Below are 56,460 nucleotides of genomic sequence, written 5' to 3'. Positions count from 1 at the left end.
CGATCTTCAGCGTGAGCGGCTTCGTGACGCCGTGCAGCGTCAGATTGCCGACCACCGACACCGGCTTGTCGCCGTCGAACTTGATCGTACCCTTGTAGTTCGCCTGCGGGAACTTCGCCACATCGAAGAACTCGGCCGTCTGCAGGTGCTCGTCGAGCTTCGCGCTGCCCGTGTGGATCGACGCGATGTCGGTCGTCACGTCGACCGTGCCGGTCTTCGCGGCGCGATCGAGCGTCACGGTACCGCTCGACTTGTCGAACTTGCCGCGCCAGACCGACAGGCCGCCGAAGTGGTCGGCCTCGAAGCTCGGGTACGTATGGCTCGGGTCGAACTGGTAGGTCGCGCTTTCGGCGAAGGCCGAGAACGACAGCGAAGCAGCCAGCGCGCCGGCGGCGATGATCAGATGCTTTTTCAAACTTTTTCTCCTGGAAACGGCGCCGCGCCCTCGCGCGGCATACAGTTGAGGCGGCAACCTGCCGCTTACTTCGTGGCGACGAGATGGAACTTGATCTGCACTTCGTCCGCGACGATCGACGTGTCCTTCCACTCGCCGGTGCCGACGTTGAAGGCCGAGCGCTTGATCGGCAGCACGCCGTCGAACGTCTGCGTCGCGCCGTTTTGCGCGACCGTGACGGGCACCGTGACGGTCTCGGTCTTGCCCTTGATCGTCAGCTTGCCGGTCACGTTGTACTTGTTGCCGCCGGCCGGCGCGATCGCCGACGACACGAACGTCGCCTGCGGATAGGCCTTCGCGTCGAACCAGTCCTTGCCGGCGACCTGGTCGTTGTACATCTTGTCGCCGAGGTCGAAGCTCGCGACGTCGACCGTCATTTGCGCGCTGCCCTGCGCGGCCTTCGCCGGGTCGAACTTCACCTGCGCGGTAAATTTCCTGAACGCGCCTTCGGTCGGCACGTTCATCTGCTTCGACACGGCGGACACCTTGCTCTTCGCGAGATCGACGTCGGCATGCGCCGCGCCCGACGCGACAAACGCCGCCGCGGCGAACACGGTCAGCATGGAGCGGGAGAAAGACACTTTCATGGGATCCTTCATTTGGCAAAGGGAAGCATGCGCGACAACAGGCCGTCGCGGTCCAACAACTGATGCTTGAGCGCCGCGAGCACGTGCATCGCGACGAGCGCAAGCAGAATGTAATTCAAAGACACGTGCAGCGTCTTGAAGGTTTCCTTGAGCGCCGGATCGGGGTCGATCAGGCGCGGCAGCGGCACGATGCCGAGATAGACGACCGGGATGTTCGACGCCGAGCTGTACAGGTAGCCCGTCGCCGGAATCACGATCATCAGCACGTACAGCAGCATGTGCACGCCGTGCGACGCCGCGCGCTGCCACGCCGGCGTGTCGCCCGGCAGCGGCGGCGGCACGTGGGTCGCACGCCAGAGCACGCGCACGACGGCGAGCGCGAACACCGTCACGCCGATCCACTTGTGCCACGAGAAGTACTTCAGCTTGGTCGGCGTGAAGCCGGGGATGTCCGTCATCACCCAGCCGAGCGCGAAGCCGCAGACGATCAACAGCGCGATCAGCCAGTGCAGGGCGATCGCGGTAGGCGCGTAGCGTGCCGGCGCGGCCGGCGGCGATTTCGATGCCATCTTGGGTTCCTCAGTTCAGCGAACGGCTGCGCCGGTAAATTCGGCCGACGCATGTCGAGGGCGCCATGCTACCGCAACCTTTTGACGCGCGCGGACTCTGAGGACAGGCGCGCCAGTCGGCTGACGGCTTCCCGTCATGTTACCGACCGGTCACGCAACGCACGATCCTTGACCCATCGAAAAAGCCCTTTTGGTAAGATTGGCGCGGGTTCCGGCCCCGTCGACGCGTTCCCCCGGCCGTCGCAACACCGCCTTTTCCATGCAACGATACGACCTGATTGCCTGCCACGAATGCGACGCACTGTTGCATAAACCGCGCCTGAGCGGCCGCGAGATCGCACGCTGTCCGCGCTGCGACGCGCTGCTCTATCGCAACAGCACCACGCAGATCGAGCGCATCACCGCGCTCGCGGTCGCGGCGCTCGTCACGTTCGTCATCGCGCAGGCGTTCCCGATCCTCGAAATGGACCTGAACGGCACACGCGTGCAGACGACGCTGATCGGCGCGATCGATGCGCTGTGGCATCAGGACATGGCGATCGTCGGCGTGATGGTGTTCTGCTCGACCGTGCTGTTCCCGCTCGTCGAGATGGCCGCGCTCCTTTACGTGCTGCTGCCGATCCGGCGCGGCATCGTGCCACCCGGCCTCAACCTCGTGCTACGCACGATCCAGCTCGTGCGGCCGTGGGGGATGATCGAGGTGTTCATGCTCGGCATCGTGGTCACGATCGTGAAGATGGTGAGCCTCGCGCGCGTCGTGCCCGACGCGGCGCTGTTCGCGTTCGGCGCGCTCACGCTGATGACCGCCGTCGTGCTGATGTTCGACCCGCGCACGGTATGGGACATCGCCGACGACCTGCGCGCCGGCCGCGCGCCCGAGCGGCCCGACCCGGCCGCGCCGCTGCCGGACGCGCCGCGCCGATGACGCAGCCCACGCCTACCGCCGCCCGCGAGGGCTACGCCAGTTGCCACGCGTGCGGGCTCGTGCAGACGATCGACCGGCCGCACGCGCATTGCGCGCGCTGCGGCAGCGCGCTTCACGTGCGCACGCCGAACAGCGTCATGCGCACGTGGGCGCTGCTGCTCGCGGCCGCGATCCTCTACATTCCGGCGAACCTGCTGCCGATCATGCGGACGTCGTCGATCGTCGGGTCGCAGCAAGACACGATCATGAGCGGCGTCATCTATTTCTGGACGTCCGGCGACTGGCCGCTCGCCGTGGTCGTGTTCGTCGCGAGCATTCTCGTGCCGATGCTCAAGCTCGCCGTCCTGACGATCCTCGTCACCAGCGCGCAGCGTCGCGCCGCCTGGCGGCCGCTGCAGCGCACGCGCCTCTATCGGATCGTCGAGCGCATCGGCCGCTGGTCGATGCTCGACATCTTCGTCGTGACGCTGACCGTCGCGCTCGTCCATTTCCGTTCGCTCGCCGTCATCACGGCCGGCCCCGGCGCACTCGCGTTCGGCTCGGTCGTGATCCTGACGATGCTCGCGTCGATGCAGTTCGATCCCCGCCTGATCTGGGATCCAGTCGAAACCTCAGGGAATCACCATGAATAGTCCACAAGGCCCGCAGCACGACGCGCCCCGGCCGCCCGATCCGGCGATCTCGACGAAAAGCGGCTGGCTGCCGTCGCTCGTCTGGCTCGTGCCGCTGATCGCCGCGCTGATCGGCATCGGCCTCGTGATCAAGTCCGTGCGCGAGCGCGGCCCGGAAATCACGATCAGCTTCCACAGCGCCGAAGGGCTCGAGCCGGGCAAGACCCAGGTCAAGTACAAGGACGTCGAGATCGGCATGGTCAAGACGATCAAGCTGTCGAAGGACCTGTCGCGCGTGCTGGTGCAGGTGCAGCTCAAGAAGGAAGCCGAGGACTTCGCGGTCCAGGGCTCGCGCTTCTGGATCGTGCGCCCGCGCGTGGGCGCGACCGGCGTGTCGGGGCTCGGCACGCTGCTGTCCGGTGCGTACATCGGCGTCGACGCCGGTCACGGGCAGGACACGCTGACCGACTTCACCGGCCTCGAGACGCCGCCCGCCGTCACGGGCGACCAGAAAGGCACGCAGTACGTGCTGCGCGGCGATTCGCTCGGCTCGGTCGACATCGGCTCGCCGGTCTACTACCGCCGCGTCCAGGTCGGCCAGGTGGTCGGCTTCTCGCTCGACAAGGACGGCACGGGCGTCACGTTCAACGTGTTCGTCAATGCGCCGTACGACCAGTACGTCGGCATGAACTCGCGCTGGTGGCAGGCGAGCGGCGTCGATCTGCGGCTCGACTCGAGCGGCCTGAAGCTGAACACGCAGTCGCTCGCGACGGTGATCCTCGGCGGCATCGCGTTCCAGACGCCGCCGAACCAGGGCAGCGGCACGACCGCGCCGAACAACACGACGTTCCGTCTCGGCTCCGACGAGGGCGACGCGATGCGCGACCCGGACGGCCAGCCGCTGCAGGTCGTGATGAACTTCAACCAGTCGCTGCGCGGCCTCGCCGTCGGCGCGCCGGTCGACTTCCGCGGAATCGTGCTCGGCGAAGTGACGAACATCGGCATCGACTTCGATCCGAAGACGAAGAACTTCCTGATGCCGGTGACGATGAACGTGTATCCGGAACGCCTCGGCCGCCGCTTCCGCGAGACGATCGAGAGCAAGGGCGAACCGGCGCGCCGCGAAATCGTCGAGCGGCTCGTCCAGCACGGGCTGCGCGGCCAGCTGCGCACCGGCAACCTGCTGACGAGCCAGTTGTACGTCGCGCTCGACTTCTTCCCGAAGGCGCCGGCCGTGAAGATCGACACGGCCCGCCAGCCGCTCGAGCTGCCGACCGTGCCGAATACGCTCGACGAGCTGCAGTTGCAGGTCGCCGACATCGCGAAGAAGCTCGACAAGGTACCGTTCGACCAGATCGGCGCGAACCTGAACAGCGCGCTCGCGAACGCCGACAAGCTGTTCAAGCAGCTCGACACGCAGGTCGCGCCGGAAGCGCGCGACACGCTGTCGGCCGCGAAGCAGACCTTCTCGACCGCCGAGGCGACGCTGCAGCAGGATTCGCCGCTGCAGTCCGACGTGCGCGGCGCGCTGAAGGAACTCACGCGCACGCTGCAATCGCTGAACGCGCTCGCCGACTATCTGGAGCGCCACCCCGAATCGCTGCTCAAGGGCAAGCCAGGAGATAAACCATGACGACACGCGTGAACGGTTTCGCGAGCGGCGCGGCGGCAGTCTTCGCCGCACTCGCGCTCGCCGCGTGCAGCTCGCCGCCCGCGCGGTTCTACACGCTCAGCCCGGCCGACGCCGCGGCGCCGCTGCGCACCGCGCCGGCCAACCCGGCGTTCCTGATCGAGGTGCCGTCGGTCGGCGTGCCGGAGCAGGTCGCGAGGAACCAGTTGGTCGTGCAGAAGAACGCCGCGCAGGTCGACGTGCTCGAGCAGGAACGCTGGGCGTCGCCGCCCGCCGACGAGATCCGCCGCGCGCTGTCGGACGATCTCGCCGCTCGGCTCGGCACGATCGACGTCGCGAATTCCGCCTATCCGGCCGGCGTGCCCGTGTATCGCATCAGCGTGAACGTGCAGCGCTTCGAGTCGTGGCCCGGCAAGCGGGCCGCGATCGACGCCGTGTGGAGCGTGCGCTCGCTCGCCACGCAGGCCGTGATGACCTGCCGCACGAGCGTCGCCGAACCGGTCGCCGACGGCTACGACGCACTCGTCGCCGGCCACCGGCGCGCGCTCGACGCGATTGCCGCGCAGGCCGCGGACGGCGTGCGCGCAATGGCCGCCCGCCGCGGCGCGCCGGCCGCGCCCGCCGCCGGCGGCAAGACGACGGCCGCGCCGGTCGTGCCGTGCCCGGCCAACCCGACGTCCGGCGGCGACGCCGGCGCGACGGGCAAGTCCGGCGCATAAGCGAACGCCGACGGCGCGCAGGCGAACGTTCGGCACGGCGTTCGCCCGCGCGGTGTCGAACGGCGCGGCGCGACCGGCCGCGCGCGCCGCCCGTCGGAGGCTGCACGCCGCCGGCCTCGCGCACCGCCTTCATCGGCCGAACGGCCCTTTACATTCTTTGTCAAAGCCGCCGGAACCCGCGCCATGCAACGCGGTCGGCTTGCGTTTTCCGGCCCGATTGACGATCCTACGCACTTTCGGGCTCGCGCCGTTCGTCGTGCGCACCAGCCAGCGGCGCCGAGCCGCGTTCGGCCCGGCCGCCGTGCCTCCCGGCGCTGCGCGCGGTCGGCGTGCACCACAGCGGGGCAGCCGCATCGCGGGTCGCCGCGCCCCGTCCGGCGCCGGCCCCGTCTCACCCGTTCTCCCGGCGCCGCGCCGTTTCCCCGGCCGGCATCCCGAACCCGCCCGTCCCGGGCTTTCGCTATTCCGTTTATGTTTCGTTCCCTGACGACCCTGATCAAGAAGTGGCGCGCGTCGCGCAATGCCGGTCACCAGCTCGATGCGCTGCTCGCGCATGCCGACGCCGACGCGTCGTACGCCGAGCGCAGCGAATGGCTGATCGAGCTCGCGCACTGGCTGCGCCGCAACGGCACGGTGCAGGACACGCCGGCCGAGCGCAACGCCGACACGCGCGCGTATCCGGCGCATGCGCGGCTGCGCTACCTGTTCCACGTGCTCGATCGCAACCCCGCGTGGAAAGCGCACGCCGCGCGCATCCTGCGCGGCATCCTGCGCGAGTGCGACGGCATCTCGCTGCTGTGCGACGCCGGCATGCCCGTGCATTCGGGCTTCTTCGGCGCGCTGTTCGAGCGGATCGATTCGTCGCTGATCCCGCCTGCGCCGAACCGCCGCGAGCTGTCGGCGCTGTTCACGCTGATGTTCCCGACGCCCGAGGACGCGAAATGGATCGACGCGCTGCCCGACGATCTGCTCGCGCGCCTCGCCGAGCTGCTCTCGTTCGACGTCACCGACGAAGAGCGCCACGAGCCCGGCTCGTTCTCGCGCGACCTGCTGGCCGCGCTGCACAACCTGACCTGCCAGATCAGCTCGACCGGCCTGTCGCAGACGGTGCGCAGCCGGCTGTCCGACGACGATGCGCGCAAGCCGCTCGAATCGCAGCCGTTCTACCGCCTCACGCGCGCGATGCTCGCGGTCGAGACCGCGCACGCGGCCGTCGAGGACGGCGGCGACCCGAGCAAGCTGCTGCACGAGGTGAACTACCTGCGCGTGCTGCTCGACGAATGCCGGATCGCCGTCGACAACGTGTTCGCGCACCTGTACCGCAACGGCGTGTCGGTCGACATCGTGTTCCAGGTCGAGCGGATGCGCATGCGCATCCTGCGCGCGGAGATGCTGCTCAACGCGTGGATGGCGCGCGACGACCTGCACGGCATGGCGCACCTGACCGCCGAGCTCGTCGACGCGAACCAGAGCAGCCAGAGCGTCGCGCACCTCGTGCGCAGCAACTTCTCGCTGTTCGCGCGCAAGCTCGTCGAGACCAACGCGGACACCGGCGAGCACTACATCTCGCGCGGCCGGGCCGAGTATCTGAAGATGCTGCGGATGGCGGCCGGCGGCGGCCTCGTCACGGTCGCGACCGTGTGCGTGAAGTTCGCGATCACGGGTGCGCACCTGCAGTCGATGCTCGAAGGGCTGCTGGCGGGCATCAACTACGCGGCCAGCTTCATGCTGATGCACTTCCTGCATTTCACGCTCGCGACCAAGCAGCCCGCGATGACCGCGCCGACGCTCGCGCGCGAACTCGACGACACCGGTCACGAGGAAGGCGTGAAGGCGTTCGTCGCGTCGGTGATCGCACTGATCCGCACGCAGGCGGCCGCGATTTCCGGGAACGTGGTCGTCGTGCTGCCCGTGTGCCTGCTCGTGCAGCTGTTCGCGGCCAACGTCACGCATACGAACCTGATCTCGCCGGAGAAGGCGCACGCGACGCTGCATTCGTTCTCGCTGCTCGGCCCGACGCCGTTCTATGCGGCGCTCACGGGCGTGCTGCTGTGGGCGTCGAGCCTGCTCGCGGGCTGGGCCGACAACTGGTTCGTGCTGCACCGCGTCGGCGACGCGCTCGCGTACAACCGTCGGCTGCGCCTGACGCTCGGCGCGGCCGGCGCCGCGAAGCTCGCGCATTTCTGCCGGTCGAACGTCGCCGGCGTGGTCGCAAACGTCGGCCTCGGCCTGATGCTCGGCCTCGTCCCGGCGATCGTCACCGTGTTCATGTTCCCGTTCGAGGTGCGGCACGTGACGCTGTCGGCCGGCTCGATCGGGGTCGCGCTCGGCGTGCTGGGCAAGGATGCGCTCCGCACGCCCGAACTGTGGTGGGCCGGCGCCGGCGTGCTCAGCATGGCCTTCCTCAACGTGCTCGTGAGCTTCGCACTCGCGTTCACGATGGCCGTGCGCTCGCGCAGCCTGCGCCCGACCAAGGTGCGCGCGCTCGTCGCCGCGATCGTCCGCACGGTGCTCGCGAAGCCGTCCGCGCTGTTCTGGCCGGCGGGCAACTCGGCCGCGCGCGCCGGCCAGCCGGGCGCACACTGACCGGCGGCGGGGGCGGCGGGGAGGTGGAGCGGCGGCGCCCCGCCGCCCCCGTCGCCCTCCCGGCACGCGCGAGCGGCCGCCGCGCCGGCGCCGCCGCGCCGAAACGCCGGCCCCGGTCGCCTGCGCCGCGTACAATAGTGGACTTTTGCACGTCCTCACCCGCCTTATGTCCTCGCCCACCCTGTTCGAATTCTTCGCCCCCTGCCCGCGCGGCCTCGAAGCGGCGCTTGCCGCCGAGCTGGCCGAAATCGCCGGCCGCCACCTGAACGGCGCGCCGTTCACCGCGGGCGCGCAGGTGCCGGGCGGCGTCCATTTCAGCGGCGGTTGGGCCGCCGGCATGGCCGCGAACCTCCATTCGCGGATCGCGAGCCGGATCCTGCTGAAGATCGCGCACCGCGCGTACCGCAACGAGCAGGACGTCTATGCGCTCGCGCTCGAGCAACCGTGGGAACGCTGGTTCGCGGCCACGCAGACGCTGCGCGTCGACATCACCGCGATCAAGTCGCCGCTGAAGAGCCTCGAATTCGCGACGTTGCGCGTGAAGGACGCGATCTGCGACCGGATGCGCGACAAGACCGGCGCGCGCCCGAGCATCGACACCGGTGCGCCGGACGTGCGCGTGTTCGCGTTCCTGACGGCGGGCGAATGCACGCTGTACCTCGACACGTCGGGCGAGCCGCTGTTCAAGCGCGGCTGGCGCCTCGACAAGGGCGCGGCGCCGCTGCGCGAGAACCTCGCGGCCGGCATCCTGCGCCTGACCGGCTGGACGCCCGGCACCGCGCTGTACGACCCGATGTGCGGCAGCGGTACGTTCCTCGCGGAAGCCGCGCAGATCGCGCTCGGCGTGGCGCCCGGCGTCGAGCGCCGGTTCGGCTTCGAAAAGCTCAAGCAGTACGACATCACCGCGTGGCAGGGGCTGAAGGTCCCGGCGCTCGACGCGAAGCGCGCGGCGCGGGCCAGGCGCGGCGACGCGCTCGGCGTGTACGGCAGCGACATCTCCGGCGACATGCTCGAGAAGGCGCGCGCGAACCTCGAGCGCGCGGGCGTGCCGTCGGTGTGGCTCAAGCAGGTCGATGCGCGCGGGATGACGCCGCCGTGCGACGGGCCGGGCATCCTCCTCGCGAATCCGCCGTACGGCGAGCGGATCGAAGTGCGCGGCCGCAGCGCGCGCGGCGAGGTGCGCGAAACCGGCCGCAACCGCGGCAACGACGACGCATTCCGTCGCACGCACACCGACGCGCCGGACAGCGAGTTCTTCAACGCGCTCGGCGATGCGCTGAAGCAGCGCTTCACGGGCTGGCAGGCGTTCCTGCTGACGTCCGACCGTTCGCTGCCGGGCCAGTTGCGCCTGCGCGAATCGGCCAAGACGCCGCTGTTCAACGGCGCGCTCGAATGCCGGCTGTTCCGCTTCGACCTGATCGCCGGCAGCGTGAAGGCACGCGCGGCCGCGCCGGAGGGCGACGCGTAAGCCATCCGTGCGCTTGCGCAAGCCACGACGTGCAGGGGCCGCCATCGCGGCCCCTGTGCTTTTCCGCTGCCGGTCAATGCTTCGACTGCGACCAGCGCGCCATCGTAAACGGCAGTGCATGCCCCGTCTCGAGCAGCGTCTTCAGGCTCGACAGCACGACCGGCCAGCCGCCGCGAATCCCGCGGTCCATCTCCGAACCGGGCACCAGCCCGTCGTGCGTGACGGTCAGCTTCACGACGCCCTCGTGCGGCTCGACCAGATAGGTCACGCGCGATTCCTCGCCCTCCCCCGACGGCGTGCGCCACGTGACGACCAGCCGGCGCGGCGGATCGTTCTCGACCACTTCGCCGACGATGTCGACCCGCGACGGATCGTCGTAGTCCTGATGTTCCCACCGCGAACCCGGCCGCCAGTCGGGCGACGCGTTGCGATGCCGCACCCAGTAGTCCTTCGTCAGCTCGGCATTGGTCAGCGCGTCGAACACGCGCTCGGGCGTGGCCGCGATGAAGGTCACGTACACGAAATCGGGATTACCCATCGTCGTCTCCCGTGTCGCGGGGCGCTTCCAGCCCCCGCTTGAGGTCCGCCAGCGCCTGCAGGCGCTGACGCTCGAACTTGCCGATCCAGCGTTGCGCGATGTCATGGATCGGCACCGGATTCAGGTAATGCAGCTTCTCCCGGCCGCGCCACGTCGTCGCGACGAGGTTCGCGGCCTCGAGCAGCGCGAGATGCTTGCTCACGGCCTGCCGGCTCATCGCGAGCCCGTCGCACAGCTCGGACACGGTCTGGCCGTTTTTTGCGTACAGCAGATCGAGCAACCGACGGCGCGTGGCGTCGGCCAGCGCCTTGAAAACGAGATCCATGCCGCTCCCGGGTCAATGGCCTTATTATGCAACCGAATGGTTGCATGTCAAGGGTGACAACTCTACTGACAATACGGTGTCAGCAGCCCGCGATCACACTGCAATCCCGGCGCAATGCAGGCTGGTTTTCCCATCGAATCCGCATAACAACGCAACACAAGGAGCTCGTCATGACGTCAGCAACCGCCACTGCAACCCTGGAACGCGCGATCGCCTGGTTCGACATTCCGTCCCTCGATTTCGACCGCGCGATCCGCTTCTACGAAACCGTGCTGCAAACCACGTTGCAGCGCGAGGTCATCGGCGGCGTGCCGATGGCGACGTTCGATCGCGACGCATCGAGCACGGGCGGCAGCATCGTGTTCGATCCGCAGCAGATGAAGCCGAGCGCGAACGGCGTGCTCGTCTACCTGAACGCCGGCGAATCGGTCGTCGCGGCGCTCGAACGCGCGAAGCGCGCGGGCGGCGTCGTGCAGGGATCCGTCGTCGAGCTGCCGAACAACTACGGCTACGTCGGCTACCTGATCGACACGGAAGGCAACCGCGTCGGCCTGCACGCGCCGAAATGCCACTGAGCGCAGCGGTCAGCGGGCTCGCGCGGCGCTATCATCGCGAAGTCCCCGTAGCCAGAGGAATCGAGGTGCCGTCATGACCCGCCGTGCCGACCGCCTGTTCCAGATCGCCGAGCTGTTGCGCGGGCGTCGTCTCACGACCGCGCAGCAACTGGCCGACTGGCTGTCGGTGTCGCCTCGCACGGTCTACCGCGACGTACGCGACCTGCAACTGTCGGGTGTGCCGATCGAAGGCGAGGCCGGCATCGGCTACCGGCTGAACCGCAACGCGAGCCTGCCGCCGCTCACGTTCACGGCCGAGGAGCTGGCGGCGCTCGCCACCGGCGCGCGCATGCTCGAGACCTGGGGCGGTGCGCGCTTCGCGAGCGGCGCGCGCTCGGCGCTCGCGAAGATCGCGTCGGCGATGCCGGCCGACAAGCGTACGGCGCTCGACCGGCTGCCCGTGTTCGCGCCGTCGTTCCACATCGACGCGACGTTTTGCGCGAAGGTCGACGCGATCCACCAGGCGATCGACACGCGCCACATCGTCAGCTTCGACTATCGCGACCGGCTCGGCGCGCATTCGCAGCGTCGCGTCTGGCCGCTCGGGCTCGTCTACTGGGGCGGGCGCTGGACGATCGGCGCGTGGTGCGAGCTGCGCGACGATTTCCGCACCTTCGACATCGCGCGGATGGGCGACATCACCGTGCACGAGCAGTTTCCGGACATGGAGGGCCGGCGGATCGCCGACTACATGCGGATCGCGGAAGCGCCGATGCGCTGACGCGGCGTGGCGGCGAGCGCGCGGTCGCGTCGAGCGGGTTCTTCGCGGCCGGGCTCAACCGGTGTGCGTCGCGACGGGCGGCGATGCGCGCCCGATCGATCCGGCCGACCGCGTGCGCGACACGGTCACCGCCTGCGTCGCACGCCTCATCGCACCATGAAAAAGGCCCGGCCGGCTTGTGAACTGCACCGGTCGGGCCCGTCCGCGGCCGCGACGCCCGCGCATCGAAGCGGGCGCCGCGTGCCGGCGCCTGCGTTACTCGACCGCCTTCACCATGTCCTCGATGACCTTCTTCGCATCGCCGAACACCATCATCGTCTTGTCCATGTAGAACAGGTCGTTGTCGAGACCCGCGTAGCCGGCCGCCATCGAACGCTTGTTGACGATCACCGTGCGCGCCTTGTACGCCTCGATGATCGGCATCCCCGCGATCGGCGATTTCGGATCGTTCTTCGCGGCCGGGTTCACGACGTCGTTCGCGCCGAGTACGAGCACCACGTCCACCTGGCCGAATTCGCCGTTGATGTCCTCCATCTCGTGCACGATCTCGTACGGCACTTCCGCTTCCGCGAGCAACACGTTCATGTGGCCCGGCATCCGGCCGGCGACCGGGTGGATCGCGTACTTCACGTCGATGCCCTTCTCGACCAGCTTGTCGGTCAGCTCCTTCAGCGCATGCTGCGCACGGGCGACGGCGAGCCCGTAACCCGGCACGATCACGACCGATTCCGCGTTGCCGAGCATGAACGCCGCGTCGTCGGCCGAACCCGACTTCACCGGCCGCTGCTCCTGAGCGCCCGCCGCGCCGCCGGCCGCCGCTTCGCCGCCGAACCCGCCGAGGATCACGTTGAAGAACGAGCGGTTCATCGCGTGGCACATGATGTACGACAGGATCGCGCCCGACGAGCCGACCAGCGAACCCGCGATGATCAGCATCGCGTTGTTCAGCGAGAAGCCGATGCCGGCCGCCGCCCAGCCCGAGTACGAGTTCAGCATCGACACGACCACCGGCATGTCCGCGCCGCCGATCGGAATGATGATCAGCACACCGAGCACGAACGCGATCGCCGTCATGATGATGAACGGCAGCCACGCCTGCGTGATGAAGAACAGGATGCCGAAGCCGAGCATCGCGATCGCGAGCATCAGGTTGATCAGGTGCTGGCCCGCGTACACGACCGGCGCGCCCTGAAACAGCCGGAACTTGTACTTGCCCGACAGCTTGCCGAACGCAATCACCGAACCGGAGAACGTGATCGCGCCGACGAACGTGCCGATGAACAGCTCGACGCGGTTGCCGTACGGGATGAAGCTCGACGACACCGCGTCCTGCGGCACGAGCCCGAACGCTTCCGGCTCCGACACCACCGCATACGCGATGCACACGGCCGCGAGACCGATCAGCGAGTGCATGGCCGCGACGAGTTCCGGCATCTTCGTCATCTCGACGCGCGCGGCGACGAACGCGCCGACGCCGCCGCCGACGATCAGCGCGCCGAGCACGAGCGCGAGGCCGAGCGGCAGGTTCGCGCCGAGCCACGCGGCCTGCTTGACGATCAGCGCGATCGTCGTGAGGATCGCGATGGCCATCCCGACCATCCCGAACAGGTTGCCGCGCCGCGCGCTCTTCGGATTCGACAGGCCCTTCAGCGCCTGGATGAAGCACACCGACGCGACGAGGTACAGCAGCGTAACGACGTTCATGCTCATCGCGCGCCCTCCTTGCCGCCCTCGACGCGCTTGGGCTCCTTCTTGCGGAACATCTCGAGCATTCGCCTCGTCACGAGAAAGCCGCCGAACACGTTGACGGCCGCGAGCGCGACCGCGAGCGTGCCGAAGAACTTGCCGGTCGCGCCGACGGTGAGCGCCGCCGCGAGCATCGCGCCGACGATCACGATCGCCGAGATCGCGTTGGTCACGGCCATCAGCGGCGTATGCAGCGCCGGCGTGACGTTCCAGACGACGTGGTAGCCGACGTACACCGCCAGCACGAAGATGATCACGTTGATCACCGTGTGATTGATGACTTCCATGGTCTCCTCCGTTATTTGCGCGTGACTTCACCGTCGCGGCACAACAGCGTCGCGGCGACGATGTCGTCGGTCAGGTCGATGTTCAGCGCGCCTTCCTTCGTGACGATCAGCTTCGTGAAGTCGAGCAGGTTGCGCGCGTACAGCGCCGACGCGTCCGACGCGACCATCGACGCGAGATTCGTGTAGCCGGCGATCGTCACGCCGTTGTGCACGATCACCTGGTCGGCAACGGTCAGCGGGCAGTTGCCGCCCCGGCGGCCGTCGATTTCCGGGCCGCGGCCGGCCGCGAGATCGACGAGCACCGAGCCGGGCTTCATCGCCCGCGCGGTGTCGACCGAGATCAGCGTCGGCGCCGGGCGCCCGGGAATCAGCGCGGTGGTGATCACGATGTCGGCCTGCCTCGCCCGCTCGTGCACGAGCGCGGCCTGGCGGCCGAGCCACGATGCCGGCATCGGGCGCGCATAGCCGCCGACACCCTGCGCGGCTTCGCGCTCTTCGTCGGTTTCGAACGGGACGTCGAGGAATTTCGCGCCGAGCGACTCGATCTGCTCCTTCACGGCCGGCCGCACGTCGGACGCCTCGATCACCGCGCCGAGGCGCTTCGCGGTCGCGATCGCCTGCAGGCCCGCGACGCCCGCGCCGAGAATCAGCACGCGCGCCGCCTTCACGGTACCCGCGGCCGTCATCAGCATCGGCATGAAGCGCGGATACAGCGACGCGGCCACCAGCACGGCCTTGTAGCCGGCGATGTTCGCCTGCGACGACAGCACGTCGAGACTCTGCGCACGCGTCGTGCGCGGCGCGGCCTCGAGCGCGAAACCGGTCACGCCGGCCGCGGCGAGTTTCGCCGCCTGCTCGCCGTTGAACGGCTCGAGCATGCCGATCAGCACGGTGCCGCGCTTGAGCAACGGCAGTTCGGCGTCGGTGGGCGCCTGGACCTTCAGGACGAGATCGGCGTCGAACGCGGCCGACTGGTCGGTCAATTCGGCGCCGACGGCCGCATAGGCTTCGTCGGGATAGCTGGCTGCGCTGCCGGCCCCTTTCGCGACACTGACGCGATGGCCGGCCGCCGCATACTTCTTCACGGTTTCCGGCGTCGCAGCCACACGCGCCTCGTTGGCCCGCGTTTCAGCAGGCACTCCAATATGCATCGTCAGTTCCTCCAGTCATTGTCAGTATTTCTTTTCTTGCGATCTTTACTGCACAACGAGCCGGACAGGCTGACTTACCGGCTCACGAGCAACGGCTTTCACGCTGCACTTTAACCGAAAGCGATGGTCGCGCCAGCACTTTCCGCACGACCGTGCTCGAATGCGACAGGCGCTTGGCCCGCACCGTCATGCAGCGTCGTGACGCAGCGCCGGGACGGGCGATCTGCGAGGGTCGGATCGTCCGACGAACGGCCGGCGGCGGACGACCGGCAACGTTCGGGCGCAACCGGTAAAATGCCGAACCATGAAACCCGAAATCTGGACCCCGCATGTGACGGTCGCCGCGCTCGTCGAGCGCGCCGGCCGCTTTCTCGTGATCGAGGAAGAAACCTCGACGGGCCTGCGCATCAACCAGCCGGCCGGTCATCTCGAAGCCGGCGAAACGCTGGCCGACGCCGTGATCCGCGAAACGCTCGAGGAAACCGCGCGCCCGTTCACGCCCGACGCGCTCGTCGGCGTCTATCTCGCGCATTACGATCGCCCCGGCAGCGCCGGCGCGACCTACCTGCGCTTCACGTTCTGCGGCACCGCCGGCGAACCGGTCGCGGGCCATGTGCTCGACGACGGCATCGTCCGCACGCTGTGGATGACGGCCGACGAACTGCGCGCCTGCAGCGAGCGCCATCGCTCGCCCGCGGTGATGCGCTGCGTCGACGACTATCTCGCCGGGCGGCGCATTCCGCTCGATTTCGTGCACACGCACTCGGTCGCCCCGCGCCCCGAGGCATTCGAACGTCAGGCGGTCGGCAAATGAGCAAGCGCCGTGTAGTGGTGGGCATGTCGGGCGGCGTCGATTCGTCGGTGACCGCGTGGCTGCTGAAGGAACAAGGCTACGACGTGGTCGGCCTGTTCATGAAGAACTGGGAAGACGACGACGACGGCGAGTACTGCTCGACGCGCCAGGACTGGATCGACGTCGTGTCGGTGGCCGACCTGATCGGCATCGACGTGGAAGCCGTCAACTTCGCCGCCGAATACAAGGACCGCGTGTTCGCCGAGTTCCTGCGCGAATACTCGGCCGGCCGCACGCCGAACCCCGACGTGCTGTGCAACGCCGAGATCAAGTTCAAGGCGTTCCTCGACCACGCGATGTCGCTCGACGCGGAAATGATCGCGACCGGCCACTACGCGCGCGTGCGCGAGCGCGACGGGCGTTTCGAACTGCTGAAGGCCTTCGATCATACGAAAGACCAGTCGTACTTCCTGCACCGGCTGAACCAGGCGCAACTGTCGAAGACGATGTTCCCGCTCGGCGAGATCCCGAAGACGAAGGTGCGCGAGATCGCCGCGCAGATCGGGCTGCCGAATGCGAAGAAGAAGGATTCGACCGGCATCTGCTTCATCGGCGAACGGCCGTTCCGCGATTTCCTGAACCGCTATCTTCCGACGAAACCCGGCCCGATGAAGACGCCCGACGGCAAGGTGGTCGGCGAGCACATCGGCCTCGCGTTCTATACGTTCGGCCAGCGCAAGGGCATCGGCCTCGGCGGCAGCAAGAGCGGCAGCGGCGAGCCGTGGTTCGTCGCCGCGAAGGACATCGCGTCGAACACGCTGTACGTCGTGCAGGGTCACGATCATCCGTGGCTGCTGTCGCGCGAGCTCGTCGCCGGCAACGTGAGCTGGGTCGCCGGCGAGCCGCCGGCGGACGGCTTCGCGTGCGGCGCGAAGACGCGCTACCGGCAGGCCGACGCGGCGTGCAGGTTCGGCCGGGCCGCGATAGGCCGGGCCGCGGACGGCCGGGCCGCGACAGGCGCCGCGGCAGCCGGCCCGGCAGGCGAAGCGCGCTTCTCGCTCGCGTTCGACGACGCGCAGTGGGCCGTCACGCCCGGCCAGTCGGCCGTGCTGTACGACGGCGAGATCTGCCTCGGCGGCGGCATCATCGAGTCCGCGGCCACCGGCCAACCCGGTCAGGCTGCACCGGCGGGCCGCGCACCGGCGCTCGCCGAAGCACGCTGACATCCATTCGGTTTAGACTTGCGGCACGCCGCGCCCGGCGGAACACGATTCCGCCACGGCCGGTGTGCCGCCTTCGCAGCGCACGCATGGCGGTATCTCAAGATTCTTATGGAGTCCCCATGCTTTCAAGACGCTACCTCGCGATGTGGTGTGCCGTGCTGCTGCTCGTCGCAGCGGCCGCGCTCGCGTCGGCCCACGTTCTTTCCTGGCTGTGGATCGTCATCCCCATCGCCCTCGTCGCACTCGGCCTGTACGACCTGAACCAGGACCGCCACGCGATCCTCCGGAACTACCCGCTCTGGGGGCACTTTCGCTTCCTGTTCGAATTCATCCGACCTGAAATCCGCCAGTACTTCGTCGAGGACGACACCGACGAAAAACCGTTCTCGCGCGCGCAGCGCAGCCTCGTCTACCAGCGCGCGAAGAACGTCGCGGACAACCGTCCGTACGGCACCGAGCTGAACGTGAAGGCCGTCGCGCACGAATGGATCAGCCATTCGCTCGCGCCGACGAAGCTGCCGAGCCACGACTTCCGCATCCGCGTCGGCGCGAATCGCGCGCAACCGTACGACATTTCGATCTTCAACATCTCGGCGATGAGCTTCGGCTCGCTGTCCGCGAACGCGATCCGCTCGCTGAACCTCGGCGCGAAGAAAGGCGGCTTCGCGCACGACACCGGCGAAGGCTCGCTGTCGAAGTACCACCGCGAGCACGGCGGCGACATCATCTGGGAAATCGCGTCCGGCTACTTCGGCTGCCGCAACGACGACGGCACGTTCAACCCCGACAAGTTCGCGAAGCAGGCGGCCGATCCGCAGGTCAAGATGATCGAGGTGAAGCTGTCGCAGGGCGCGAAGCCCGGCCACGGCGGCGTGCTGCCGGCCGCGAAGATCACGCCGGAAATCGCCGAGACGCGCGGCGTGCCGATGGGCAAGGACTGCATCTCGCCCGCGACGCACTCGGAATTCTCGACGCCGCGCGAGCTGCTCGAATTCGTCGAGCGGCTGCGCACGCTGTCCGGCGGCAAGCCGACCGGCTTCAAGCTGTGCATCGGCCATCCGTGGGAATTCTTCGGGATCGCGAAAGCGATGATCGAGACGGGCATCGTGCCCGACTTCATCGTCGTCGACGGCGCGGAAGGCGGCACGGGCGCGGCGCCGCTCGAATTCACCGACCACGTCGGCGTGCCGCTGCAGGAAGGGCTGCTGCTCGTGCACAACACGCTCGTCGGGATCGGCGTGCGCGATCGCGTGAAGCTCGGCGCGAGCGGCAAGATCATCACCGCATTCGACATCGCGCGTACGCTCGCGATCGGCGCGGACTGGGTGAACTCGGCGCGCGGCTTCATGTTCGCGGTCGGCTGCATCCAGGCGCAGCACTGCCACACCGACCGCTGCCCGACCGGCGTCGCGACGCAGGACCCGGTGCGCCAGCGCGCGCTCGTCGTGCCCGACAAGGCCGAGCGCGTGTACAACTTCCACCGCAATACGCTGCATGCGCTGCAGGAACTCGTGCAGGCGGCCGGCCTCGCGCATCCGTCCGAGCTGCGCGCGCATCACATCGTGCAGCGGGTCGCGCCGCACGAGGTGCGGCTGATGTCGCAACTGCTGAAATACCTGAAGCCCGGTGCGCTGCTCGATGGCCAGACCTGCGGCTTGTCCCTGTACGACAAGTGGTGGCCGATCGCGCGCAGCGATTCGTTTGCGCTAGGCGAAGCCGTGTACGCGTCGATCGAGTGACGCGCGCGGCCCGCGCGGCAAAAAGAAAAGCGCCCCGCGGGGCGCTTTTCTTTCGTCTGCCGAATGCGTGAAGGCCGGGCCGCGGCTCAGTTCTGCGGCAGCGTATCGGCGAACGACTGTCGCTGCTGCAGCTTCACGAAGTGCTTGTCGAGGTTCGGGTGGCGATCGCGCCAGTCGAGCTCGGGCATCCGGAAATCGAGATAGCCGAGCGCGCAACCGAGTGCGATGTCGGCGAGCGTGTAATGATTGCCGACGCACCACGTCTTGCCGCCGAGACCCTGCGACATCGCGACGAGCGCGTCGTCGATCTTGCGTTGCTGGCGCGCGATCCAGCTCGCGCTGCGCTGCCCTTCTTCCCGCAGCGTGTGTTCGAGACGGATCGCGACCGCCGCGTCGAGCACACCGTCGCCCAGGGCTTCCCAGCAGCGCACTTCGACGCGCTCGCGGCCCGACGGCGGAATCAGCTTGCCGACCGGCGACAGCGTATCGACGTATTCGCAGATCACGCGGGAATCGAACACCGCGGCACCGTCCTCCATCACGAGGCACGGGACCTTGCCGAGCGGATTCGATGCATGAATATCCGTCTCCGGCGCCCACACGTTCTCGAGCTCCAGCTTGTAGTCGATCTTCTTTTCAGCAAGCACGATCCGCGCCTTTCGGACGTACGGGCTGCTGAGCGAACCGATTAATTTCATCATCTGCCTTTTCAAGGGAACCGCCGAGAGTATACGTTGTCGCCGATCATAACCGGCACGCGCGGCCGGGTAGAAAATCGCCCGTCCGGCCTGTGGATGGTTTGCAACAACCGCCGCGCGGGCCTTGGCCGGAGCGGCTTCCGGCCCCGCTCTCACGCACCGCGTCGCGCGGCGCTACAATCGCACGATGAATGCGCCCCTCGATACCGCCATCGCCGTCGACGTCTACCGCCAGCGCCGCGAACGCGTGCTTGCCGCACTGCGTGCCGCGGGCGGCGGCGTCGCCATCGTCCCCACCGCGCCGGAAATGCTGCGCAACCGCGATACGGCCTACCCGTACCGGTTCGACAGCTACTTCCATTACCTGACGGGCTTCACCGAACCGGATGCCGTGCTCGTGCTGAACGCGGCCGCGCCGCACGGCGCGCCGGAATCGATCCTGTTCTGCCGCGGCAAGAACGTCGACCGCGAGATCTGGGAAGGCTTTCACTACGGGCCCGACGCCGCACGCGACGCGTTCGGCTTCGACGCGGCATTCGCGGTCGACGTGATCGACACCGAAATGCCGCGCCTGCTCGCCGATGCGGGCACCGTGCACTACCGGTTCGGCGCATCGGCCGACTTCGAGCGCCAGCTCGCAGGCTGGATCGACGCGGTACGCGCGCAGGCACGCACGGGCGTCGCCGCGCCGGACGCGCTGCTCGACCTCACGCCGCTGCTCGACGACATGCGGCTCGTGAAGGACGAACACGAACTCGCGATCATGATGCGCGCCGCGCACATCTCCGCGCTCGCGCACCGCCGCGCGATGCAGGTGTGCCGCCCCGGCATCCGCGAATACGAGCTCGAGGCCGAGCTGCTGTACCTGTTCCGCAAGCACGGCGCGCAGGCGCCCGCGTACGGTTCGATCGTCGCGGCCGGCGCGAATGCGTGCGTGCTGCACTATCCGGCCGGCAACGCGGCCGCGCGAGACGGCGACCTGATCCTGATCGACGCCGCCTGCGAACTCGACGGCTATGCGTCGGACATCACGCGCACGTTCCCGGCCAACGGCCGCTTCTCGCCCGCGCAGCGCACGCTGTACGACATCGTGCTCGCCGCGCAGCAGGCCGCGATCGACGCGACGCGCGCGGGCGTGCCGTTCGAGGCGCCGCATGACGCAGCCGTCCGCGTGCTCGCGCAGGGGCTGCTCGACACCGGCATCATCCCGAAAACGCGCTTCTCGAACGTCGACGACGCGATCGCCGAGCGCGCGTACACGCGCTTCTACATGCATCGCACCGGCCACTGGCTCGGGATGGACGTGCACGACTGCGGCGACTACCGCGAGCGGCTCGCCGCGCGCGACGCCAACGGCGCGCTGCCGTGGCGCACGCTGAAAGCCGGCATGACGCTCACCGTCGAGCCCGGCCTGTACGTACGCGCGGCCGACGACGTGCCGCCCGAATACTGGAACATCGGCATCCGCATCGAGGACGACGCGATCGTGCGCGAGCACGGCTGCGAACTGATCACGCGCGACGTGCCGGTCGCGGCCGACGAGATCGAGGCGCTGATGCGCGAGGGCGCCGCGCACGGCGCGTGAGCGGCCGCGTGCCGCCGGCGACTGCCTGGACCGCTTGAACCGCTTCGACTGCCAACACCGTTTCACGAACCCTGATGACGACCGCTTCCCCCTCCGCCACGCCGGATTACGACCTCGCCATCGTCGGCGCGGGCCCCGTCGGGCTCGCGCTCGCAGGCTGGATCGCGCGCCGCAGCGCGACGCAGCATGCATCGATCGCGCTGATCGATGCACGCGACCCGGCCGCGAGCGCGAACGACCCGCGCGCGATCGCCGTGTCGCACGGCAGCCGCGTGCTGCTCGACACGCTCGCGTGGCCCGCCGACGCCACGCCGATCGAACATATCCACGTGTCGCAGCGCGGCCATTTCGGCCGCACGCTGATCGACCGCGACGAGCACGCCCTCGCCGCGCTCGGCTACGTGGTCCGCTACGGCTCGATCGTGCAGGCGCTCGCGAACGCGGTGCGCGGCACGCGCGTCGACTGGCTCACGTCGACCACCGCGCGCGCGCCGCAGCAGGACGCCGACGGCGTCGCGCTGACGCTCGACGGCCCGCAAGGCGAGCGCACGCTGCGCGCGCGCATCGTCGTCAATGCCGAAGGCGGGCTGTTCCACGAACAGCAGGCCGATACGGCCAAGCATCGCCGCGACTACGGACAGACCGCGCTCGTCGGCACGGTCACGGTATCGGCGCCGCGCCCGAACGTCGCGTGGGAACGCTTCACGCACGAGGGCCCGCTCGCGCTGCTGCCGCTCGGCGGCCCGCGTCAGGCCGATTACTCGCTCGTCTGGTGCTGTACGCCCGACGAAGCGGCGCGACGTGCCGCGCTGCCCGACGATGCGTTCCTGCGCGAGCTCGGCAGCGTGTTCGGCGAACGCATGGGCGAATTCGTCGCGATCGCCGGGCGCGCGTCCTTCCCGCTCGGCCTGAACGCCGCGCAGACGCTCGTCAGCGGCCGCGTCGCGATCGTCGGCAATGCCGCGCAAACGCTGCACCCGGTGGCGGGCCAGGGGCTCAACCTCGGGCTGCGCGATGCGCACACGCTCGTCGACGCGCTGTCCGCACAAGGCTTCGAAGCGACCGCGCTCGCGACCTTCAACGCGCGTCGCGCGCTCGACCGGCGCTTCACGATCGGCGCGACCGACACGCTGGCGCGCCTGTTTACGATCGACTCGGGCCCGCTGCCGCTGCTGCGCGGCGCCGCGCTCACCGCACTCGAGTTCGTGCCGCCGCTCAAGAAGGCGATCGCGCGTCAGATGATGTTCGGCCAGCGTAGCTGACGCGCGGCACACCGCACGGCGCGTCCGGGCAAATCAGGCAAACCGGGTCAAATCGGCGGGGCATGGGAATACGGTAAAATGCCCGCTTTCCGTCTTCCCTTCCCCTGCCCGCGCTCGTCGCGGGCGGCGCCATTGCGATGCCCGTTATCGGCTCTCACGTATTGCGTAACAACCTGTTCGTCGCCCCGATGGCCGGGGTGACGGACCGTCCGTTCCGCCAGCTGTGCAAACGGCTGGGGGCCGGTTACGCCGTGTCCGAGATGGTCGCGTCCAACGCGCAGCTGTGGAAAAGCGCGAAGACGATGCGGCGCGCGAACCACGAAGGCGAAGTCGAGCCGATCGCGGTGCAGATCGCCGGCGCCGATCCGGCGATGATGGCCGAAGCTGCCCGCTACAACGTCGACAACGGCGCGCAGATCATCGACATCAACATGGGCTGCCCGGCGAAGAAGGTCTGCAACGTCGCGGCCGGCTCCGCGCTGCTGCAGAACGAGCCGCTCGTGCAGCGGATCGTCGAGGCCGTCGTCGCGGCGGTCGGCACGGGGCCCGACGCGGTGCCCGTCACGCTGAAAATCCGCACCGGCTGGGACCGCGAGCACAAGAATGCGATCACGGTCGCGCGCCTGGCCGAAGCGGCCGGCATCTCGATGCTCACCGTGCACGGCCGCACGCGCGCCGATCTGTATCGCGGCGACGCCGAGTACGACACCATCGCGGCCGTGAAGGCGGCCGTGCGGATTCCGGTCGTCGCGAACGGCGACATCACGTCGCCCGCCAAGGCGAAGGCCGTGCTCGACGCAACCGGCGCCGATGCGCTGATGATCGGTCGCGCCGCGCAAGGCCGGCCGTGGTTGTTCCGCGAAATCGATCATTTCCTGCAAACCGGCGAGCTGCTGCCCCCGCCGCGGATCGACGAGATCCAGCACGTGATGAACGAACACCTGGAAGACCACTACGCTTTCTATGGCGAATTCACCGGCGTCCGTACTGCGCGCAAGCACATCGGCTGGTACACTCGCGGCCTTTCCGGTGCCAACGGGTTCCGGCACCGAATGAACACGCTCGATTCCACCCGCGAGCAGCTCGCCGCCGTCAATGCATTCTTCGAGGCGCAAAAGGCGCTGTCGGACCACCTCGTCTACGTCGACGACGAAGCGGAAAACAGCCAGGGCGAGTCGGACGACCATAACCAGTTAGCAGCATGAGCAAGCACAACATCGAACAATGTGTCCGCGAGAGCCTGGACGTGTATTTCCGGGATCTAGACGGCTCCAATCCGCACGACGTCTATGAAATGGTGATGTCCTGCGTCGAAAAGCCGATGCTCGAGGTCGTGCTCGTACAGGCCGGCGGCAACCAGTCGCTCGCCGCGGAGTACCTCGGCATCAATCGCAATACGCTGCGCAAGAAGCTGCAGCAGCACGGCCTGCTGTAGGCGGCCGTCCCGTCCCCGTTTCCCTGGCTATTGGTGGTTCCATCATGATCAAGCAAGCGCTCATTTCCGTTTCCGACAAGACCGGCATCGTCGACTTCGCGAAGTCGCTGTCCGACCTCGGCGTCAAGCTGCTGTCGACGGGCGGCACCGCGAAACTCCTCGCCGATGCCGGCCTGCCCGTGACCGAAGTGGCCGATTACACGGGCTTCCCGGAAATGCTCGATGGGCGCGTGAAGACGCTGCACCCGAAGGTGCACGGCGGCATCCTCGCCCGCCGCGACCTGCCCGAGCACATGCAGGCGCTCGAACAGCATGGCATCCCGACGATCGACCTGCTCGTCGTGAACCTGTATCCGTTCGTCGCGACGATCGCGAAGGACGACTGCACGCTCGCCGACGCGATCGAGAACATCGACATCGGCGGCCCGACGATGCTGCGCTCGGCCGCGAAGAACCACCGCGACGTGACGGTCGTCGTCGATCCGGCCGACTACGCGGTCGTGCTCGACGAAATGAAGGCGAACGGCAACACGGTCGGCTACCCGACCAACTTCCGCCTCGCGACGAAGGTGTTCGCGCACACCGCGCAATACGACGGCGCGATCACGAACTACCTGACGAGCCTGACCGACGAGCTGCAGCACGCATCGCGCAGCGCGTACCCGGCCACGCTGAACATGGCGTTCGACAAGGTGCAGGACCTGCGCTACGGCGAGAACCCGCACCAGAGCGCCGCGTTCTACCGCGACCTCGCGGCGCCGGCCGGCGCGCTCGCGAACTACCGCCAGTTGCAGGGCAAGGAACTGTCGTACAACAACATCGCGGATTCGGACGCGGCGTGGGAATGCGTGAAGACGTTCGACGCGCCGGCCTGCGTGATCATCAAGCATGCGAACCCGTGCGGCGTCGCGGTCGGCAACGACTCGGCAGACGCGTACGCGAAGGCGTTCCAGACCGACCCGACCTCGGCATTCGGCGGGATCATCGCGTTCAACCGCGAAGTCGACGAAGCGGCCGCGCAAGCGGTGGCGAAGCAGTTCGTCGAAGTGCTGATCGCCCCGTCGTTCTCCGACGCCGCGAAGCAGGTGTTCGCCGCGAAGCAGAACGTGCGCCTGCTGGAAATCGCGCTGGGCGACGGCCACAACGCATTCGACCTGAAGCGCGTCGGCGGCGGCCTGCTCGTGCAGTCGCTCGATTCGAAGAACGTGCAGCCGAGCGAGCTGCGCGTCGTCACGAAGCGCCAGCCGACCGCGAAGGAAATGGACGACCTGCTGTTCGCATGGCGCGTCGCGAAGTACGTGAAGTCGAACGCGATCGTGTTCTGCGGCAACGGCATGACGCTCGGCGTCGGCGCCGGCCAGATGAGCCGTGTCGATTCCGCGCGCATCGCGAGCATCAAGGCGCAGAACGCGGGCCTCACGCTCGCCGGTTCGGCGGTCGCGTCGGATGCGTTTTTCCCGTTCCGCGACGGCCTCGACGTCGTCGTGGCGGCAGGCGCGACTTGCGTGATCCAGCCGGGCGGCTCGATGCGCGACGACGAAGTGATCGCGGCAGCCGACGAGCACGGCATCGCGATGATCCTGACGGGCGTGCGCCACTTCCGTCACTGACCGCAGCATGCGGCCCGCGCGGCCGCTGCACGAAAACCCGGCGGCATCCCCTGCGCCGGGTTTTTTATTGCGCGGCGCCTTCGCGCCGGCCCGGGCGGCCGGCTTGCCGCACCATTCGTTGTAGTATCGCTGCATCACGCCATTCTCCTCACTCATGCGAATTCTCGGCATCGACCCCGGCCTGCGCGTCACCGGCTTCGGCGTCATCGACGTCAGCGGCCACCGGCTCGCCTATGTCACGAGCGGCGTGATCCGCACGCCGACGGCCGATCTGGCCACCCGCCTCGGCACGATCTTTCAGGGCGTCTCGACGATCGTGCGCGAACACGCGCCCGACCAGGCCGCGATCGAAAAGGTGTTCGTCAACGTGAACCCGCAGTCGACGCTACTGCTCGGCCAGGCGCGTGGCGCCGCGATCTGCGGCCTCGTCGCGGGCGGGCTGCCGGTCGCCGAATACACCGCGCTGCAGCTCAAGCAGGCCGTGGTCGGCTACGGCCGCGCGACCAAGACGCAAATGCAGGAAATGGTCACGCGGCTGCTCAACCTGTCCGGCCAGCCGGGCTCCGACGCAGCCGACGCGCTCGGCATGGCGATCTGCCACGCACACGGCGGCAATACGCTCGGCACGCTGGGCGGCCTCGCGCCGGCGCTCGCGCAGAAAGGGCTGCGCGTGCGGCGGGGCAGGCTGGTCGGCTGACGCCGCCGCGCGCCGCGGCCCGGCACGTCGGCTCGACCGCGTTGGCGCCTTGACCGTCCTACCCGCGCCCGACATGCCCGCGACGCGCGCCGCTTCGGGCCGACGGACGCGCCCCATCGGCATCGCGCCGCGCGTGCGCTACACTCGCGCTTTCTTCCTCGCATCCCGTCCTCCATGATCGGTCGCATCGCCGGCATCCTGCTCGAAAAGAACCCACCTCATCTGCTCGTCGACTGCAACGGTGTCGGCTACGAAATCGACGTGCCGATGAGCACCTTCTACAACCTGCCGCAAACGGGCGAGCGCGTCGTGCTGCTCACGCAGCAGATCGTCCGCGAGGACGCCCACCTGCTGTACGGCTTCCTGACGCCGCAGGAACGCACGACCTTCCGCGAACTGCTGAAGATCACCGGCATCGGCGCGCGCATGGCGCTCGCCGTGCTGTCCGGCATGAGCGTGCAGGAGCTCGCGCAAGCGGTGACGATGCAGGACGCCGCCCGCCTCACGCGCCTGCCCGGCATCGGCAAGAAGACCGCCGAGCGCCTGCTGCTCGAACTGAAGGGCAAGCTCGGCGCCGACCTCGGCGCGCTCGCCGGAGCCGCGTCGCCGTCCGACCACGCGACCGACATCCTCAACGCGCTGCTGGCGCTCGGCTACTCCGAGAAGGAAGGCCTTGCCGCGATCAAGAACGTGCCGGCCGGCACCGGCGTGTCCGAAGGCATCAAGCTCGCGCTGAAGGCGCTGTCGAAGGCGTAACGCGCGGTCGCTCCGGCCGTCGAAGCCAGTGTCGCGCCGCCGCGCGGCGCTCGCCAGTCGGCCGTTCGGCCAGGTGGTCCGCGCGTCGTCGCGCGGTACAATGGCCGCATGATTGAAACCGACAAACTCGCCACCGAGCAGCGGATCATCGCCGCCACGCCTGCCTCGTCGCACGAGGAGGTGTTCGAACGTGCATTGCGGCCGCGCCAGCTCGACGACTACGTCGGCCAGGAAAAGGTGCGCGGCCAGCTCGAGATCTTCATCGAAGCCGCGAAGCGCCGCTCCGAGCCGCTCGATCACGTGCTGCTGTTCGGGCCGCCGGGGCTCGGCAAGACGACGCTCGCGCACATCATTGCGCGCGAGATGGGCGTGAACCTGCGCCAGACGTCGGGCCCCGTGCTCGAGCGCGCGGGCGATCTCGCCGCGCTGCTGACGAACCTCGAGGCGAACGACGTGCTGTTCATCGACGAGATCCACCGGCTGTCGCCGGTCGTCGAGGAAATCCTGTATCCGGCGCTCGAGGATTACCAGATCGACATCATGATCGGCGAAGGGCCGGCGGCGCGCAGCGTGAAGCTCGACCTGCAGCCGTTCACGCTGGTCGGCGCGACCACCCGCGCGGGGATGCTGACCAACCCGCTGCGCGATCGTTTCGGGATCGTCGCGCGCCTCGAGTTCTACGACGCCGATCAACTGTCGCGCATCGTGCGGCGCTCGGCGTCGCTGCTGAATGCGCAGATCGATCCGAACGGCGCGCTGGAAATCGCGAAGCGCGCGCGCGGCACGCCGCGGATCGCGAACCGTCTGCTGCGCCGCGTGCGCGACTTCGCGGAAGTGAAGGCCGACGGCCAGATCACCGCGGCCGTTGCCGATGCCGCGCTCGCGATGCTCGACGTCGACCCGGTCGGCTTCGACCTGATGGACCGCAAGCTGCTCGAAGCGATCCTGTACAAGTTCGACGGCGGCCCGGTCGGCATCGACAACCTCGCGGCGGCGATCGGCGAGGAGCGCGACACGATCGAGGACGTGCTCGAACCGTACCTGATCCAGCAGGGCTTCCTGCAGCGCACGCCGCGCGGCCGGGTCGCGACGCTGCTCACGTATCGCCACTTCGGGCTGTCGGTACCCGATGCGCGCCGCATCACCGAGCACGACGCGTGGGATACCCCCGACGGGAAGTAATCCGTCGCCGCGCCGCACCCGCCATGACGACGCCGCCCAGCCGCCACCCCACCGCACCCGTGCCGGGCCCGCGCTGGGCCGAGCCGATCCGCCAGCGGCTCGTGGCCGGTATCACGCACCTGACGGCCGGCGGCGGCGGCCCGTCGATCGATCTCTCGTCACCGCCTGGCGACCCGGGGCTGTTCGGCCCCGACGCCGTCTGCTGGCGCGTGCATGCCGATTTCACGTCGATGATGACGGGCGGCATCGCCGCGCTGCTGCTGCAGGCGCTCCACCCGCTCGCGCTCGCGGGCGTCTGGGATCATTCGTCGTTCCGCACCGACATCTTCGGCCGCTTGCGGCGCACCGCCACGTTCATCACGGGCACGACGTTCGGCAGCCGCGCGGACGCGCTCACGCTGATCGAGCGCGTGAAAACGATCCACACGCGCATATCAGGTACCGCGCCCGACGGCCGGCCGTACCGCGCCGACGATCCGGCGTTGCTCACCTGGGTGCACGTCGCGGAAGTGTCGAGCTTCCTCGCCGCGCATCTGCGTTACGTGAATCCCGCGCTGCCGGGCGAACTGCAGGACCGCTATTACGCGGAGACGGCGCTGATCGCCGAGCTGCTCGGCGCCCGTGAGATTCCGCGTTCGCGCGCCGAGGTGGCCGCTTATCTCGCGCGCATGCTGCCCGAACTCGAAGCCGGGCCGCGTACCTTCGAAGTCATGTCCATCCTGCTGAATGTGCCGGTCGCGAAGCCCACGCTGCGGCCTGCCGCGTCGCTGGTGATGCACGCCGGGATCGACCTGTTGCCGCCGTGGGCGCAGCGCATGCTCGGCGTGTCGACCTTCGCGCCGTTACGGCGCGCGGTGGTCCGACCCGGCATACGCGCCATCGCGCCCGTGCTGCGCTGGGCGCTCGTGAACGGCGCGTCGAAGCGAGCGCGCCGCCGCGCGACGGCCACGCCGTCCGACGGCACCCCGCCCGCCTGACGATCCGCTTCTTCGGATCATTTCAATTTGCTGTCAAATAGCAGTGGCAAACTGACCGGCTTGCACCCGCGCACGGTCGCACGTCCTGCTCGTCACGCGCGACCGTGACCCGCGCGGTGTCCCGCCCACCCGACCGCCGCACGATGCCCGCGATGCCACGCCTGCCGATCCGTTTCGCCCTTGCCGCCAGCCTGTCCACCGTCTTCGCGCTCGCCGCGTGCGGAGGCGACGATGTCGCCGCCGTCGCGCGCACGGACGCGCAACCGCCGTCCGGCGGCACGACGACGACGCCGGCGCCCACGCCGCCCGCCACCACCACGCCGCAGCCGGGCAAATGGAAGGCTGCCCGCGTCGGCGACCTGATCGACGTCACGCTCGGCGACCTCCATCCGACGCAGGGTGCGATCGGCTACGACCAGATCTACTACAAGCTCGGCCGCTACGAACTCCAGCCCGACAAGAAATTCGACGACTTCTGCGCGGACGAAGGCCTCGGCGGCGTCGCAGCGAGCGGCTACACGGCCAAATCGTCGCTGCGCGATCCGGCGAGCTACACGTGCGCGACGACCGACGCGAACGCCCGCGACCGCTCGGTGCTGAACCCCGTCGTGATCGGCCCCAACGGCGATACGCTATACCTGACCGACGGTCATCACGGGCTGTCGACCTATTACGAAACGCCCGACGGCGGCCCGACGCTGCACGTGCATGTCGTCGTCAAGGACAACCTCGGCGACTATTCGGGCGACGCGTTCTGGCAGCAGATGCAGAGCCGCGGCTATCTGCGCCTGAAGAACGGCGACGGCAAGCCGATCACGACCGCGCAACTGCCGACCGGCCTCGGCCTGACGCTCGGGATGACGAACGACCGCTACCGCTCGCTCGTCTATTTCACGCGCGACATCGGCTACGGCAAACCCGCACAAGCGACCGACTACCTCGAGTTCTACTGGGCCGACTGGCTGCGCGCGCAGCCGGGCACGTTCGCGTTGGCCGGCTACGACCTGACGCGGCTGGGCACGACCGATCCCGATCCGGCGAAGGCCGACACGGGCTACCTGAATGCGGTCTGGAATGCGTCGACGCGGATGGTCGCGGCCACGGACCCCGTGATCGACGGCAAGACGGGCGCCGACCTCGGGCGCGCCGATGCGATCAACGGTGGGAAGAAATACGGCAAGGGGGAATTCGACAAGCTGCGCCAGCCGATCACGGCCGACAAACCCGGCAAGATCGCGTACGCGCTCGACTACAAGACGCGCCACGGGCTGCCGCAGTAAGCGTCACGCGCAAGGCAACGAAACCCCGAGGCCGGCCATGCCGGACGGGGTTGGCGTACTCAGAGCACCTTGCGGTATCCGTCGTCGTCGCTCGCGGCGTCGAGATGCGACACGTCGGCCCACCGCACGACCTGCGCACGGCCGTCCACGTAATCGACGACGTTGATGCTGGTGTTGAGCAGCTGATAATTACGCGGCGCCGACAACTCGATCCCGTTCGCGAAGCGATACACGCAATCGAGCACGCCGCCGTGCGCGACGCACGCGATCCGGCCGCCCGGATGCGCGGCGACGATCGGTTCGAGCGCATGCAGCACGCGGTGATAGAACTGGCGCTGCGACTCGCCGCCTTCCGGCGCGAAGCCCGGATCGCGCGTCTGCCAGGCCGCGTACGCGTCCGGAAACAGCGCTTCGATCTCGGTGCTGTCGTGCCCCTGGAACGCGCCGTACGACCGTTCGCGCAACCCTTCGCGCAGCAGCAGCGGCAGCCCGAGCACATCGGCGAACGGTTGCGCGGTCTGTTGCGCGCGCATCAGGTCGCTCGAATACACCGCGTCGATCCGCGCGCCGTCGCGCGCCTCGCGCCCGAGCCGGGCCGCCAGCCGCTGCGCCTGCGCGAGCCCCGTGTCGGCCAGCGGAATGTCGATATGCCCCTGGATGCGCTTGATGCGGTTCCAGGCCGTCTCGCCATGGCGGATGAAAAGAATCTGCGTAGTGGCCATCGCGGCGCGCCTCCGGGGAAGAATCAGGGCCGCACTTGCAGCCAGAACGTCACGGGGCCGTCGTTGACGAGCGACACCTGCATGTCGGCGCCGAACTCGCCCGTCTCGACGACGGGATGGCGCGCCCGCGCGGCCGCGACGAAATAGTCGAACAGCCGCGCGCCTTCGTCGGGCGGCGCGGCCGGCGTGAAGCTCGGACGCAGCCCGCTGTTGGTATCGGCCGCGAGCGTGAACTGCGACACGAGCAGCAGGCCGCCTGCACGGCCTGCGCCGTCGATGTTCGACACCGGCAGGTTCATCTTGCCGGCCGCGTCGCTGAACACGCGATAGCCGAGCAGCTTCGCGAGCAGCTTGTCGGCCGCGGCCTCGGTATCGCCGCGCTCCGCGCAGACGAGCGCGAGCAGGCCCGCGCCGATCTCGCCCGTCGTGCGCTCGCCGACGCGCACGTCGGCGCGCTTCACGCGCTGGATCAGCGCGATCATGCGGTCAGCGTGACGCGCGCGAAGCGGCGCTTGCCGACCTGCACGACGAACTCGCCGGCCTCGACCTTCAGGCCCTTGTCCGACACGGTCGCGCCGTCGATCTTCACGCCGCCCTGCTCGATGTTGCGCAGCGCTTCGCTCGTCGACGGCACGAGGCCGGCCTGCTTCAGCAACTGACCGATCGCCAGCGGCGCGCCGGCCAGCGTGACCGACGGAATGTCGTCCGGCACGCCGCCCTTCGCGCGGTGGTTGAAGTCCTCGAGCGCGCGCTCGGCATCGGCCTGCGAGTGAAAGCGCGCGACGATTTCCTGCGCGAGCAGCACCTTGAAGTCGCGCGGGTTGCGGCCGCCTTCGGCGTCGCGCTTGAAGCCGGCGATTTCTTCCATGCTGCGGAACGACAGCAGTTCGAAGTAACGCCACATCAGCGTGTCCGAAATGCTCATCAGCTTGCCGAACATGTCGGTCGGCTTCTCGCTGATACCGACGTAGTTGCCCTTCGACTTCGACATCTTCTCGACGCCGTCGAGGCCTTCGAGCAGCGGCATCGTCAGGATGCACTGCTGTTCCTGGCCGTACTGCTTCTGCAGCTCGCGGCCGACCAGCAGGTTGAATTTCTGGTCGGTGCCCCCGAGCTCCAGATCGGCGTTCAGCGCGACCGAATCGTAGCCCTGCATCAGCGGGTACAGGAATTCGTGGATCGAGATCGGCACGCCGCCCTGGAAGCGCTTCGTGAAATCCTCGCGCTCGAGGATCCGCGCGACCGTGTAGCGCGACGCGAGCTTGATCATCCCATCCGCGCCGAGCGGCATCGACCATTCGCTGTTGTAGCGGATCTCGGTCTTGTCGCGATCGAGCACGAGCGCGGCCTGCTCGAAGTAGGTCTTCGCGTTCGCTTCGATCTGCTCGCGCGTGAGCGGCGGGCGCGTCGCGTTGCGGCCCGACGGATCGCCGATCAGCGACGTGAAATCGCCGATCAGGAAGATCACCGTGTGGCCGAGGTCCTGCAGCTGGCGCATCTTGTTCAGCACGACCGTATGGCCGATGTGGATGTCGGGCGCGGTCGGGTCGAGGCCGAGCTTGATGCGCAGCGGCGTGCCCGTGGCTGCGCTGCGCGCGAGCTTCTGCGCGAACTCTTCCTCGATCAGCAGCTCGTCGACGCCGCGCTTCGTGACGGCGAGCGCATGCCGGACTTCGTCGGTGATCGGGAAAACGGGCTTGGAACTGGGTTCGGTGCTCATCGGTGCCGGGAAGAATGTCGCAAAAACAGGGATTTTCCCATAACTTGCGCGCGCATCGCTTAACGACGCGCCACGTTGCGCGGATAATCGGGCGCAAGGCGCGCGGCACCGGCCCGCGCCGCACGATCCAGGAGAACCCAACGTGCCGCAACGACCGCCGCAGAATGCCCATCCGGCAGACGGCATCTACTTCGGGCTGATGTCGGGAACCAGCATGGACGGCGTCGACGGCGTCGCCGTGCGTTTCGAGGCCGGCCGCGCGCCGGCCGTGCTCGCGGAAGCGTTCGTCGGCTTCGCGCCATCGCTGCGCGACGCGCTGTTCGCGCTGCAGCAGCCCGGCGACAACGAGATCGACCGCGAATCGCTCGCGGCGAATGCGCTCGTCACGCGCTATGCGGTGTGCTGCCATGAATTGCAGCGTACGGCCGTGCTGTCGCGCGACGAGATCCGCGCGATCGGCGTGCACGGCCAGACGGTGCGCCATCGCCCCGAGCGCGGCTATACGCGCCAGCTCAACAATCCGGCGCTGCTCGCCGAGCTGACCCAGATCGACGTGATCGCCGATTTCCGCAGCCGCGACGTGGCCGCGGGCGGCCACGGCGCGCCGCTCGCACCCGCCTTCCATGCGACGGTGTTCGGCGCGCCGGGCGAAACGCGCGTCGTCTGCAATCTCGGCGGGATCAGCAACATCACGATCCTGCCCGACGCGGGCGGCGACGTGCGCGGCTTCGACTGCGGGCCCGCGAACGCGCTGATCGACGCGTGGGCGACCCGCCATCTGGGCAAGCCGTACGACGACGGCGGGAAGTTCGCCGCACGCGGCAGCGTCCACGCGCCGCTGCTCGACGCGTTGCTCGACGAACCGTATTTCATCGCGCCGCCGCCGAAAAGCACCGGACGCGACCTGTTCAATCCCGCTTGGCTCGATGCGAAGCTCGCCGCGTTCCCGCAGGTTGCGCCGGAGGATGTGCAGGCGACGCTCACCGCGCTCACCGCGGTATCGGTGGCGCGCGAGATCGCGCTGCACGCGCCGGGCTGCAAGGCCGTCTTCGTATGCGGCGGCGGCGCACGCAATCCGGTGCTGCTCGACGCGCTCGGGCACGCGCTGCGCGAGGCCGGCGTGCCGGCCACCGTCGATACGACGGCCGCGCTCGGCGTACCGCCGCAGCAGGTCGAAGCGCTCGCGTTCGCGTGGCTCGCGTACCGCTTCACCGCGCGTCAGCCCGGCAATCTCGCGAGCGTGACGGGTGCCGCCGGCGAGCGCGTACTCGGCGCGCTCTATCCGCGCTGAAGCGGAAGCGATACCCGCTGCGCAGCGGGCGCCGCAAGACGAGCGCGCATGAAAAACGGGGCATCAAGCCCCGTTTTTCATGCCGGCGAACCGGCGCGGATCCGGCGTTCGCTCAGACCGAGAATGACGAACCGCACCCGCAGGTGGTGGTTGCGTTCGGATTCTTGATCACGAACTGCGCGCCGTTGAGGTCGTCCTTGTAGTCGATCTCGGCGCCGACCAGGTACTGGTAGCTCATCGAGTCGATCAGGAGCTGGACGCCGTTCTTGTTCATCACGGTGTCGTCCTCGTTGACTTCCTCGTCGAACGTGAAGCCATACTGGAAGCCGGAGCAGCCGCCACCCTGCACGAACACGCGCAGCTTCAGGTCGGGATTGCCCTCTTCGTCGATCAATTGCTTGACCTTGTCGGCCGCGGCGTCGGTGAAGACGAACGGCAGCGGCATATCGGTCGTCGTTGCTGCGGATTCGGTAACAGCGTTCATTCGAACTCTCCAAAAAGCTTTAGCCGCTATTGTAGGGCCGATCAGAAGATCGTGCTGAAGTCCATGAAATCAACAGGTTCTTGTCGATTTCATCAAGGGCGCCCACGCGTGCGGGCGCCGCAGCGAGCCCGGAAGCGGGCATAAAAAAACCGCCAGCGCGAAAGCTGGCGGTTTTTCCGGCGGACGCCGCCCGAAAGCGGCGAGGCCATGAAGCGAAATTAACGCTTCGAGAACTGCTTTGCGCGGCGAGCCTTGCGCAGACCGACCTTCTTACGCTCGACTTCACGCGCATCGCGCGTGACGAAGCCTGCGCTCGACAGCGACGGCTTCAGCGTCGCATCGTAGTCGATCAGGGCACGGGTGATGCCGTGGCGCACTGCGCCTGCCTGACCCGTTTCGCCGCCGCCGTTGACGTTCACCTTGATGTCGAACGTCTGGCCGTGGTTCGTGAGTTCCAGCGGCTGACGCACGATCATCAGCGACGTTTCGCGCGAGAAGTAGTCAGCGATGGGCTTGCCGTTGACGATGATGTCGCCCTTGCCAGCCTTGATGAAGACACGTGCGACAGCGCTCTTGCGGCGGCCCGTGCCGTAGTTCCAGTTACCGATCATGTGGGCTCCCCTTAGATCTCGAGCGCCTTCGGCTGTTGAGCCGAATGCGGATGCGTCGCTTCTGCGTAGACCTTCAGCTTCTTGATCATCGCGTAGCCGAGCGGGCCCTTCGGCAGCATGCCCTTGACCGCCTTCTCGAGCGCGCGGCCCGGGAAGCGTTCCTGCATCTTGCCGAACGTCGTTTCATAGATACCGCCCGGGTAGCCCGAGTGACGGTAGTACTTCTTGTCCAGCGTCTTGTTGCCCGTGACCTTCAACTTGCTCGCGTTGATGATGATGATGAAATCACCGGTGTCGACGTGCGGGGTGAACTCAGGCTTGTGCTTGCCGCGCAGACGGCGTGCCACTTCGCTGGCAACACGGCCGAGAACCTTATCCGTCGCGTCAATCACGTACCATTCGCGCGTCACCTCATGGGCTTTTGCGGAAAACGTCTTCATGATCGATCCAAAAAAAATGCTTTGCCCGATGTGTTCTTCCTGCTTGTCTGTGTGCGCTTCGAGGCGCGGTGCAGGCTCTCCCTGTTCTTTTTCCGTGGGCATGAATGCGGAAAAGCCCTGAATTATAAAGGAAATACGGCTGCGTGGTCAAAGAGATTCCACGTCCCGTGTTCGGAACGGCCGAAATGAGCCAAAATTCGATCGTGCCCCGACCAGCCAGGCGAACCGAGCGCCTGGGGGAGGCACCCATCGACGCGGGGCACCTGACCTTGCCGCGCCCGACCGGCCGAACCCGAAAAACAACAAATCAGCATGATGAAACAACAACTTACGCCTTTCCTCGCGGCCGCCCTGCTGGCCGCCGCGGCGCCCGCCGTCGCCGCCCGCTCCGGCTGCGAAGCCAAGCTCGACGCACTCGATGCGCGCATCGCCGAAGCCCGGACCACGCATGCCGAAGACCGCATCGCGCGCCTGCGCGCGGTGCGCGAACGCGTGCGCCACTTCTGCGCGCGCGGCCACGGCCACGCGTCGGCCGCCCACGCGCCGACGCCCGATGCCGGCGCGCGCGGCGCGTCGCCCGACGCGACCTCGCAGCCGGCGGCGCGACAGCCCGCGTGACGCGGCGGCGCGTGCAAGCCGCGCGCCGATGTTTGCATGGGACGAAAAAAAGCCCGAACGGATGGTTCGGGCTTAATCCACCTTAGGAGGAGGGTGGAGGAGACATTCGGAGGTTGCCGCAGCGCGACAACCAATGAGGTTCATTATACGAATGGCCTACGGACTTCACAAGAAAATTTGCATGGCGAAATTACATCCCACGATATGGGATTGTGGCCGACAAACTCACACACTAAAATTGTCGTTTTAAATCAAATACCTAATCGCACCAGACACGACCTGAAACCGTCCCCGCCTAGAGCAAAACCCCTAAATCCAGCAGGGAAATCGCCGCTCGCCGCCCCGCTCGCCCGGCGCCTGCGTTGCACGTCGTGCAGCGCATCAGCCGACCGTTGCGCCGCGGGCTACAATGCCGGATCGAATCCGAATCAGGCAACGCTGGAGTGCAAGCATGGAATGCAAAGTAAGCTGGATGGGCCAGGACGGCATGGCGTTTTCCGCCGAGACCGGCAGCGGGCACCTCGTCACGATGGACGGCGCGCCCGAAGGCGGCGGCCACAACCTCGCGCCGCGTCCGATGGAAATGGTGCTGCTCGGCACCGGCGGCTGCACGGCCTATGACGTCGTGCTGATCCTGAAGAAAAGCCGCCAGGAAGTGAGCGGCTGCTCGGTCACGCTGAAGGCCGAGCGCGCGAGCGAAGATCCGAAGGTGTTCACGAAAGTGCACTTCCACTTCACGGTCACCGGCCGCAACCTGAACCCGGCCACGGTCGAGCGCGCGATCAACCTGTCGCACGACAAGTACTGCTCCGCGTCGATCATGATCGCGAAAACGGCCGAACTCACGCATTCGTTCGACATCGTCGCCGCCTGAGCACACGGCGAACGCACGAAAAAAGGGCCGGCGCTCCGCACGGAGACGCCGGCCCTTTCGCATTCGAACGGCAAAGCAGGCCGATAAGCCGGATTCTGTGCACGCCGCGCGCCGAAGCGCACCGCGCGTGGCAGCCATTCCTCTAGGCGCGCCATTGCTGACGCGCTCAAGCTTCCTACCCGCAGACGAGACGGGGGCCCCGTCCTGCATCCGAAAATGCGCGCCTGCCTACTTGGAATTGCTCCGGGTGGAGGTTACCGTGCCGGCGAACGTCGCCGTCGCCGCGGTGCGCTCTTACCGCACCGTTTCACCCTTACCTGATCCCGGCTTGCGCCGGGCCATCGGCGGTTTGCTTTCTGTTGCCCTGTTCCGCGTGTCGCCACGGATGGCCGTTAGCCATCACCCTGCCCTGTGGAGTCCGGACTTTCCTCGCCCCCGCGCGCCCGAAGGCGGCGAGGCCGCGACTGCCTGGCCTGCTTTGCGACGCGCATTCTAGCACTGCGCGCCGCCGTCGGCAGCGCGCGAGCGGCGGCCGCTGCGAAACACGGCCGGATCGTCGTAGAACGCGGCGTCGGCATTCGCCGCGCACCAGCCCGGCACGCCGAGCACCGGCAGCGGCGCGAAATCGCGGGGCGTCAGCGCGCGCGTCGCGAGTTCGGCGGCGATGCGCGCGTCGACATGCGCGCGCCGTTGCGCGTCGGACCATGAGAAATAGTCGACGCTCACTTCCACGATCCACGTGTGCGCGGTGCAGGATTTGTACGGTACGACGAGCTGTTCGAGTAGGGCATGCCCAACCAGCCGCGCTTCGCAGCGCGTCCCCCACGCATCGCGCTCGGCCACCAGCAGCCGCGGCCAGTCGAAGCCGCGCAGCGCGTCGGCGAGCGCGCGGTCGGCCGTGACGAACAGCGCCGCATTCTCGTCGAACAACGTCAGTGCATCGCGCAACGCGCCGCGCACGGGGCCGACCCCGCCCGCCGCATCGATCGCGGCGGCCTGACGTGCATTCAGCGCGGCCTTGGCGCGCGGGTACGCGAACCAGACGAGCGCATTGAAGAAGTCGTGGAGATTCTGGCGGGTCGGCACGCGACCGGTGGCCGCAATATGGGTCTCGTACGCGACGCCGGGGGGCAGCTCGGCCTGCGGCACGAACCGCAGCGGCCGGCCGCGACCGGTGACGCGATCGCCGCCGTGCAATGCGCCGTTCAGCGCATCGAGCAGCGCGGCGTCGCCCGCACGGGCGGCCGCCTGCCACGCGCGGCCCGGCTCCGCGTAAGGCGCGAGCCACGGCGCGGACCAGTCGATCCGCGCGAACGCCGCCGCCGCGAGACCGGCCGCAGAGCCGGATTCGCGCGGCGGCGCGCCGGTCACGCGAGTTTCCAGCCGATCGTCTCGCCGCCGCGCAGCGGCACGACCGGCGTATCGCCCGCGAAGATCTCGCGCGGCAGCTCCCACGCCTCGCGACGCAGCGTGACCGTCTCGGCGCTGCGCGGCAGCCCGTAGAAATCCGCGCCGAAGAAGCTCGCGAACCCTTCCAGCTTGTCGAGCGCGCCGGCCGTGTCGAATGCTTCCGCGTACAGTTCGAGCGCGTGCAGCGCCGTGTAGCAGCCCGCGCAGCCGCACGCGGTTTCCTTCGCGCCGCGCGCATGCGGCGCGCTGTCGGTGCCGAGGAAGAAGCGCGGGTTGCCCGACGTCGCGGCCTCGACCAGCGCCACGCGATGCGTCTCGCGCTTCAGCACCGGCAAGCAGTAGTAATGCGGGCGAATCCCGCCGACGAACAATGCGTTGCGGTTGTACAGCAGGTGATGCGCGGTGATCGTCGCGCCGAGCAAACCGGGCGCCGCGTCGGCATCGCGCACGTAGTCGGCCGCGTCCTTCGTCGTGATGTGCTCGAACACGACCTTCAGGCCCGGGAAATCGCGGCGCAGCGGCGTCATCACGCGATCGATGAACACCTTCTCGCGATCGAACAGGTCGATCGACGCATCGGTCACCTCGCCGTGCACGAGCAGCGGCATGCCGGTGTCCTGCATCGCCTCGAGTGTCTTCGCGCATTTCGCGAGATCGGTGACGCCGTGGTCGGAGTTCGTCGTCGCGCCCGCCGGATACAGCTTCACGCCGTGCACGAAGCCGCTCTCGCGCGCGCGGCGGATTTCGTCGGGCGGCGTGTTGTCGGTCAGGTACAGCGTCATCAGCGGTTCGAACGTCATCCCGGCCGGCAGCGCGGCGAGGATGCGCTCGCGATAGGCCTGCGCCTGCGCGGTGGTCGTGACCGGCGGCTTCAGGTTCGGCATGACGATGGCGCGGCCGAACTGGCGGGCGGTGTGCGGCAGCACGGCGGCGAGCATGTCGCCGTCTCGCAGGTGCAGATGCCAGTCGTCGGGACGGGCGAGCGAAAGCGTCGCCGGGGAAGAAGCGTTCGAGGCAGTCATAGGAGGCGTCGTGAGGAACGGGCTTGCCATCGGCGGGGCCGGAACGCGCGTGCGCGGGCCGACTGACGGCAAACCGCAACACGGGGCCTTTGACCAGCGGAATCCGCTTTTTACCGCTCAGGGCTCGGTGATATGCTAGAAACCGCATTGTACCGGGGTTCGCCCGGTTCGTTACCCCCGCTTCAGCCTGCCGCCCCACGTAAAATGTGCCAACTCCTTGGAATGAACTGCGCCGCGCCGACGGACGTCACATTCTCCTTCACAGGTTTCGCGGCCCGGGGCGGGCTCACCGATCACCATGCCGACGGCTGGGGCATCGCGTTCTTCGAAGACAAGGCCTGCCGTCTCTTCATCGATCACCAGGCATCGGCCACGTCGCCGATCGCCGAAATGGTGAAGCGCTACCCGATCAAGTCCAAGAACACGATCGCGCATATCCGCAAGGCGACGCAAGGGCACATCCTGCTCGAGAACAGCCATCCGTTCATGCGCGAGCTGTGGGGCCGGCACTGGATCTTCGCGCATAACGGCGACCTGCAGGACTACGCGCCGGACATGGACGGCAGCGTCTACCATCCGGTCGGCACGACCGACAGCGAGCAGGCGTTCTGCGTGCTGATGCAGGGGCTGCGCGAGGCCTTTCCCGGCGCGCAGCCGCCGCTGCCCGAACTGTTCGAGCGGGTCGGCGAGCTGACGCGCGGCATCACCGATCACGGCGTGTTCAACTTCCTGATGTCGAACGGCCAGGCGCTCTTCGCGCACTGCTCGACGCGGCTGCACTACCTCGTGCGGCGCTGGCCGTTCTCGACCGCGCATCTCGTCGACGAAGACCTGTCGATCGACTTCGCGAAATACACGACGCCGGAGGATCGCGTCGCGGTGATCGCGACGCAGCCGCTCACCGACAACGAAGTCTGGACCGCATTCGAGCCGGGCGAGCTGATCATGTTCCAGTGCGGCGACGTCGCCGCGCGGATGCGGATTCCGGTGCCCGAGCGCGTGCTCGAGAAACTGCGCAACCCGTCGCTCGACGCATCGGCGTCCGCGCCGCGCACGGCGGTTCGCGAAGCGCTCGCCGCCGCGGCCGACGGCGATTCCGACGACGCGATCGATTTCTGAAGCGCGGCCGCGGCCGCTTCCTGCGCACTGCCTGCTGCGCGAGCTTCACGCGACGCGTCCGACGACGCCCGTCATCGGCGCAAATCGCCCCGCTCCGGCCAATATGGTTTCATTTTGACGACCACCCGGCGCAACCGATCGACGTCACGCAACATTTGCTTGATTTTATTAATTTACAAACGAAAATAAATAAAAGACGAGACAAACAAAACAACCGTCAATCAAAAATAAAATTCCGGGCCCGTATTTTAGCGCAACCTGCCCATCGAAACCGTGCGTTATCCCACCTACTCCGACAGTCCTTCCGGATTTTGAAAAAAATCCCCCAAACCCGCCACCGCCATGGCCTTCGGTTCGATCAACCACACAAATCGAAAATACCACGCATTACGGTTCGCATCATTACAGTTTCCCATTTCTCGATAATCGACGGCCACCCGAATCGGTAGACTCCGCCCATCCTCGGTGTAACGAAACACGATTGGCGCGACACGCAGCCATAGCCGCCGCACGCCCCTTCGGATCGTTTCCCCACCGCGGATTGCGAATTCGCCGAATGGCGGCGAATGCCACGTCAAAAAGAAGAAAGAGGGGTATGCCGTGAATCACTCATTTCGATCGATATGGAGCGAAGCCGCCGGCTGCTGGGTCGCGGTTGCGGAAACGGCCCGGGCGCGCGGCAAGCGCTCGGGCGGCGCGTCGGGTTCGAGTCGCCGCACCGCGCACGCAACGGCGCGCCGGTCGCCGCTGCGCGTCGCGGCGCTCGGCGCTGCACTGGCGGCGCTGTCGGCCGGCGCCGCGCACGCTTCGACGTGCGGCAGCGGCGCCGCCATCGCGAACGGGGGCACCTGCACGCTCGACAGCTTCAGCCCGACGGTCAACGACAACCTGGCCGGCGCCACGACCGTGTCGGGCGGCGACCGGGTCGGCCTGACGGGCGCCTGGACCGGCGCGACCGGCGACATGGGCTACACGCTGACGCCGCTCGGCAGCACGTCCGTCGTATCGGGCAACCCCGACCAGCCGCTGCTGTCGATCGGCGGCAAGACGCGCAGCGTCAGCACGCCCGACTCGATCACCGGCAGCCATACGTCGGTCGCGACCTATGATTCGGGTGCGTTCGTGGCATCGAGCGCCGGCTCGATCAACGTGCCGGTCTATCACGACGTGAACGGCGACCAGTACGTGAACACGCGGATCGGCACCGTCGATCGCTCCGGCGGCACGCTCGACGTGTCGATCGGCGCTCCGGCGGGCGCGCCGACGGCGGCCGGCAACGCGATCACGATGGCGCCCAAGCAGACCGACCTGTTCGTCGCGGACGGCACGGGCACGGCGCAAAGCGTCGTCAACTGGAACTCGCGCAACCAGGTCTGGCTCGGCACCGGCGACTATCTCGCGAGCGGCGGCCCCGTCAGCCACGTGCTACTCGACGTGCCGACGTACGCGGGCACCTTCACGGCGTTCGACGGCAGCGCCTGGACGGTCACCGACGCCGCGTCGCTCGCCGCGTACAACACCTTTCTCGTGCGCTCGGTCCAGAGCGGCGCACTCGGCTCGCAGGCCGCCTACGATCAAGCGTTCAGCCAGGCCGTCACGTTCTCCACGCAATCGTTCGAGTATGCGAACAACGTGTCGCCGGGCGACAAGAACACGCTGCCGATGGATTACCTGACGGTGATGCACGGCACCGGCGCAAACGCGACGCTGCACATCGGCAAGGACGGCCAGATCGACTTTCGCGGCACCAACACGATCGACTCGAGCTCGGCGGTCCTCGCCGAAAACGGTGCGCACTTCGTCAACGACGGACGGCTGTCGGGCGACTTCACGCTCGTGCGCCTGCTGACCGGCGCGAGCGGCGTGAACAACGGCGTGATTTCGTCCGGCTACGCCGCCGGCGACAACTTCGACACGGGCGGCGCCGCGCCGCCCTACAACTTCAGCCTCAACGCATACACCGAGGGCAGCGGCATCTACGCGAACGGCGCCGGCACGACCTTCGTCAACAACGGCGTGATGAACGTCGGCGCCTGGACCTTCAACAGCACGCGCCCCGACCTGCAGAACTACGCGGTCGCCGTCACGGACGGCGCACGCGCGTCGAACGCCGGCACGATCAACGTCGGCGTCAACGCGACGACGCTCGACAGCCAGGTGATCGGCGGCCTCGTCGCCGGTGGCAGCTTCACGAACGAAGCCGGCGGCACGATCTATCTCGGCCGCGCCGCGCAATACGACGCCGCCTCGCCCGAGGCCGCGAACGACGTCGCGCTGTCCGCGCACGCGTACGGCATCCTGCTCGGCGCGTCGGGCACCGCGAGCAACCTCGGCACGATCGTGATCGGCACGCAAACGCAGAACGGCGCCGCGCTGGCGAGCATCGGCTCCACCTCCGGCGCACTGACCAACGCGGGCGCGATCGTCGTCGACGGCGCCGCGCCCGGCACGCCGCTCGCCAACGTCGGCATGCTCGCCGCCGATACCGCGGCGGCCGTGACCAACACGGGCACGATCACGCTGAATGGCGTGAACGGCATCGGCATCATGGTCGTCGGCACCGGCACGAACGCGACGGCCGCGACGTCGACCGGCACGATCGACGTCGCCGGCGGTCTCGATCCCGCGTCGGGCACGCGCAACTACGGCGTGTGGGCCGAAGGGCCGCTCGCGAAGGCCACGATCGACGGGGCGCTGAACCTGACCGGCACCGGCGCGATCGGCGTGCATGCGCGTTCGGGCGCGACGATCGACGTCGGGGCGAACGCCGTGCCGGCCTTCACGTCCGGCACCGACCAGATCGGCTTCTATGCATACGGTGCAGGCTCGAAAATCAACGTCGCCGCGCAGCACCTGAGCGTCGACACCGACGATTCGACGCTGTTCCGCGTCGCGGGCGGCGCGGCCTACACGAGCGCGTCGACGGCCGGCGCGCTGACGACCGACGTCAACGGCCAGCGGGCGCGCGGCGTGCTCGCGACCGATGCCGGCACCACGCTGTCGACCGGCAACGCGGTCTATAACGTCAACGGCGCGAACGGCATCGCGATCGCGGTCGAAGGCGGCGCGAAAGGTACGATCGACGCGGGCGCGACGATCAACCTGAACGCGGCCGGCGCGACCGCGGGCGTCGTCGACGGCCAGGCGCACGATCTCGCCGGCGCGAATGCCGGCGCACCGGTCGCGACGACGCTGATCAACGATGCCGCCGTCACGTCGTCGACCGCCGGCGTGACGGGTTTCGTCGCGCAAAACCTCGGCACGCTCGAGAACCGCAGCACGGTGTCGCTGACCGGCGCCGGCTCGACGGGCGTCGTGGCCGGCACGCTCGGCACGGTGAACAACGCATCGACGATCCGGGTCGCCAACGGCACGGGCGCGCTCGTGCAGGGTGCGTCGGCCACGCTTGCGAATGCGGGCTCGATCGAAGCCGACGACGGTATCGCGGGCGTACGCCTGACGGGGGCCGGCGCGTCCGTCGCGCTGTCGGGCGCCGGCGCCGTCATCGCGAACGGCAGCGCCGACGGCGTGCTGATCGACGCGACCGTCACGGGTGGCGGTATCGCGGCCGGCGCGACGTCGATCGCGGTCGGCGGCGCGGGCAGCGGGATCCGCAACCTCGGTGCGAATGCAACGATCGCGCTGTCCGGCACGCAGGTCGCCACGACCGGCAATGGCGCCGCCGGCCTGACGTCGACCGGCGCGGGCGCGCGCATCGCGACCGATGCGGCCACGGTCGTCCGCACGGCGGGCGCCGATGCGCGCGGCCTGTCCGTGTCGGGGGCCGATTCGATGCTCACGGCCAATGGAACGACCGTCGCGACGACCGGCTCGAACGCCCATGCGATCGTCATGGACGCCGGCGCGACGGCCCTGCTGTCGGGCGCGAAAGTCTCGACATCGGGGAGCGCGGCCGATGCCGTCGTCGTGCAAAACGGCGGCCGCGTCGCCGATGCGGGATCGTCGCTCGCCAGCGCGGCCGGCAACGGCGCAACCGCGAACAGCGGCGGCGTGCTCGCGTTGACCGGCACGACGCTCGCGGGCGCGACGGCCGGCGTGCTGACGTCGGACACGCTCGCGAACGGCGCGACCAGCTCGGTACTCGTCGACGGCGGCAGCGTGACGGCCGCCACCGGGCCGGCCTTCGCCGCGCGCGGCGGCACGGCCGACATCGCGGTGCGCAACGGCACGGTCGTGACGGCCGGCAACGGCACGCTGCTGAACCTCGCGAACGGCAGCAACGTGACGTTCGACGCATCGGCGGTGAACCTCGCGGGCGACATCGTTTCCGACGCGTCGAGCACCGGCAACGTGTTCCTCGCGAACGGCACGACGCTGACCGGGAAGATCGACCCGGTCGCGCTGACCGTCGACGGCACGAGCACGTGGCGCATGACGGGCAGCTCGGTCGTGAGCCGCCTGAGCAACGCGGGCCTCGTCGCATTCGCCGCGCCGACCGGCTCGCCGACGCTGACCGGCAGCTACAAGACGCTGACGACCGGCGGCTACGTCGGCAACGGCGGCACGATCGCGCTGAACACGTATCTCGGCGCCGACGCGTCGCCGACCGACCGCCTGATCGTGAACGGCGGCACGGCGACCGGCACGACCGGCCTGAAGATCGCCAATACGGCCGGCACGGGCGCGCAGACGACCGGCGACGGGATTCCGGTCGTCGTCACGGCCAACGGCGGCACGACCGCCGCGTCGGCGTTCCATCTCGCGGGCCCGGTACAGGCCGGCGCATACGAGTACCGGCTCTATCGCGGCGGGCAAAGCGACGCGAACGGCTGGTACCTGCGTTCGCAGCTCGACCCGACCGACCCCGGCGACCCGATCCACCCGTCCGGCGGCGGCGACGGCGGCAACGACGGAAATGGCAACGGCAACGGCGGCGCGCTCGCGTATCGCCCGGGCGTCTCCGGCTACGCGATGACACCGCTGCTGAACGTCGACTACGGCTTCTCGACGCTCGGCCGGCTGCACGAGCGCGTCGGCGACATCTACAACGTCGAGAAGCAGCAGCCCGGCAATCGCGACGGCGTGTGGGGGCGTATCGGCGGCCAGAGTCTCGATGCGAACGCGGGCCGCTTCTCGGCCGACGAACGCACGTTCTTCGCGCAGTTCGGCAAGGACTGGACCGTCGATCAGGCGCCGAACGGCGCCGGCAGCACGCATGCGGGCGTGACGGCCAGCATCGGCGTGGCGAATGCAAGCTTCAGCGACATGGCGCGCGCCGGCTCGCCGAACCTGTCGACATCGACGGGCTCGGTCGAGATGCACGCGCAGAGCGTGGGCGGCTACTGGACGCGCTATCTGCCTGACGGCACCTACTTCGACAGCGTCGGACAGGTCACGCACTACGGCAACCGCTATCGCGACAGCTACGGCAACGAAGCGTCGCAGAACGGCTTCGGCGTCGCGCTGTCGCAGGAAGTCGGCAAGCCGTTCGCGCTCGGCACGTTGCCGATCGCGGTCGAGCCGCAGGCGCAGTTGATGTACCAGTACCTGAAGCTGAACGGGTTCAACGACAACGTGTCGGCCGTCTCGGGCACGACGACGCATGCGCTGCGCGGCCGCGTCGGCGTGCGCTTCTTCCGGCCGAATCTCCAGTCGGACGCGGGCGGCGGCGCCGCGACGCCGTACTTCACGGCCGACGTGCTGCACGACTTCCTGTCGCCGGGGCAGACCGTCGTCGGCGGCACGCCGTTCGCGACGCATCTCGGGCGCACGTGGTACGAGCTCGGCGTCGGCGTGACCGCCGGCTTCGGCAAGTCGGGCGAGCTGTACGCGAATGCGAAGATCGCGCGCAACATCGGCGGCGATTACCGGCGCGGGATCGTCGGGCAGGTCGGCTACCGGTACAGCTGGTAACGCCCGGCGGCGGACGAAAAAAAACCGCCCGGCGGCATGCCGGGCGGTTTTCGCGTGGGTGCGCGCAAGACGCGCGAACGCTCAGTGCAGGATCTTCGCGAGGAAGTCCTTCGCGCGGTCCGATTTCGGATTCGAGAAGAAATCGTCCTTGCGGTCGTCCTCGACGATCGCGCCCTTGTCCATGAAGATCACGCGATGCGCGACCTTCTTCGCGAAGCCCATCTCGTGCGTGACGACCATCATCGTCATCCCTTCCTGCGCGAGTTCGACCATCACGTCGAGCACTTCGTTGATCATCTCCGGATCGAGAGCGGACGTCGGCTCGTCGAACAGCATCGCGATCGGGTCCATCGACAGCGCGCGCGCGATCGCGACACGCTGCTGCTGGCCGCCCGACAACTGGCCCGGGAACTTGTGCGCATGCGCCTTCAGGCCGACGCGATCGAGCAGCTTCATCCCCTTCTCGGTCGCTTCGTCCTTGCCGCGGCCGAGCACCTTGATCTGCGCGAGCGTCAGGTTCTCGGTGATCGACAGGTGCGGGAACAGCTCGAAATGCTGGAACACCATCCCGACCTTCGAGCGCAGCTTCGACAGGTTCGTCTTCTTGTCGCCGACCGACTGGCCGTTCACGAGAATCTCGCCCTGCTGGAACGGCTCCAGGCCGTTCACGGTCTTGATCAGCGTAGATTTACCCGAGCCCGACGGGCCGCATACGACGACCACTTCGCCTTTCTTGACCTCGGTTGTGCATTCGGTGAGGACCTGAAACTGGCCGTACCACTTCGAAACGTTCTTGATGGAAATCATCTTGTGACCTTTTTCTGGAGACCCTTGACGAGAGCAGACGCCAACGAGCAAATCACGAAATAGCATGCGCCGGCGAACAGGACCATCTCGACGGTCGTGCCGTCGCGATCGCCGATGTTGGCGGCCGTGCGGAAGAAGTCCGCGAGACTGATCACGTACACGAGCGACGTATCCTGGAACAGCACGATCGCCTGCGTGAGCAGCAGCGGCACCATCGCGCGGAACGCCTGCGGCAGGATCACGAGGCGCATCGCCTGCGCGTAGTTCATGCCGAGCGCGAACGCGGCATTCACCTGCCCGCGCGGCACCGCCTGGATGCCGGCGCGGATGATCTCGGAATAATACGCGGCTTCGAACAACGAGAACGCGACCATGGCCGACGCGAGGCGGATGTCGATCGTCGGCGACAGACCGAGCACGCCCTGCAGCACCTGCGGCACGATCAGGAAGAACCACAGCAGCACCATCACGAGCGGGATCGAGCGGAACACCGTCACGTACGCCTTCGCGAACCACGCGAGCGGCTTCACGCCGGACAGCCGCAGCAGCGCCAGCAGCGTGCCCCAGACGATCCCGACCACGATCGCGATCAGCGTGATCTTGAACGTGACGACCGCCCCCGACCACAGCGTCGGCAGCGCGCCGGGAATACTACTCCAGTCGAACTGATGCATCACTTGCCTCCGATATAGCCGGGCAGCCGCGTACGGCCTTCGATCCAGCGCATGAACGCCATCACGACGAGGTTGATCAGCACGTAAGCGAGCGTGACCGCGATGAACGACTCGTAGGTCTGCGCGGTGTAGTCGACGAGCTGGCGCGCCTGCGCGGACAGATCGAGCAAGCCGATCGTCGACGCGACGGCGGAGTTCTTGAAGATGTTCAGGAATTCCGACGTGAGCGGCGGCACGATGATCCGGTACGCGACGGGCAGCAGCACGTAGCGATACGTCTGCCATTGCGTGAAGCCCATCGCGAGGCCGGCCGCGCGCTGACCCTTCGGCAGCGCGTTGATCCCCGAGCGCACCTGTTCGCACACGCGCGCGCCCGTGAACAGGCCGAGACAGACGATCGACGCGGTAAAGAACTGCGTGCCCGGCGGCAACTGCTTGATCCAGGTGCCGATCGACGCGGGCAGCAATTCGGGTATCACGAGATACCAGATGAAGAACTGCACGATCAGCGGAATGTTCCGGAAGATCAACACGTACACGGTGCCGATCGCCGACAGCCATTTGTTCGGCACGGTGCGCAGCACGCCGAACAGCGATCCGACGATCAGCGCGATGACCCAGGCGACGAGCGACACTTCGATCGTCACCCAGAAGCCGGACATCAGCCATCCGAAATAAGTCGTCGGCTCGCCGGTCGACACGGGGCTCAGGAAGATGCCCCAGTTCCAGTGGTAAGACATGGGCAAGACTCCAGCAAAAAGAAACGGAAGAAGCGTGGCCTCTTCCGTCTCATGAGCGTCATTTCTGCATCAACGGCAGTGTGATCAGTCGAGCGCCTTGTCGTTCGGGTTCGCGTACAGCTTCTTCATCGACTCGGACAGCGGGAAGTTCAGGTTCAGGTTCTTCGGCGGGATCGGGTTCTCGAACCATTTCGCGTAGATCTTCGCGGCTTCGCCCGACTTCTCGACTTGCGAGATCGCGTCGTCGACGACCTTCTTGAAGTCGGCATCGCCCTTGCGCATCATGCAGCCGTAAGCCTCTTCCGATTGCGGCGTGCCGACGATCACCCATTCGCCCGGCTGCTTCGCCTTCGCGCGCTCGCCCGCGAGCAGTGCGTCATCCATCATGAACGCGACCGCGCGGCCCGATTCCAGCGTGTTGAACGAATCGCCGTGGTCCTTCGCGCTGATGATGTTCATGCCGAGCTGCTTGTCGTTGTTCATCTTGCGCAGCAGGCGCTCCGACGTCGTGCCGGCAGTCGTCACGACCGTCTTGCCCTTCAGGTCGGCGAAATCCTTGACGCCGGAATCCTTCTTCGTCATCAGGCGCGTGCCGATCACGAAGATCGTGTTCGAGAATGCAGCCTGCTGCTGACGCTCGGCGTTGTTGGTCGTCGAGCCGCACTCGATGTCGACCGTGCCGTTCTGCACCAGCGGAATACGGTTCTGCGACGTGACGGGGATGTTCTTCACCTGCAGGTTCGGCAGGTTCAGCTTCTTCTTCACCGCCTCCACGACCTTCATCTGGAAGTCGCGCGAATAGCCGACCACCTGCTGGCTCTGGTCATAGTAAGAGAACGGAATCGACGATTCGCGGTGGCCCAGCGCGATCACGCCCGTGTCCTTGATCTTCTTCAGCGTGCCCGTCTCCTGAGCATGCGCGCCGCTTGCGAACGCGCAAAGCGCCGCCACCATCAGGACTGCCTTGTGGTATTTCATTTTGGTCATCTCCTTGGCTAAAACCCGCGCCAGTGTATCAAAGTAATATTTTTGAAAGTACTGGTTGTTTACCGCACTACGAATCGCCCCGTGCGAAGCCGTCCTCCCGGCTTCCGGCGCTCGTCCGGCGCCTGAATGCGCACGCGGGCGGCGCCGGATTCGGCACCGCCCGCGAGGGTTCATGCACGCAATCGCGAGGATTGCGTCATGCGTCGATCGTAGTCGAACCGATCAGGGGTACAGGCCGCGCATTTCGCGCGCCATCAGGATGCGCTTGCACGCGACGATGAACGCCGCCGTACGCACCGTCACCTTGTGCTCTTCCGCGACCGCCCACACGCCGGCGAACGCTTCGCGCATCACGCGCTCGAGACGGTGGTTGATCTCGTCTTCCGTCCAGAAGAAGCTCGAGAAATCCTGCACCCACTCGAAGTACGACACGGTCACGCCGCCTGCGTTCGCGATCACGTCGGGGATCACGAGCACGCCGTTCGCGCTCAGGATGTCGTCGGCCGCCGTCGTCGTCGGGCCGTTCGCGCCTTCGACGACGATCTTCGTGCGGATCTTCGATGCGTTCTTCTCGGTGATCTGGTTTTCCAGGGCCGCCGGGATCAGGATGTCGGTTTCGACGGTCCAGAATTCGTCGTTCGGCATCGGCTCGGCGCCTTCGAAGCCCGCGACACCGCCCGTGCGGGCGACGTGGTCGAGCAGCTTGTTCGAATCGAGGCCGGCCGGCTGGTAGATCGTGCCCGTGTGATCCTGCACCGCGATCACCTTCGCGCCCGCTTCCTGGAACAGCTTCGCCGCGATGCCGCCGACGTTGCCGAAGCCCTGCACCGCGATGCGCGCGCCTTCGATCTCGAGGCCCTTCTTCTTCGCCGCTTCGCAGCCGACGACGAACACGCCACGGCCCGTCGCTTCCTTGCGGCCGAGCGAACCGCCGAGCGCGATCGGCTTGCCGGTCACGACGCCGGTCGACGTCTGGCCCTGGTTCATCGAGAAGGTATCCATCATCCACGCCATCACCTGTTCGTTGGTGTTGACGTCCGGCGCCGGAATGTCGGTGTTCGGGCCGATGATGATGCCGATTTCGCTGGTGTAGCGACGCGTCACGCGCTCGAGCTCGCCGCGCGACAGCTTGCGCGGGTCGACGCGGATGCCGCCCTTCGCGCCGCCGTACGGCACGTTCACGGCCGCGTTCTTCACCGACATCCATGCCGACAGCGCCATCACTTCCGACAGCGTCACGTCCTGGTGGTAGCGCACGCCGCCCTTGCCCGGGCCGCGCGACACGTTGTGCTGCACGCGATAGCCCTCGAAGTGCGCGACGGTACCGTTGTCGAGCTCGATGGGCACGTCGACGACCAGGATGCGCTTCGGACGCTTCAGCGTTTCGAGCCAGCGCGACAGCGAACCGAGGTACGGCGCGACGCGATCGACCTGCTGAAGGTAGTTGCCCCACGGGCCGAGATCGTCGGCGTGCAGGTAGGACGGGATGGACTGCTGTTGCGAAGACATGGAAGCTCCAACGTTCAACGGATTGCGCACATTGTCGAAAAACCCGTTTTTTTTATCCAATGCCGTTTGTTTATTCGATTATGCGTTTCTTGCATGATCGCGATTTTTCGCAAAATCGCGGTCGATTTGCGCAAGAACGGCCGCGATCGGCCGGGCATCGCGTTCGTGAAAAACCGCGTTGCCGACGCGCGAGCCGGCCGGCGGACAGCCGTCCGACAGGCGCCGCAAGGCCGCCGTCAGCCGGCCGGATCGCTCGGCCGGATCAGCCGTCGGCGGTTAGCCGGCGGTGCCGCCGGCGGTCTCGCGCAGCTCGTCGCGCACGACGTCCCACAGCGCGCGCACGAGCTTCTGCCGCGGATCGTCACCCTGCAGCGCGAGCTTGTCGCAGTACAGCCGGATCTCCATCGTCAACGTGAACGGATGCGCGCCGGCGCCGCGCGCCGAGCGGTCGAGCCGGATCAGCCGGCCGCCCGCGACCGCATCGTCGACCGCGCTGTGCGGCAGGAACGCGACGCCGTGGCCCGCGAGCGCCATCGCCTTCAGCCCTTCGGCCATGTCGGTTTCGTACACGCGATCGAGGAACAGCCGCGTCGGCGCGTTCGCGATGATGACTTCGGTCATCCGGCCGAGATACGCGTTCGGCGTATACGACAGATACGGCACGCGCGCGTCGGCCGCGCCCGGCAGCGTATGGCGCGGCCGGCCCGCGCGGCCGGGCGCGGAGAACGGGCTGATCGGCTCGCTGCCGAGAATCAGCATGTCGTAGCGAGCCGGGTCGAGCGCGACCGGATGGCTCGGGTGGTGGTAGCCCATCACGAGATCGCAGCCGCCCTCGACGAGCGACAGCACCGCGTCGTGCACGTTCAGCGCGCGCAGCCGCGTGTGGACCTGCCCCATCTTCGCCTCGATCCGCTCGAGCCAGCGCGGGAAATACGTGAGCGACAGCGTGTGCGGCACCGCGAATTCGATCGTCGGCACCGGTGCGCCGACGTGGCCGCGCAGCAGCGTCCTGGCCTCGTGCGCCTGGGACAGCATCGTCAGCGCCTGCTCGTAGAAGATCTGCCCGGCCTGCGTGAGCCGGGTCGGATAGACCGAACGATCGATCAGCTCGGTCGCGAGCCATGCCTCGAGCGCCTGGATGCGCCGCGAGAACGCCGGTTGCGACACGTGCCGCAGCTCGGCGGACCGGCTGAAGCTGCGCGTTTCCGCGAGCGAGATGAAGTCTTCGAGCCATTTCAGTTCCATGCAGGCGGGCGCGGCGGGCGGCGGTCGGGAAGAAGCCTGCATTCTACCGGCGGGCAGGCCCGGCCGGCGGCTTGCCTGGCGGCCCGACGAGCCGGCGCGGGCGCCGGCCGGCAGGCCGTTCGCGCGCTGCCCGAGCCTTGCCGGCCCGTGGCGCCCGCGACCGGACCGGTTCGGCCGGGATCGTCCCGCGCCAATGGTAAAATGCCGGATTCCCTCCCCTCGCTCGACCCGGCCCCAAGGCCCGCCCGATCATGTCCGACACTCGTCCCGATACGCTTTTCGCCCTCACCGCGCTCTCGCCCATCGACGGCCGCTACGCCAGCAAGACCGAAGCGCTGCGCGACTGGCTCTCCGAAGCCGCGTTCATGCGCCACCGCGTCACCGTCGAGGTGCACTGGCTGATCGCGCTGTCGCGCGCCGGCTTCGCGGAAGTCCCGCGCTTCTCGGAAGCGTCCGAGCAGTTCCTGCTGCAGCTCGCCGAGCGCTTCACCGCGCACGACGCCGCGCGCATCAAGGAAATCGAGCGCGTGACGAACCACGACGTGAAGGCCGTCGAATACTGGCTGAAGGAATCGGTGAAGGGCCAGGCCGAACTCGAGAAGGCGAGCGAATTCATCCACTTCGCGTGCACGTCCGAGGACATCAACAACACGTCGCACGGGATGATGCTCGCCGGCGCACGCGAGCACGTGATCCTGCCGGCGCTGCGCACGGTCCACCAGCGCCTCGTCGCACTCGCGCACGCACACGCCGAACAGCCGATGCTGTCGCGCACGCACGGCCAGCCGGCCAGCCCGACGACGCTCGGCAAGGAACTCGCGAACGTCGCCGCGCGCCTCGCCCGCGCGATCGCGCGCATCGAGAAGGTCGAGATCCTCGGCAAGATGAACGGCGCGGTCGGCAACTTCAACGCGCACCTGTCCGCGTATCCGGAATTCGACTGGGAAGCGTTCTCGCGCGACGTGATCGAGAACCGCCTGAAGCTCACGTTCAACCCGTACACGATCCAGATCGAGCCGCACGACTACATGGCCGAACTGTTCGACGCGGTCGCGCGCGCGAACACGATCCTGCTCGACCTCGATCGCGACGTGTGGGGCTACATCTCGGTCGGCTACTTCAAGCAGAAGACGAAGGCCGGCGAGATCGGCTCGTCGACGATGCCGCACAAGGTCAACCCGATCGACTTCGAGAACTCGGAAGGCAACCTCGGCCTCGCGAACGCGACGCTGCGCCACCTCGCCGACAAGCTGCCGGTGTCGCGCTGGCAGCGCGACCTGACCGACTCGACGGTGCTGCGCAACATGGGCGTCGCGCTCGGCTATTCGCTGCTCGCGTACGATTCGCTGATCCGCGGCCTCGACAAGCTCGAAGTGAACCCGCAGCGCCTGAACGAAGATCTCGACAACTGCTGGGAAGTGCTCGCCGAGCCGGTGCAGACGGTGATGCGCCGCTACGGCATCGAGAACCCGTACGAGCAGTTGAAGGAACTGACGCGCGGCAAGGGCATCACGCGCGAAGCGCTGCAGGAATTCGTCGGCACGCTCGCGATCCCGCAGGACGCGAAGGATCGCCTGCTCGCGATGACGCCGGCGTCGTACATCGGCAAGGCCGTCGAACTCGCGAAGCGGATCGCGTAAGCACCGCCGTCGCCGGACGGAAAAAAGCCCGATGCGAAGCGATTCGCATCGGGCTTTTTCTTTTTTCGCCGGTCGGAACGCGGTCGTCCGCCCGCGGTTCGGCGCGCTCATCACGCTCATCACGCTCGTCGCCGCCTTCGCGGCGGGGATCGCGATCGGCGACAGTTGCGGGCCGGGCGGAATCTCGTGATGGTCGATGCCGGGATCGCGCAGCGCGCACGCACGGCCCGAGCGCCCACACGTCCGTAAACGACGCAGGCGCCCGTCGGGGCGCCTGCGTCATTGCTGCAATACGATTGCCGCGAACCGCGCTCAGTGCTGCTGCGCGAGGCCGAGTTTCACGATCACTTCGTCGACGATCTGTTCGGGCGTCAGGTCGATGCTGACCTCGATCGCTTCGTCCGGGCCCGGCTCCTCGAGCGTGTCGAGCTGGCTTTTCAGCAGCGACGGATCGAAGAAATGGCCGGTGCGGCTCTTCAGGCGCTCTTGCAACACCTCGAACGAGCCCTTCAGATACACGAACCGCACGTCGGTATCGGCGCCGCGCAGCACGTCGCGGTACGAGCGCTTCAGCGACGAGCACGTGAACACGGCCGTCTCGCCGGCGCGCTGCTTGTCCTCGATGGCCGCGCGAATCGTGCGCAGCCACGGCCAGCGGTCTTCATCGGTCAGCGGAATACCGTGGTGCATCTTTTCCTTGTTCGCCGCGCTGTGAAACGCGTCGCCATCGGTATAGCTGCACGACAGGCGTTCCGCCAGCATTTCGCCGATCAGCGACTTGCCCGCGCCCGACACGCCCATTGCGATCAGAATCATTGACTACCCCTTGTTACAGAACCATGCTCAGCAGCAACGTGAAGCTGAGACCGAGCACCGAGATGATGGTTTCAAGCAGCGACCAGGTCTTGAACGTCTGACCGACCGTCATCCCGAAGTATTCCTTGATCAGCCAGAAACCGCCGTCGTTCACGTGCGAGAAGATCAGCGAGCCCGAGCCGGTCGCGAGCACCAGCAGCTCCGGGCTGACCGTCGTGCCGGCCGCCGCCGCGATCGGCGCGACGATGCCGCAGGCCGTCGTCATCGCGACCGTCGCCGAACCCGTCGCGAGACGCATCAGCGCCGCGACGAACCAGCCGAGCAGCAGCGGCGACAGGTGCGCATGCTTCGCGGTCTCGACGATCTGCTGCGAGATCCCGCTGTCGCGCAGGACGCCGCCGAAGCCGCCGCCCGCGCCGACGATCAGCGTGATGCCGGCGATCGGCGCCAGGCACTCGCCGCAGAACTTCTGGATCTGATCGCGGTTGAAGCCCTGCAGCTTGCCGAACGTGAAGAAGCTCACGAGCACGGCGATCAGCAGCGCGACGTCCGAGTTGCCGGCAAAGCGCAGCAGGTTGTTCGGCAGCGACTTCGGCGCGAACACCAGGTCGGCCCAGCTGCCGACGAGCATCAGCACGACGGGCAGCAGGATCGTGAACAGCGTGATGCCGAAGCTCGGCAGTTCGCGCTTGCGGCCATCCGCGTTCGAATCGACGAATTGCGATGCGAGCGGGTTGTTGTCCGGCAACTTCACGAACTTCGAGATCGTCAGCGCGAACAGCGGACCCGCGATGATCGCGGTCGGCACGCCGACGACCAGGCCGAATGCGATCGTCTTGCCGATATCGGCGCCGTATTGCTGGACGGCCAGCAGCGCGGCCGGGTGCGGCGGGATCAGCCCGTGCACGACCGACAGGCCGGCCACCATCGGCAGGCCGACGACGAGCAGCGACTTGCCGGTGCGCTTCGCGACGTTGAACGCGATCGGGATCAGCAGCACGAAGCCGACTTCGAAGAACACCGGCAGGCCGACGATGATCGCGACGAACATCATCGCCCAGTGGATGTTCTTTTCACCGAACCAGTCGATCAGCGTGGTCGCGATCCGTTCGGCGCCGCCCGATTCGGCCATCATCTTGCCGAGCATCGTGCCGAGGCCGACGACGATCGCAATGTGACCGAGCGTGCCGCCGGTGCCCGTTTCGAACGACTTGACGATCTTGTCCATCGGCATGCCGACGACGAGGCCGAGGCCGAGCGAAACGATGATCAGCACCAGGAACGGGTAGATCTTGTAGCGCGCGATCATCAGGATCAGCGCGGCAATCGCGATCAGCGTGAATACGAGCAGCATGCTGCCTTGGACGGCCCCCATGTGGCACTCCTCCTAGAATTGTTCGAACCGGGCGAGTCGTTGCGAGTATGCCCGGCTATGCAGGTCTCCGAAACACGGAGGTACCCCCCCGTCAGGACGCTGAATTTTACTTATCTTTGCGATCCGCGGATAGAACCGGTTCCATCAGCAAAAACCCTCGGTAAAACAAGCACTAAGCGCTCGTCTCCGAGGGTTGAACGGTCATCCGGTACAAGTCTTAACGGGGCAACTGGCTCGCCGCTTGCGCGAGACGCGTGACTTCGGCCCAATCCTGCGCGGCGAGCGCGGCCTTCGGCGTGAGCCACGAGCCGCCG

53 protein-coding genes and 1 other RNA gene (2 of these 54 cut by a window edge) are annotated in these 56,460 nt (G+C 67.6%); 27 read left to right on the top strand and 27 right to left on the bottom strand.

Annotation, left to right across the window (positions count from 1 at the left end; all coding sequences use genetic code 11):
* The 3 genes from WS54_RS16360 to WS54_RS16350 all read right to left on the bottom strand — a co-directional run.
* A protein-coding gene (locus WS54_RS16360) for a YceI family protein (protein WP_034187441.1) crosses the window boundary here: on the bottom strand, window positions 1–415 show its 5' portion. It extends 167 nt beyond the left edge of the window; only the first 415 of its 582 coding nucleotides appear in the window; its start codon is at window positions 413–415; the stop codon falls past the left edge of the window.
* 65 nt (window positions 416–480) lie between these two features.
* Entirely contained in the window at window positions 481–1,041 is a 561-nt protein-coding gene (locus tag WS54_RS16355; RefSeq protein WP_034206447.1) for a YceI family protein, read from the bottom strand.
* An 8-nt stretch (window positions 1,042–1,049) separates the two neighbouring features.
* Complete coding sequence (locus WS54_RS16350; protein WP_034206446.1) at window positions 1,050–1,610, bottom strand: cytochrome b; 561 nt, start codon at window positions 1,608–1,610, stop codon at window positions 1,050–1,052.
* A 259-nt stretch (window positions 1,611–1,869) separates the two neighbouring features.
* Here WS54_RS16350 and WS54_RS16345 point away from each other — a divergent pair, with 259 nt between their 5' ends.
* The 6 genes from WS54_RS16345 (at window position 1,870) to WS54_RS16315 (ending at window position 9,549) form a co-directional block, all read left to right on the top strand.
* Complete coding sequence (locus tag WS54_RS16345; protein ID WP_034206445.1) at window positions 1,870–2,535, top strand: paraquat-inducible protein A; 666 nt, start codon at window positions 1,870–1,872, stop codon at window positions 2,533–2,535.
* Entirely contained in the window at window positions 2,532–3,167 is a 636-nt protein-coding gene (locus WS54_RS16340) for a paraquat-inducible protein A (RefSeq protein WP_034206444.1), read from the top strand. The genes WS54_RS16345 and WS54_RS16340 overlap by 4 nt, the downstream gene beginning before the upstream one ends.
* On the top strand, window positions 3,160–4,779 hold the full coding sequence (locus WS54_RS16335) for a PqiB family protein (RefSeq protein ID WP_034206443.1): 1,620 nt from the start codon (window positions 3,160–3,162) through the stop codon (window positions 4,777–4,779). Before WS54_RS16340 ends, WS54_RS16335 begins: the two co-directional genes overlap by 8 nt.
* A complete protein-coding gene (locus tag WS54_RS16330; RefSeq protein WP_059779234.1) occupies window positions 4,776–5,495 on the top strand; it encodes a PqiC family protein in 720 nt (239 codons plus the stop codon). Before WS54_RS16335 ends, WS54_RS16330 begins: the two co-directional genes overlap by 4 nt.
* Before the next feature lie 471 nt (window positions 5,496–5,966).
* A complete protein-coding gene (locus WS54_RS16320; RefSeq protein ID WP_059779232.1) occupies window positions 5,967–8,081 on the top strand; it encodes a site-specific recombinase in 2,115 nt (704 codons plus the stop codon).
* A 166-nt stretch (window positions 8,082–8,247) separates the two neighbouring features.
* Window positions 8,248–9,549: a THUMP domain-containing class I SAM-dependent RNA methyltransferase gene (locus tag WS54_RS16315; protein ID WP_059779230.1), complete on the top strand. Its 1,302-nt coding sequence runs from the start codon at window positions 8,248–8,250 to the stop codon at window positions 9,547–9,549.
* 73 nt (window positions 9,550–9,622) lie between these two features.
* Here WS54_RS16315 and WS54_RS16310 read toward each other — a convergent pair whose 3' ends face one another.
* Complete coding sequence (locus WS54_RS16310) at window positions 9,623–10,087, bottom strand: SRPBCC family protein (RefSeq protein ID WP_059779228.1); 465 nt, start codon at window positions 10,085–10,087, stop codon at window positions 9,623–9,625.
* Window positions 10,080–10,412, bottom strand: coding sequence for an ArsR/SmtB family transcription factor (locus WS54_RS16305; protein ID WP_034206438.1), 333 nt, complete (start codon window positions 10,410–10,412; stop codon window positions 10,080–10,082). Before WS54_RS16305 ends, WS54_RS16310 begins: the two co-directional genes overlap by 8 nt.
* Window positions 10,413–10,582: 170 nt before the next feature.
* On the opposite strand from WS54_RS16305, the gene WS54_RS16300 reads away from it, so the two are divergent.
* Together WS54_RS16300 and WS54_RS16295 are read left to right on the top strand one after the other, a co-directional pair.
* Entirely contained in the window at window positions 10,583–10,987 is a 405-nt protein-coding gene (locus WS54_RS16300; protein WP_027783582.1) for a VOC family protein, read from the top strand.
* Between the two features lie 73 nt (window positions 10,988–11,060).
* Window positions 11,061–11,747: a helix-turn-helix transcriptional regulator gene (locus WS54_RS16295; RefSeq protein ID WP_059501008.1), complete on the top strand. Its 687-nt coding sequence runs from the start codon at window positions 11,061–11,063 to the stop codon at window positions 11,745–11,747.
* Window positions 11,748–12,002: 255 nt separating this feature from the next.
* Here WS54_RS16295 and WS54_RS16290 read toward each other — a convergent pair whose 3' ends face one another.
* The 3 genes from WS54_RS16290 to WS54_RS16280 are packed head-to-tail and all read right to left on the bottom strand — an operon-like array spanning window position 12,003 to window position 14,931.
* A complete protein-coding gene (locus WS54_RS16290; RefSeq protein WP_006483443.1) occupies window positions 12,003–13,457 on the bottom strand; it encodes an NAD(P)(+) transhydrogenase (Re/Si-specific) subunit beta in 1,455 nt (484 codons plus the stop codon).
* Window positions 13,454–13,780: an NAD(P) transhydrogenase subunit alpha gene (locus WS54_RS16285; protein WP_006476884.1), complete on the bottom strand. Its 327-nt coding sequence runs from the start codon at window positions 13,778–13,780 to the stop codon at window positions 13,454–13,456. Before WS54_RS16285 ends, WS54_RS16290 begins: the two co-directional genes overlap by 4 nt.
* Before the next feature lie 11 nt (window positions 13,781–13,791).
* Window positions 13,792–14,931 carry a Re/Si-specific NAD(P)(+) transhydrogenase subunit alpha gene (locus tag WS54_RS16280; RefSeq protein ID WP_059779227.1) on the bottom strand — a complete coding sequence of 380 codons (1,140 nt, stop codon included), beginning with the start codon at window positions 14,929–14,931 and terminating at the stop codon, window positions 13,792–13,794.
* Window positions 14,932–15,235: 304 nt separating this feature from the next.
* Here WS54_RS16280 and WS54_RS16275 point away from each other — a divergent pair, with 304 nt between their 5' ends.
* The 3 genes from WS54_RS16275 to WS54_RS16265 all read left to right on the top strand — a co-directional run bounded on the left by WS54_RS16275 (window position 15,236) and on the right by WS54_RS16265 (window position 18,686).
* Entirely contained in the window at window positions 15,236–15,745 is a 510-nt protein-coding gene (locus WS54_RS16275; RefSeq protein WP_059779224.1) for an NUDIX hydrolase, read from the top strand.
* Window positions 15,742–16,947, top strand: a complete 1,206-nt coding sequence (gene mnmA, locus WS54_RS16270) for a tRNA 2-thiouridine(34) synthase MnmA (protein ID WP_034206433.1) — start codon at window positions 15,742–15,744, stop codon at window positions 16,945–16,947. Before WS54_RS16275 ends, mnmA begins: the two co-directional genes overlap by 4 nt.
* Before the next feature lie 119 nt (window positions 16,948–17,066).
* Window positions 17,067–18,686, top strand: a complete 1,620-nt coding sequence (locus WS54_RS16265) for an FMN-binding glutamate synthase family protein (protein WP_059779222.1) — start codon at window positions 17,067–17,069, stop codon at window positions 18,684–18,686.
* An 86-nt stretch (window positions 18,687–18,772) separates the two neighbouring features.
* Here WS54_RS16265 and WS54_RS16260 read toward each other — a convergent pair whose 3' ends face one another.
* A complete protein-coding gene (locus WS54_RS16260) occupies window positions 18,773–19,387 on the bottom strand; it encodes a glutathione S-transferase family protein (protein ID WP_027783574.1) in 615 nt (204 codons plus the stop codon).
* Between the two features lie 184 nt (window positions 19,388–19,571).
* On the opposite strand from WS54_RS16260, the gene WS54_RS16250 reads away from it, so the two are divergent.
* The 10 genes from WS54_RS16250 to WS54_RS16205 all read left to right on the top strand — a co-directional run bounded on the left by WS54_RS16250 (window position 19,572) and on the right by WS54_RS16205 (window position 30,168).
* Window positions 19,572–20,969 (top strand): aminopeptidase P N-terminal domain-containing protein, encoded by a 1,398-nt coding sequence (locus WS54_RS16250; RefSeq protein WP_059779219.1) that lies wholly within the window; start codon window positions 19,572–19,574, stop codon window positions 20,967–20,969.
* Between the two features lie 74 nt (window positions 20,970–21,043).
* The gene (locus WS54_RS16245) at window positions 21,044–22,231 is read left to right on the top strand and encodes a UbiH/UbiF/VisC/COQ6 family ubiquinone biosynthesis hydroxylase (RefSeq protein ID WP_059779217.1); all 1,188 of its coding nucleotides are present in this window, start codon (window positions 21,044–21,046) and stop codon (window positions 22,229–22,231) included.
* A 137-nt stretch (window positions 22,232–22,368) separates the two neighbouring features.
* Window positions 22,369–23,436, top strand: coding sequence for a tRNA dihydrouridine synthase DusB (gene dusB / locus WS54_RS16240; RefSeq protein ID WP_034206429.1), 1,068 nt, complete (start codon window positions 22,369–22,371; stop codon window positions 23,434–23,436).
* A complete protein-coding gene (locus WS54_RS16235; RefSeq protein ID WP_006476892.1) occupies window positions 23,433–23,666 on the top strand; it encodes a Fis family transcriptional regulator in 234 nt (77 codons plus the stop codon). Before dusB ends, WS54_RS16235 begins: the two co-directional genes overlap by 4 nt.
* Before the next feature lie 44 nt (window positions 23,667–23,710).
* On the top strand, window positions 23,711–25,276 hold the full coding sequence (gene purH, locus WS54_RS16230; RefSeq protein WP_059779215.1) for a bifunctional phosphoribosylaminoimidazolecarboxamide formyltransferase/IMP cyclohydrolase: 1,566 nt from the start codon (window positions 23,711–23,713) through the stop codon (window positions 25,274–25,276).
* A gap of 154 nt (window positions 25,277–25,430) precedes the next feature.
* Window positions 25,431–25,973 carry a crossover junction endodeoxyribonuclease RuvC gene (gene ruvC / locus WS54_RS16225; protein WP_059779212.1) on the top strand — a complete coding sequence of 181 codons (543 nt, stop codon included), beginning with the start codon at window positions 25,431–25,433 and terminating at the stop codon, window positions 25,971–25,973.
* A gap of 174 nt (window positions 25,974–26,147) precedes the next feature.
* Window positions 26,148–26,729 (top strand): Holliday junction branch migration protein RuvA, encoded by a 582-nt coding sequence (ruvA, locus tag WS54_RS16220; RefSeq protein ID WP_021162490.1) that lies wholly within the window; start codon window positions 26,148–26,150, stop codon window positions 26,727–26,729.
* 108 nt (window positions 26,730–26,837) lie between these two features.
* Window positions 26,838–27,911 (top strand): Holliday junction branch migration DNA helicase RuvB, encoded by a 1,074-nt coding sequence (gene ruvB / locus WS54_RS16215; protein WP_059500998.1) that lies wholly within the window; start codon window positions 26,838–26,840, stop codon window positions 27,909–27,911.
* 23 nt (window positions 27,912–27,934) lie between these two features.
* A complete protein-coding gene (locus WS54_RS16210) occupies window positions 27,935–28,888 on the top strand; it encodes an oxygenase MpaB family protein (protein WP_059779210.1) in 954 nt (317 codons plus the stop codon).
* A gap of 143 nt (window positions 28,889–29,031) precedes the next feature.
* Entirely contained in the window at window positions 29,032–30,168 is a 1,137-nt protein-coding gene (locus WS54_RS16205; RefSeq protein ID WP_082724986.1) for a ParB/Srx family N-terminal domain-containing protein, read from the top strand.
* Window positions 30,169–30,227: 59 nt separating this feature from the next.
* Here the strand turns inward: WS54_RS16205 and WS54_RS16200 are convergent, their stop codons facing one another.
* The 3 genes from WS54_RS16200 to tyrS are packed head-to-tail and all read right to left on the bottom strand — an operon-like array spanning window position 30,228 to window position 32,610.
* The gene (locus tag WS54_RS16200) at window positions 30,228–30,890 is read right to left on the bottom strand and encodes a histidine phosphatase family protein (RefSeq protein ID WP_034206425.1); all 663 of its coding nucleotides are present in this window, start codon (window positions 30,888–30,890) and stop codon (window positions 30,228–30,230) included.
* Window positions 30,891–30,913: 23 nt separating this feature from the next.
* Entirely contained in the window at window positions 30,914–31,372 is a 459-nt protein-coding gene (dtd, locus tag WS54_RS16195; RefSeq protein ID WP_034206424.1) for a D-aminoacyl-tRNA deacylase, read from the bottom strand.
* Window positions 31,369–32,610 carry a tyrosine--tRNA ligase gene (tyrS, locus tag WS54_RS16190; RefSeq protein WP_059779208.1) on the bottom strand — a complete coding sequence of 414 codons (1,242 nt, stop codon included), beginning with the start codon at window positions 32,608–32,610 and terminating at the stop codon, window positions 31,369–31,371. Before tyrS ends, dtd begins: the two co-directional genes overlap by 4 nt.
* Before the next feature lie 142 nt (window positions 32,611–32,752).
* On the opposite strand from tyrS, the gene WS54_RS16185 reads away from it, so the two are divergent.
* The gene (locus WS54_RS16185) at window positions 32,753–33,901 is read left to right on the top strand and encodes an anhydro-N-acetylmuramic acid kinase (RefSeq protein WP_059779206.1); all 1,149 of its coding nucleotides are present in this window, start codon (window positions 32,753–32,755) and stop codon (window positions 33,899–33,901) included.
* 112 nt (window positions 33,902–34,013) lie between these two features.
* Here the strand turns inward: WS54_RS16185 and erpA are convergent, their stop codons facing one another.
* The 3 genes from erpA to rplM form a co-directional block, all read right to left on the bottom strand.
* Window positions 34,014–34,385 carry an iron-sulfur cluster insertion protein ErpA gene (gene erpA, locus WS54_RS16180; RefSeq protein ID WP_006759918.1) on the bottom strand — a complete coding sequence of 124 codons (372 nt, stop codon included), beginning with the start codon at window positions 34,383–34,385 and terminating at the stop codon, window positions 34,014–34,016.
* 218 nt (window positions 34,386–34,603) lie between these two features.
* On the bottom strand, window positions 34,604–34,996 hold the full coding sequence (gene rpsI, locus WS54_RS16175; RefSeq protein ID WP_006476904.1) for a 30S ribosomal protein S9: 393 nt from the start codon (window positions 34,994–34,996) through the stop codon (window positions 34,604–34,606).
* An 11-nt stretch (window positions 34,997–35,007) separates the two neighbouring features.
* On the bottom strand, window positions 35,008–35,436 hold the full coding sequence (rplM, locus tag WS54_RS16170) for a 50S ribosomal protein L13 (RefSeq protein ID WP_009687896.1): 429 nt from the start codon (window positions 35,434–35,436) through the stop codon (window positions 35,008–35,010).
* A 312-nt stretch (window positions 35,437–35,748) separates the two neighbouring features.
* Here rplM and WS54_RS16165 point away from each other — a divergent pair, with 312 nt between their 5' ends.
* Both WS54_RS16165 and WS54_RS16160 read left to right on the top strand, forming a co-directional pair.
* Window positions 35,749–36,054, top strand: a complete 306-nt coding sequence (locus tag WS54_RS16165) for a DUF1090 family protein (protein WP_059779204.1) — start codon at window positions 35,749–35,751, stop codon at window positions 36,052–36,054.
* Between the two features lie 409 nt (window positions 36,055–36,463).
* Window positions 36,464–36,928, top strand: a complete 465-nt coding sequence (locus WS54_RS16160) for an OsmC family protein (RefSeq protein WP_074801272.1) — start codon at window positions 36,464–36,466, stop codon at window positions 36,926–36,928.
* 68 nt (window positions 36,929–36,996) lie between these two features.
* Here the strand turns inward: WS54_RS16160 and rnpB are convergent.
* From rnpB to pyrC, 3 genes are all read right to left on the bottom strand, one after another.
* An RNA gene (gene rnpB / locus WS54_RS16155) (RNase P RNA component class A) lies at window positions 36,997–37,408 on the bottom strand.
* A 12-nt stretch (window positions 37,409–37,420) separates the two neighbouring features.
* Window positions 37,421–38,299 carry a DUF3025 domain-containing protein gene (locus WS54_RS16150; protein WP_059779202.1) on the bottom strand — a complete coding sequence of 293 codons (879 nt, stop codon included), beginning with the start codon at window positions 38,297–38,299 and terminating at the stop codon, window positions 37,421–37,423.
* Entirely contained in the window at window positions 38,296–39,360 is a 1,065-nt protein-coding gene (pyrC, locus tag WS54_RS16145; protein ID WP_059779200.1) for a dihydroorotase, read from the bottom strand. The genes WS54_RS16150 and pyrC overlap by 4 nt, the downstream gene beginning before the upstream one ends.
* A 204-nt stretch (window positions 39,361–39,564) precedes the next feature.
* On the opposite strand from pyrC, the gene WS54_RS16140 reads away from it, so the two are divergent.
* Entirely contained in the window at window positions 39,565–40,479 is a 915-nt protein-coding gene (locus tag WS54_RS16140; RefSeq protein ID WP_034206417.1) for a class II glutamine amidotransferase, read from the top strand.
* A gap of 600 nt (window positions 40,480–41,079) precedes the next feature.
* A complete protein-coding gene (locus tag WS54_RS16135) occupies window positions 41,080–46,353 on the top strand; it encodes an autotransporter outer membrane beta-barrel domain-containing protein (RefSeq protein WP_059779198.1) in 5,274 nt (1,757 codons plus the stop codon).
* A gap of 81 nt (window positions 46,354–46,434) precedes the next feature.
* Here the strand turns inward: WS54_RS16135 and WS54_RS16130 are convergent, their stop codons facing one another.
* The 6 genes from WS54_RS16130 to WS54_RS16100 all read right to left on the bottom strand — a co-directional run bounded on the left by WS54_RS16130 (window position 46,435) and on the right by WS54_RS16100 (window position 52,315).
* A complete protein-coding gene (locus WS54_RS16130; protein WP_034206415.1) occupies window positions 46,435–47,160 on the bottom strand; it encodes an amino acid ABC transporter ATP-binding protein in 726 nt (241 codons plus the stop codon).
* Window positions 47,157–47,834 (bottom strand): glutamate/aspartate ABC transporter permease GltK, encoded by a 678-nt coding sequence (gene gltK, locus WS54_RS16125; protein WP_006483854.1) that lies wholly within the window; start codon window positions 47,832–47,834, stop codon window positions 47,157–47,159. The genes WS54_RS16130 and gltK overlap by 4 nt, the downstream gene beginning before the upstream one ends.
* Complete coding sequence (locus WS54_RS16120) at window positions 47,834–48,574, bottom strand: amino acid ABC transporter permease (protein ID WP_059779195.1); 741 nt, start codon at window positions 48,572–48,574, stop codon at window positions 47,834–47,836. Before WS54_RS16120 ends, gltK begins: the two co-directional genes overlap by 1 nt.
* Before the next feature lie 84 nt (window positions 48,575–48,658).
* Window positions 48,659–49,552, bottom strand: coding sequence for a glutamate/aspartate ABC transporter substrate-binding protein (locus tag WS54_RS16115; protein WP_034206413.1), 894 nt, complete (start codon window positions 49,550–49,552; stop codon window positions 48,659–48,661).
* A 231-nt stretch (window positions 49,553–49,783) separates the two neighbouring features.
* On the bottom strand, window positions 49,784–51,070 hold the full coding sequence (locus tag WS54_RS16110; protein ID WP_034206412.1) for a Glu/Leu/Phe/Val family dehydrogenase: 1,287 nt from the start codon (window positions 51,068–51,070) through the stop codon (window positions 49,784–49,786).
* Window positions 51,071–51,346: 276 nt separating this feature from the next.
* Window positions 51,347–52,315, bottom strand: coding sequence for a LysR substrate-binding domain-containing protein (locus WS54_RS16100; protein ID WP_059779193.1), 969 nt, complete (start codon window positions 52,313–52,315; stop codon window positions 51,347–51,349).
* Window positions 52,316–52,566: 251 nt separating this feature from the next.
* Between WS54_RS16100 and purB the strand changes: the two genes are divergently transcribed.
* A complete protein-coding gene (gene purB, locus WS54_RS16095) occupies window positions 52,567–53,955 on the top strand; it encodes an adenylosuccinate lyase (RefSeq protein ID WP_059500983.1) in 1,389 nt (462 codons plus the stop codon).
* A gap of 312 nt (window positions 53,956–54,267) precedes the next feature.
* Here the strand turns inward: purB and WS54_RS16090 are convergent, their stop codons facing one another.
* The 3 genes from WS54_RS16090 to eda form a co-directional block, all read right to left on the bottom strand.
* Complete coding sequence (locus WS54_RS16090) at window positions 54,268–54,771, bottom strand: gluconokinase (protein ID WP_034206408.1); 504 nt, start codon at window positions 54,769–54,771, stop codon at window positions 54,268–54,270.
* A 13-nt stretch (window positions 54,772–54,784) separates the two neighbouring features.
* Window positions 54,785–56,146 carry a GntP family permease gene (locus WS54_RS16085; RefSeq protein WP_059779191.1) on the bottom strand — a complete coding sequence of 454 codons (1,362 nt, stop codon included), beginning with the start codon at window positions 56,144–56,146 and terminating at the stop codon, window positions 54,785–54,787.
* Window positions 56,147–56,363: 217 nt separating this feature from the next.
* A protein-coding gene (gene eda / locus WS54_RS16075; protein WP_059500978.1) for a bifunctional 4-hydroxy-2-oxoglutarate aldolase/2-dehydro-3-deoxy-phosphogluconate aldolase crosses the window boundary here: on the bottom strand, window positions 56,364–56,460 show its 3' portion. Its footprint extends 530 nt past the window's final position; 97 of the gene's 627 nt are visible here — the last part of the coding sequence; its start codon lies beyond the right edge, outside the window; its stop codon occupies window positions 56,364–56,366.

This window comes from Burkholderia sp. NRF60-BP8 (assembly GCF_001522585.2).
In the GTDB taxonomy this organism is placed as follows: Bacteria; Pseudomonadota; Gammaproteobacteria; order Burkholderiales; family Burkholderiaceae; genus Burkholderia.
The sequence above is the reverse complement of the archived record's forward strand: the minus strand, read 5'-3'. Positions and strand labels throughout refer to the sequence as shown.

Coding starts and splice junctions, on each gene's coding strand:
- tyrS (WP_059779208.1), bottom strand. CDS start 32,610: ATGAGCACCGAACCCAGTTCCAAGCCCGTTTTCCCGATCACCGACGAA.
- WS54_RS16210 (WP_059779210.1), top strand. CDS start 27,935: ATGACGACGCCGCCCAGCCGCCACCCCACCGCACCCGTGCCGGGCCCG.
- WS54_RS16280 (WP_059779227.1), bottom strand. CDS start 14,931: ATGCATATTGGAGTGCCTGCTGAAACGCGGGCCAACGAGGCGCGTGTG.
- WS54_RS16245 (WP_059779217.1), top strand. CDS start 21,044: ATGACGACCGCTTCCCCCTCCGCCACGCCGGATTACGACCTCGCCATC.
- WS54_RS16290 (WP_006483443.1), bottom strand. CDS start 13,457: ATGAGCATGAACGTCGTTACGCTGCTGTACCTCGTCGCGTCGGTGTGC.
- WS54_RS16310 (WP_059779228.1), bottom strand. CDS start 10,087: ATGGGTAATCCCGATTTCGTGTACGTGACCTTCATCGCGGCCACGCCC.
- pyrC (WP_059779200.1), bottom strand. CDS start 39,360: ATGACTGCCTCGAACGCTTCTTCCCCGGCGACGCTTTCGCTCGCCCGT.
- rplM (WP_009687896.1), bottom strand. CDS start 35,436: ATGAAGACGTTTTCCGCAAAAGCCCATGAGGTGACGCGCGAATGGTAC.
- WS54_RS16130 (WP_034206415.1), bottom strand. CDS start 47,160: ATGATTTCCATCAAGAACGTTTCGAAGTGGTACGGCCAGTTTCAGGTC.
- WS54_RS16250 (WP_059779219.1), top strand. CDS start 19,572: ATGAATGCGCCCCTCGATACCGCCATCGCCGTCGACGTCTACCGCCAG.
- WS54_RS16335 (WP_034206443.1), top strand. CDS start 3,160: ATGAATAGTCCACAAGGCCCGCAGCACGACGCGCCCCGGCCGCCCGAT.
- purH (WP_059779215.1), top strand. CDS start 23,711: ATGATCAAGCAAGCGCTCATTTCCGTTTCCGACAAGACCGGCATCGTC.
- WS54_RS16165 (WP_059779204.1), top strand. CDS start 35,749: ATGATGAAACAACAACTTACGCCTTTCCTCGCGGCCGCCCTGCTGGCC.
- WS54_RS16345 (WP_034206445.1), top strand. CDS start 1,870: ATGCAACGATACGACCTGATTGCCTGCCACGAATGCGACGCACTGTTG.
- WS54_RS16355 (WP_034206447.1), bottom strand. CDS start 1,041: ATGAAAGTGTCTTTCTCCCGCTCCATGCTGACCGTGTTCGCCGCGGCG.
- WS54_RS16100 (WP_059779193.1), bottom strand. CDS start 52,315: ATGGAACTGAAATGGCTCGAAGACTTCATCTCGCTCGCGGAAACGCGC.
- WS54_RS16305 (WP_034206438.1), bottom strand. CDS start 10,412: ATGGATCTCGTTTTCAAGGCGCTGGCCGACGCCACGCGCCGTCGGTTG.
- WS54_RS16115 (WP_034206413.1), bottom strand. CDS start 49,552: ATGAAATACCACAAGGCAGTCCTGATGGTGGCGGCGCTTTGCGCGTTC.
- mnmA (WP_034206433.1), top strand. CDS start 15,742: ATGAGCAAGCGCCGTGTAGTGGTGGGCATGTCGGGCGGCGTCGATTCG.
- WS54_RS16295 (WP_059501008.1), top strand. CDS start 11,061: ATGACCCGCCGTGCCGACCGCCTGTTCCAGATCGCCGAGCTGTTGCGC.
- ruvB (WP_059500998.1), top strand. CDS start 26,838: ATGATTGAAACCGACAAACTCGCCACCGAGCAGCGGATCATCGCCGCC.
- WS54_RS16300 (WP_027783582.1), top strand. CDS start 10,583: ATGACGTCAGCAACCGCCACTGCAACCCTGGAACGCGCGATCGCCTGG.
- WS54_RS16275 (WP_059779224.1), top strand. CDS start 15,236: ATGAAACCCGAAATCTGGACCCCGCATGTGACGGTCGCCGCGCTCGTC.
- WS54_RS16200 (WP_034206425.1), bottom strand. CDS start 30,890: ATGGCCACTACGCAGATTCTTTTCATCCGCCATGGCGAGACGGCCTGG.
- WS54_RS16260 (WP_027783574.1), bottom strand. CDS start 19,387: ATGATGAAATTAATCGGTTCGCTCAGCAGCCCGTACGTCCGAAAGGCG.
- WS54_RS16315 (WP_059779230.1), top strand. CDS start 8,248: ATGTCCTCGCCCACCCTGTTCGAATTCTTCGCCCCCTGCCCGCGCGGC.
- WS54_RS16285 (WP_006476884.1), bottom strand. CDS start 13,780: ATGGAAGTCATCAATCACACGGTGATCAACGTGATCATCTTCGTGCTG.
- rpsI (WP_006476904.1), bottom strand. CDS start 34,996: ATGATCGGTAACTGGAACTACGGCACGGGCCGCCGCAAGAGCGCTGTC.
- WS54_RS16090 (WP_034206408.1), bottom strand. CDS start 54,771: ATGATTCTGATCGCAATGGGCGTGTCGGGCGCGGGCAAGTCGCTGATC.
- WS54_RS16320 (WP_059779232.1), top strand. CDS start 5,967: ATGTTTCGTTCCCTGACGACCCTGATCAAGAAGTGGCGCGCGTCGCGC.
- WS54_RS16120 (WP_059779195.1), bottom strand. CDS start 48,574: ATGTCTTACCACTGGAACTGGGGCATCTTCCTGAGCCCCGTGTCGACC.
- WS54_RS16160 (WP_074801272.1), top strand. CDS start 36,464: ATGCCGGATCGAATCCGAATCAGGCAACGCTGGAGTGCAAGCATGGAA.
- WS54_RS16265 (WP_059779222.1), top strand. CDS start 17,067: ATGCTTTCAAGACGCTACCTCGCGATGTGGTGTGCCGTGCTGCTGCTC.
- gltK (WP_006483854.1), bottom strand. CDS start 47,834: ATGCATCAGTTCGACTGGAGTAGTATTCCCGGCGCGCTGCCGACGCTG.
- dtd (WP_034206424.1), bottom strand. CDS start 31,372: ATGATCGCGCTGATCCAGCGCGTGAAGCGCGCCGACGTGCGCGTCGGC.
- ruvC (WP_059779212.1), top strand. CDS start 25,431: ATGCGAATTCTCGGCATCGACCCCGGCCTGCGCGTCACCGGCTTCGGC.
- ruvA (WP_021162490.1), top strand. CDS start 26,148: ATGATCGGTCGCATCGCCGGCATCCTGCTCGAAAAGAACCCACCTCAT.
- WS54_RS16085 (WP_059779191.1), bottom strand. CDS start 56,146: ATGGGGGCCGTCCAAGGCAGCATGCTGCTCGTATTCACGCTGATCGCG.
- erpA (WP_006759918.1), bottom strand. CDS start 34,385: ATGAACGCTGTTACCGAATCCGCAGCAACGACGACCGATATGCCGCTG.
- WS54_RS16340 (WP_034206444.1), top strand. CDS start 2,532: ATGACGCAGCCCACGCCTACCGCCGCCCGCGAGGGCTACGCCAGTTGC.
- WS54_RS16205 (WP_082724986.1), top strand. CDS start 29,032: ATGCCCGCGATGCCACGCCTGCCGATCCGTTTCGCCCTTGCCGCCAGC.
- purB (WP_059500983.1), top strand. CDS start 52,567: ATGTCCGACACTCGTCCCGATACGCTTTTCGCCCTCACCGCGCTCTCG.
- dusB (WP_034206429.1), top strand. CDS start 22,369: ATGCCCGTTATCGGCTCTCACGTATTGCGTAACAACCTGTTCGTCGCC.
- WS54_RS16235 (WP_006476892.1), top strand. CDS start 23,433: ATGAGCAAGCACAACATCGAACAATGTGTCCGCGAGAGCCTGGACGTG.
- WS54_RS16110 (WP_034206412.1), bottom strand. CDS start 51,070: ATGTCTTCGCAACAGCAGTCCATCCCGTCCTACCTGCACGCCGACGAT.
- WS54_RS16330 (WP_059779234.1), top strand. CDS start 4,776: ATGACGACACGCGTGAACGGTTTCGCGAGCGGCGCGGCGGCAGTCTTC.
- WS54_RS16350 (WP_034206446.1), bottom strand. CDS start 1,610: ATGGCATCGAAATCGCCGCCGGCCGCGCCGGCACGCTACGCGCCTACC.
- WS54_RS16140 (WP_034206417.1), top strand. CDS start 39,565: ATGTGCCAACTCCTTGGAATGAACTGCGCCGCGCCGACGGACGTCACA.